47 protein-coding genes, 4 tRNA genes and 1 pseudogene are annotated in these 49,781 nt (G+C 62.9%); 16 read left to right on the forward strand and 36 right to left on the reverse strand.

Going from position 1 to position 49,781, the window contains the following annotated elements:
* A partial coding sequence (locus DFR67_RS30915) for a hypothetical protein (RefSeq protein WP_211325008.1) occupies positions 1–212 on the forward strand: 212 nt, incomplete at its 5' end.
* A gap of 15 nt (positions 213–227) precedes the next feature.
* Here DFR67_RS30915 and DFR67_RS10905 read toward each other — a convergent pair.
* Complete coding sequence (locus DFR67_RS10905; protein ID WP_110469839.1) at positions 228–830, reverse strand: TetR/AcrR family transcriptional regulator; 603 nt, start codon at positions 828–830, stop codon at positions 228–230.
* A gap of 111 nt (positions 831–941) precedes the next feature.
* Between DFR67_RS10905 and DFR67_RS10910 the strand changes: the two genes are divergently transcribed.
* Positions 942–1,940 (forward strand): oxygenase MpaB family protein, encoded by a 999-nt coding sequence (locus tag DFR67_RS10910; RefSeq protein ID WP_110469582.1) that lies wholly within the window; start codon positions 942–944, stop codon positions 1,938–1,940.
* A gap of 20 nt (positions 1,941–1,960) precedes the next feature.
* Here DFR67_RS10910 and DFR67_RS10915 read toward each other — a convergent pair whose 3' ends face one another.
* Genes DFR67_RS10915 through DFR67_RS10925 form a run of 3 tightly spaced genes read right to left on the reverse strand, consistent with a single transcriptional unit; the run spans position 1,961 to position 4,880 of the window.
* Positions 1,961–3,391, reverse strand: a complete 1,431-nt coding sequence (locus DFR67_RS10915; RefSeq protein WP_110469583.1) for a cytochrome P450 — start codon at positions 3,389–3,391, stop codon at positions 1,961–1,963.
* Positions 3,388–4,197, reverse strand: coding sequence for an SDR family oxidoreductase (locus DFR67_RS10920; protein ID WP_110469584.1), 810 nt, complete (start codon positions 4,195–4,197; stop codon positions 3,388–3,390). Before DFR67_RS10920 ends, DFR67_RS10915 begins: the two co-directional genes overlap by 4 nt.
* A complete protein-coding gene (locus tag DFR67_RS10925; RefSeq protein WP_110469585.1) occupies positions 4,194–4,880 on the reverse strand; it encodes a hypothetical protein in 687 nt (228 codons plus the stop codon). The genes DFR67_RS10920 and DFR67_RS10925 overlap by 4 nt, the downstream gene beginning before the upstream one ends.
* A 118-nt stretch (positions 4,881–4,998) precedes the next feature.
* Here DFR67_RS10925 and DFR67_RS10930 point away from each other — a divergent pair, with 118 nt between their 5' ends.
* Positions 4,999–5,661 carry a TetR/AcrR family transcriptional regulator gene (locus DFR67_RS10930; RefSeq protein ID WP_110469840.1) on the forward strand — a complete coding sequence of 221 codons (663 nt, stop codon included), beginning with the start codon at positions 4,999–5,001 and terminating at the stop codon, positions 5,659–5,661.
* On the opposite strand, the gene DFR67_RS10935 is transcribed toward DFR67_RS10930, so the two are convergent.
* A complete protein-coding gene (locus DFR67_RS10935; RefSeq protein ID WP_110469586.1) occupies positions 5,588–7,027 on the reverse strand; it encodes a serine hydrolase domain-containing protein in 1,440 nt (479 codons plus the stop codon). The two genes, DFR67_RS10930 and DFR67_RS10935, sit on opposite strands and share 74 nt — an antisense overlap.
* An 89-nt stretch (positions 7,028–7,116) precedes the next feature.
* On the opposite strand from DFR67_RS10935, the gene DFR67_RS10940 reads away from it, so the two are divergent.
* Positions 7,117–7,755: a TetR/AcrR family transcriptional regulator gene (locus tag DFR67_RS10940; RefSeq protein WP_110469587.1), complete on the forward strand. Its 639-nt coding sequence runs from the start codon at positions 7,117–7,119 to the stop codon at positions 7,753–7,755.
* 45 nt (positions 7,756–7,800) lie between these two features.
* Here the strand turns inward: DFR67_RS10940 and DFR67_RS10945 are convergent, their stop codons facing one another.
* The 5 genes from DFR67_RS10945 to DFR67_RS10965 form a co-directional block, all read right to left on the reverse strand.
* Positions 7,801–8,691, reverse strand: a complete 891-nt coding sequence (locus tag DFR67_RS10945) for a CPBP family intramembrane glutamic endopeptidase (RefSeq protein ID WP_158539944.1) — start codon at positions 8,689–8,691, stop codon at positions 7,801–7,803.
* 137 nt (positions 8,692–8,828) lie between these two features.
* Positions 8,829–9,488: a response regulator gene (locus DFR67_RS10950; RefSeq protein ID WP_110469589.1), complete on the reverse strand. Its 660-nt coding sequence runs from the start codon at positions 9,486–9,488 to the stop codon at positions 8,829–8,831.
* Positions 9,488–10,675, reverse strand: coding sequence for a sensor histidine kinase (locus tag DFR67_RS10955; protein ID WP_110469590.1), 1,188 nt, complete (start codon positions 10,673–10,675; stop codon positions 9,488–9,490). Before DFR67_RS10955 ends, DFR67_RS10950 begins: the two co-directional genes overlap by 1 nt.
* A gap of 95 nt (positions 10,676–10,770) precedes the next feature.
* Complete coding sequence (locus DFR67_RS10960; protein WP_342766725.1) at positions 10,771–11,901, reverse strand: acid phosphatase; 1,131 nt, start codon at positions 11,899–11,901, stop codon at positions 10,771–10,773.
* Positions 11,902–12,114: 213 nt separating this feature from the next.
* A tRNA-Lys gene (locus DFR67_RS10965) sits at positions 12,115–12,190 on the reverse strand.
* A gap of 272 nt (positions 12,191–12,462) precedes the next feature.
* Here DFR67_RS10965 and DFR67_RS10970 point away from each other — a divergent pair.
* From DFR67_RS10970 to DFR67_RS10980, 3 genes are all read left to right on the forward strand, one after another.
* Positions 12,463–12,535, forward strand: a tRNA-Glu gene (locus DFR67_RS10970).
* Between the two features lie 38 nt (positions 12,536–12,573).
* Positions 12,574–12,647: transfer RNA gene (locus tag DFR67_RS10975), tRNA-Asp, on the forward strand.
* 71 nt (positions 12,648–12,718) lie between these two features.
* Positions 12,719–12,795, forward strand: a tRNA-Phe gene (locus DFR67_RS10980).
* A gap of 591 nt (positions 12,796–13,386) precedes the next feature.
* On the opposite strand, the pseudogene DFR67_RS31095 reads toward DFR67_RS10980, so the two are convergent.
* The 4 genes and pseudogenes from DFR67_RS31095 to DFR67_RS11000 all read right to left on the reverse strand — a co-directional run.
* Positions 13,387–13,614, reverse strand: a pseudogene (locus tag DFR67_RS31095) (DUF1016 N-terminal domain-containing protein); the annotation flags it as partial.
* 109 nt (positions 13,615–13,723) lie between these two features.
* Positions 13,724–14,953 carry an enterobactin transporter EntS gene (gene entS, locus DFR67_RS10990; protein WP_110469592.1) on the reverse strand — a complete coding sequence of 410 codons (1,230 nt, stop codon included), beginning with the start codon at positions 14,951–14,953 and terminating at the stop codon, positions 13,724–13,726.
* Positions 14,954–15,470: 517 nt separating this feature from the next.
* Positions 15,471–16,454 carry an ABC transporter substrate-binding protein gene (locus DFR67_RS10995; RefSeq protein ID WP_158539945.1) on the reverse strand — a complete coding sequence of 328 codons (984 nt, stop codon included), beginning with the start codon at positions 16,452–16,454 and terminating at the stop codon, positions 15,471–15,473.
* Between the two features lie 46 nt (positions 16,455–16,500).
* Complete coding sequence (locus tag DFR67_RS11000) at positions 16,501–18,348, reverse strand: siderophore-interacting protein (RefSeq protein ID WP_110469594.1); 1,848 nt, start codon at positions 18,346–18,348, stop codon at positions 16,501–16,503.
* 338 nt (positions 18,349–18,686) lie between these two features.
* On the opposite strand from DFR67_RS11000, the gene DFR67_RS11005 reads away from it, so the two are divergent.
* Positions 18,687–20,096: a helix-turn-helix transcriptional regulator gene (locus tag DFR67_RS11005; protein WP_158539946.1), complete on the forward strand. Its 1,410-nt coding sequence runs from the start codon at positions 18,687–18,689 to the stop codon at positions 20,094–20,096.
* Positions 20,097–20,336: 240 nt separating this feature from the next.
* On the opposite strand, the gene DFR67_RS11010 is transcribed toward DFR67_RS11005, so the two are convergent.
* The 3 genes from DFR67_RS11010 to DFR67_RS11025 form a co-directional block, all read right to left on the reverse strand.
* On the reverse strand, positions 20,337–21,512 hold the full coding sequence (locus DFR67_RS11010) for an SNIPE associated domain-containing protein (protein ID WP_110469596.1): 1,176 nt from the start codon (positions 21,510–21,512) through the stop codon (positions 20,337–20,339).
* Positions 21,509–22,774 (reverse strand): hypothetical protein, encoded by a 1,266-nt coding sequence (locus DFR67_RS31100; protein ID WP_110469597.1) that lies wholly within the window; start codon positions 22,772–22,774, stop codon positions 21,509–21,511. Before DFR67_RS31100 ends, DFR67_RS11010 begins: the two co-directional genes overlap by 4 nt.
* Before the next feature lie 390 nt (positions 22,775–23,164).
* Positions 23,165–23,857, reverse strand: coding sequence for an SDR family NAD(P)-dependent oxidoreductase (locus DFR67_RS11025; RefSeq protein WP_110469599.1), 693 nt, complete (start codon positions 23,855–23,857; stop codon positions 23,165–23,167).
* 101 nt (positions 23,858–23,958) lie between these two features.
* Here DFR67_RS11025 and DFR67_RS11030 point away from each other — a divergent pair, with 101 nt between their 5' ends.
* Positions 23,959–24,819, forward strand: coding sequence for a helix-turn-helix transcriptional regulator (locus tag DFR67_RS11030; protein WP_110469600.1), 861 nt, complete (start codon positions 23,959–23,961; stop codon positions 24,817–24,819).
* Between the two features lie 78 nt (positions 24,820–24,897).
* Here the strand turns inward: DFR67_RS11030 and DFR67_RS11035 are convergent, their stop codons facing one another.
* The 5 genes from DFR67_RS11035 to DFR67_RS11060 all read right to left on the reverse strand — a co-directional run bounded on the left by DFR67_RS11035 (position 24,898) and on the right by DFR67_RS11060 (position 29,897).
* The gene (locus tag DFR67_RS11035) at positions 24,898–25,857 is read right to left on the reverse strand and encodes a helix-turn-helix transcriptional regulator (RefSeq protein ID WP_110469601.1); all 960 of its coding nucleotides are present in this window, start codon (positions 25,855–25,857) and stop codon (positions 24,898–24,900) included.
* A complete protein-coding gene (locus DFR67_RS11040; RefSeq protein ID WP_110469602.1) occupies positions 25,850–26,815 on the reverse strand; it encodes a helix-turn-helix domain-containing protein in 966 nt (321 codons plus the stop codon). Before DFR67_RS11040 ends, DFR67_RS11035 begins: the two co-directional genes overlap by 8 nt.
* 76 nt (positions 26,816–26,891) lie before the next feature.
* Positions 26,892–27,836 carry a helix-turn-helix domain-containing protein gene (locus DFR67_RS11045; RefSeq protein WP_146240421.1) on the reverse strand — a complete coding sequence of 315 codons (945 nt, stop codon included), beginning with the start codon at positions 27,834–27,836 and terminating at the stop codon, positions 26,892–26,894.
* A gap of 360 nt (positions 27,837–28,196) precedes the next feature.
* Positions 28,197–29,036 carry an alpha/beta hydrolase gene (locus DFR67_RS11055; RefSeq protein WP_110469604.1) on the reverse strand — a complete coding sequence of 280 codons (840 nt, stop codon included), beginning with the start codon at positions 29,034–29,036 and terminating at the stop codon, positions 28,197–28,199.
* 24 nt (positions 29,037–29,060) lie between these two features.
* Positions 29,061–29,897, reverse strand: coding sequence for an alpha/beta fold hydrolase (locus DFR67_RS11060; protein WP_110469605.1), 837 nt, complete (start codon positions 29,895–29,897; stop codon positions 29,061–29,063).
* A gap of 272 nt (positions 29,898–30,169) precedes the next feature.
* On the opposite strand from DFR67_RS11060, the gene DFR67_RS11065 reads away from it, so the two are divergent.
* From DFR67_RS11065 to DFR67_RS31590, 3 genes are all read left to right on the forward strand, one after another.
* Positions 30,170–31,012, forward strand: a complete 843-nt coding sequence (locus DFR67_RS11065) for an alpha/beta hydrolase (protein WP_110469606.1) — start codon at positions 30,170–30,172, stop codon at positions 31,010–31,012.
* Between the two features lie 246 nt (positions 31,013–31,258).
* Positions 31,259–32,077: an AraC-like ligand-binding domain-containing protein gene (locus DFR67_RS11070; RefSeq protein WP_110469607.1), complete on the forward strand. Its 819-nt coding sequence runs from the start codon at positions 31,259–31,261 to the stop codon at positions 32,075–32,077.
* Between the two features lies 1 nt (position 32,078).
* Positions 32,079–32,237 carry a helix-turn-helix domain-containing protein gene (locus DFR67_RS31590; RefSeq protein WP_110469608.1) on the forward strand — a complete coding sequence of 53 codons (159 nt, stop codon included), beginning with the start codon at positions 32,079–32,081 and terminating at the stop codon, positions 32,235–32,237.
* Between the two features lie 76 nt (positions 32,238–32,313).
* Here DFR67_RS31590 and DFR67_RS11080 read toward each other — a convergent pair whose 3' ends face one another.
* The 4 genes from DFR67_RS11080 to DFR67_RS11095 are packed head-to-tail and all read right to left on the reverse strand — an operon-like array spanning position 32,314 to position 37,128.
* Complete coding sequence (locus DFR67_RS11080; RefSeq protein WP_110469609.1) at positions 32,314–33,165, reverse strand: SDR family oxidoreductase; 852 nt, start codon at positions 33,163–33,165, stop codon at positions 32,314–32,316.
* Complete coding sequence (locus tag DFR67_RS11085; protein ID WP_110469610.1) at positions 33,162–34,439, reverse strand: cytochrome P450; 1,278 nt, start codon at positions 34,437–34,439, stop codon at positions 33,162–33,164. The genes DFR67_RS11080 and DFR67_RS11085 overlap by 4 nt, the downstream gene beginning before the upstream one ends.
* Before the next feature lie 30 nt (positions 34,440–34,469).
* Positions 34,470–35,558: an NAD(P)-dependent alcohol dehydrogenase gene (locus tag DFR67_RS11090; RefSeq protein ID WP_342766728.1), complete on the reverse strand. Its 1,089-nt coding sequence runs from the start codon at positions 35,556–35,558 to the stop codon at positions 34,470–34,472.
* Positions 35,559–35,577: 19 nt separating this feature from the next.
* Positions 35,578–37,128 carry an acyl-CoA synthetase gene (locus tag DFR67_RS11095; protein ID WP_110469841.1) on the reverse strand — a complete coding sequence of 517 codons (1,551 nt, stop codon included), beginning with the start codon at positions 37,126–37,128 and terminating at the stop codon, positions 35,578–35,580.
* 234 nt (positions 37,129–37,362) lie between these two features.
* Between DFR67_RS11095 and DFR67_RS11100 the strand changes: the two genes are divergently transcribed.
* A complete protein-coding gene (locus tag DFR67_RS11100) occupies positions 37,363–38,004 on the forward strand; it encodes a TetR/AcrR family transcriptional regulator (protein ID WP_245937880.1) in 642 nt (213 codons plus the stop codon).
* Between the two features lie 189 nt (positions 38,005–38,193).
* Here the strand turns inward: DFR67_RS11100 and DFR67_RS11105 are convergent, their stop codons facing one another.
* The gene (locus tag DFR67_RS11105; protein ID WP_110469612.1) at positions 38,194–38,946 is read right to left on the reverse strand and encodes a hypothetical protein; all 753 of its coding nucleotides are present in this window, start codon (positions 38,944–38,946) and stop codon (positions 38,194–38,196) included.
* 216 nt (positions 38,947–39,162) lie between these two features.
* Positions 39,163–39,771 carry a hypothetical protein gene (locus tag DFR67_RS11110; protein WP_110469613.1) on the reverse strand — a complete coding sequence of 203 codons (609 nt, stop codon included), beginning with the start codon at positions 39,769–39,771 and terminating at the stop codon, positions 39,163–39,165.
* A gap of 1,385 nt (positions 39,772–41,156) precedes the next feature.
* Here DFR67_RS11110 and DFR67_RS11120 point away from each other — a divergent pair.
* Both DFR67_RS11120 and DFR67_RS11125 read left to right on the forward strand, forming a co-directional pair.
* On the forward strand, positions 41,157–42,014 hold the full coding sequence (locus DFR67_RS11120; RefSeq protein WP_342766726.1) for an alkane 1-monooxygenase: 858 nt from the start codon (positions 41,157–41,159) through the stop codon (positions 42,012–42,014).
* Positions 42,011–43,243, forward strand: a complete 1,233-nt coding sequence (locus tag DFR67_RS11125; RefSeq protein ID WP_110469616.1) for a lipid II:glycine glycyltransferase FemX — start codon at positions 42,011–42,013, stop codon at positions 43,241–43,243. Before DFR67_RS11120 ends, DFR67_RS11125 begins: the two co-directional genes overlap by 4 nt.
* A gap of 40 nt (positions 43,244–43,283) precedes the next feature.
* Here DFR67_RS11125 and DFR67_RS11130 read toward each other — a convergent pair whose 3' ends face one another.
* The 8 genes from DFR67_RS11130 to DFR67_RS11160 form a co-directional block, all read right to left on the reverse strand.
* Positions 43,284–43,469, reverse strand: coding sequence for a hypothetical protein (locus tag DFR67_RS11130; protein WP_146240422.1), 186 nt, complete (start codon positions 43,467–43,469; stop codon positions 43,284–43,286).
* 143 nt (positions 43,470–43,612) lie between these two features.
* Entirely contained in the window at positions 43,613–44,362 is a 750-nt protein-coding gene (locus DFR67_RS11135; protein WP_110469618.1) for a class I SAM-dependent methyltransferase, read from the reverse strand.
* A gap of 1 nt (position 44,363) precedes the next feature.
* Positions 44,364–45,161 (reverse strand): methylenetetrahydrofolate reductase, encoded by a 798-nt coding sequence (locus DFR67_RS11140; RefSeq protein ID WP_342766727.1) that lies wholly within the window; start codon positions 45,159–45,161, stop codon positions 44,364–44,366.
* Between the two features lie 352 nt (positions 45,162–45,513).
* Positions 45,514–46,404 (reverse strand): DUF5995 family protein, encoded by an 891-nt coding sequence (locus DFR67_RS11145; protein WP_245937881.1) that lies wholly within the window; start codon positions 46,402–46,404, stop codon positions 45,514–45,516.
* A 102-nt stretch (positions 46,405–46,506) separates the two neighbouring features.
* Entirely contained in the window at positions 46,507–46,626 is a 120-nt protein-coding gene (locus DFR67_RS30775; RefSeq protein ID WP_146240423.1) for an ANTAR domain-containing protein, read from the reverse strand.
* A gap of 121 nt (positions 46,627–46,747) precedes the next feature.
* Positions 46,748–47,584: an alpha/beta fold hydrolase gene (locus DFR67_RS11150; RefSeq protein WP_110469619.1), complete on the reverse strand. Its 837-nt coding sequence runs from the start codon at positions 47,582–47,584 to the stop codon at positions 46,748–46,750.
* On the reverse strand, positions 47,581–48,306 hold the full coding sequence (locus tag DFR67_RS11155; protein WP_110469620.1) for an SDR family oxidoreductase: 726 nt from the start codon (positions 48,304–48,306) through the stop codon (positions 47,581–47,583). The genes DFR67_RS11150 and DFR67_RS11155 overlap by 4 nt, the downstream gene beginning before the upstream one ends.
* A gap of 74 nt (positions 48,307–48,380) precedes the next feature.
* On the reverse strand, positions 48,381–49,271 hold the full coding sequence (locus DFR67_RS11160; protein ID WP_110469621.1) for an alpha/beta fold hydrolase: 891 nt from the start codon (positions 49,269–49,271) through the stop codon (positions 48,381–48,383).
* 377 nt (positions 49,272–49,648) lie between these two features.
* On the opposite strand from DFR67_RS11160, the gene DFR67_RS11165 reads away from it, so the two are divergent.
* On the forward strand, positions 49,649–49,781 hold a 133-nt coding region (locus DFR67_RS11165), incomplete at its 3' end, for a manganese catalase family protein (protein ID WP_211325038.1).

Raw genomic sequence — 49,781 nt, forward strand, 5'->3', positions numbered from 1 at the left:
AGAAAACCGTCAAGGATCAGTCGGCGGCATCTTCCCGGGAAGGGGGCATGTATCCAGATTCGTCATCATTGGGGCCGACTGAGTCCAATGGTATCGCATCGAACATATGTGCGCAAGGGTCTCGTGCGGTCAATTCCCGTGATCTGCAACATCTTTCGCCGCACGAACAACTTTTGCGGATCTGCCGATCACAGCTTACCGAAGGGCTCTGACATCGCGAATATTGATCAGGGGCGGGGCAAGACCAAGCGCATCGCATGTGCGACGACGGCATCGAGATCATTTCCGAGGTTGCCGGACAACCACTGCTGGGCAAGCTCGGCCATCGCTCCGGTGTACATGGATGCGCCGACCCGGGCCGCAATAGGGTCCGAGGCCGGCTGGATGTGTCCGCTCTCGCTCAAGACGACGTCGCGCAGCAAATCCTGGGTGAGCGCCCGACGCTCGGCCAGCACCGGATTCGCGCGGGCATCGGTGAAGAGGATGCGTCCGCGCCTGGGGTCGGCGGAGCTGAATCCCAGGACTGCTTTGATGCCTGCGTGGGTGCGCGCTCGAACGGAGGTGCCGGCTGCCGTGATGGCTTGCTCGACGTCGGTCGCGAGATCGAACGCGACCCGGTCGTAGACGGCTCCCAACAGCTCGCCGGTGTCGGCGAAATTTTCGTAGAAGTATCGAGTGTTGAGCTCGCACTCGCGGCACACCGACCGAACCGACAGGGCTGCCTCGCCGCCGGAGCCGAAGAGCGCGAACGCGGCGTCGACCAGGAGTGCGCGCCGTTCTGTGCGGCGGTCGTGTAGCGGAACGCCGGCCCATCGGGTGGGGGAGGACATCACCACACCATAGATGGTTCGGAGTTTCTCCGGTCAAAGTCTGGTCACGACCGTCGCCAGAACCTAGTCTGGTTACAGACGTAGCCAAACCAACCCCGGAGGATTCATCTCATGCTGCCGGTTCTACCTCACCAATTAGCTGGTCACTGGCTCAATCAACGCTTCGACGACAACATCCGGAAGAACTATTTCCGCGGCATGGAGTTCGCTGGGCCGGAAGGTGACCCGGGGTGGTTCGGCCCTGGTAGCGCAGTGTGGCACGTACATGCGCATACGTCGGTGATGATCTTCGGGCTGCAGTGCGCGTCGTACCTCGAGCGGCTCGACCCCAGCATCTTCTGGATGGGGATGGACCACTCTCGGCTCGTCGAGAAAGATGCCGACGGCCGAGCGACGGGCCGGCTCGATCCGGCCGGGATAGCGGTGCGGCTCGGCCATTCGGTGGCGTTTTTCATCGGTACCGCGTACGGGTCGACCGATACGGCGGAAAGGCTGGCGCGGACGGTTCGCGCGATGCACCACACCATCAAGGGTGTTCGACCCGATGGGCTCTCCTACGACGCGGATGATCCCGAGTGGTTGCGGTGGAACTACGCCACCGTTGTCTGGGGCATAGCGACAGCCCACGAGATCTACCATCCGCGGCCGCTGCGAGGCGCAGAGTTGGACCAGTACTACAGCGAGTTCGTGCGCGTCGGGCACGCGCTGGGCGCTACCGATCTACCCACCACCAAGGCGGAAACACTCGAGTGCCTCGAGTCGTATCTGCCCAGGCTCGGGCTGACCCACGGAAACGCGGTCGCCACCGGTATCAACGTGACCGATCCGCTGCAGGCAGCGGTGGACTGGGCGGTCCGCGACACGATGCCCAGCTGGGCCGCGCAACTGGTGATGTACAAACCGCCGAACGCAATCGAGCGCGTCGCGCGGAGGACTGCGGTCTGGACGTCGCTGAACGCGCTGCAGACTGCGATGGGGACGGCGCCAGAGTTCACGGCGGCCAAAGCGCGGGTCGCAGCAGGAACGTCTGTCCCGCACACGTCGCCGACCTACGAACTCGGAACTGATCCGGTCCGTGACCGTGAAACAGTGGAAATGACTATGGCATAAACGAACTCAGGTGACGCTGATCATATTCTCGTCAGTTGCACGGGCAGCCCGTCTGCGGGTGTCGGCCCGGTTCCCCAGGTCATCAGTGGGGTGTACGACTCAGGAACGGTCCAACGGAAATCGAGGAGCATTCTGTGCAGGATCGCCTTCACCGTGAGTCCGGCGAAGTGCATCCCGATGCACTTGTGGGCACCGGCGCCGAAGGGCGACCAGGCATACCTCTCCAGCTTCTTCAGGGTGGCGGGATCGTCGAATCTGCCAGGGTCGAACACGTCCGGACGGTCCCACCAGGTGTCCGTTCGCATCGATGTGTGGATGCTCAGCGCTATCTCGGTGCCGCGAGGGATGTAGTGACCCGCGATGCTGGTGTCTTCGGTGGCCTGTCGAAACAGCGTGCCCGCGGGTGCGTACATCCTGAGCGACTCTTTGAACGCGCAGTCCAGAAGGTGCGCCGAGTTGAGCTCTTCGATGGTCGGTTCGGCGGACCGTCGACCGGCCTCATCGCGCAGATCTTGCTGCAGCGCAGGGTCTTTACCAAGGTGGTACAGCAACATGGACAAGGCGATGGTGCTGGTGTCGTGCGCGGCCATGAGTAGGAAGATCATGTGGTTGGTGATGTCGTCGTCGCTGAACGTGTGACCCTCCTCCGTCTCGGAGTGGCACAGCACGGTGAAGAGATCGTCGCCGGTTCCTGCCCGCCGATCGGTGATCGCACCAATGAAGTAGCGTTGTAGTTCTCGGCGTCCTCGCAAACCACGCGACCAGCGTCCTGCTGGAACTGGTTGTCGCACAATGGCTTGTGCGCCGCCGACGGCGTCGTCGAAGGCGCGGGTGAGGAGTCGGGCAGTTGTCCCGTCTGCGGGCTCTCCGACGAACACCTGGCTCGCCATCGCGAGCAGCAGGGCCTTCACCCGGTCGTAGATCAGGACTGGATCTCCCGGAGTCCAAGTCGCAAGCGTGTCGGCGACGAGTGGTCGGGTCATGTCGAGATAGCCGATGAGTCGCGCGCGAGTGAAGGCTTGCTGCATGATCCGTCGATGAAGAAGGTGTTCGCCGAAGTCCAGCAGCATGAGGCCGCGGTGGAAGAAGGGGCCGATGACAGGCTTCCAACCGGCCTCGCTCGAGAAGACCTTGTCTCTGTCGAGCCAGACTTCATGCAGCGCTTCAGGGCTGACCACCGAGACGACGCGGAACCCGATGGCGCCGGTCCAGAACACCGGTCCGAATCGGCGATACCGATTGCGTCCGAACTCGAGTGGTTCGGCGATGCTCTCCAGTGCGTGTCCCAGGCCCGGGACACCGTAACTGCCCATCACGGGCTTCAGGCCACTGCCGGCGGGAGGCGTTGCGAGGGGTTGCGCTGCAGCTGGATACAACGCGGTCACTCGAGCGCCGGTTCGTTGTATGGCGTGTGCGATGGCGGTTCGCGAGAGCAGGTCGGCAGTTTTCATGGGGTCGTTGTCCTGTCGAGGTAGGCCTTGCGTTGGCCTGGATCGAAGGCGCCGGGTTCTCGTCCGCCGACCAGGCTTTTGGCGCCGAGGAGAAGGTTCTCGGGAACTCCCTGCTCGACCAGACCCATCGGGGCCAGCCAGCGTGGCACTGTCACCTCGGGACGACCGTGCCGGGTGCTGGCGACGATGGCCTGTGCGACATCCCCGGGATCCAGAGTTGGCTGGAGCCTCAAGGTGACCCCGGACGTCAGGTCGGTGCGGGTGGCAGCGGGCATCACCGTGGTCAGGGTGACCCCGGTTCCGATCAGCTCGGCGCGAATCGCTCGTGACAGCGCGACGACCCCGAACTTGGAGGCACAATAAGTGGCCATCCCCGGAGTGGACACCTTGCCGGCCATGGACGACACGTTGACGATATGCCCACGACGCCGAGCGATCATGTGAGGCAACACAAGCCGGGTTCCGGTGACCACCGCACCGAGATTGATGGCCAGTTCGCGGTGTAGCGCGTCGAGACTGTTCTCGACAAAGCGCCCCATGATCTGGATCCCGGCATTGTTCACCAACACGTCGATGTCGTCGCCGTCGGCGATGGCCACCAGGAAGTCTCGGAAGCTGGTCGCATCGGTGACATCGAGAAGATTTGCCCGCGCGCCGATCTCATCGGCGGTTGCCGTGGCCGCATCGAGGTCGATGTCGCCGATGGTGACGATCGCGCCGCGTGCCACCATTGCTGCGGCAGTTGCTTTACCGATGCCGCGTGCCCCGCCCGTCACGCCCACCCGGGCACCTTCGAGGTCGATCACAGTGGGCTGTCGATCGGCTCACGCAATGCGAAATGCGCAATGAGGCGAACCTCTCCCGACCGCATGGTGAGTAGCGCTCGGCCGAGGTATATCCCGGGTACCAGTTCGACGATCTCGTCGCGGGTTCGCTTGATGGGGAAGGTTCGAACGCTGGGATTCATGTACTCGGGAACCCCGTAGTCGAGCGCGCGGACCATCACCCGGGGCTCGATGCGGCCCTTCTCGATTGAATGGTTGAAGTCGAAGCCTTCCACCTCGCCGTCGCCCCGCCGCAATCCCCGATATCCGGCAGCGACAATCGGCATCGCCAGCCGAGCGATCGGGGCGAGACGGTTGAAACCGGTGCCGGCGCCCCGATCGAACGTCTTGCCCTGCCAGGTCGGATTGATACGCATCAGCGGGTTGGCCAGGTGTGCCTCAGGGATCCCGAACAGCTTCCCGACGATGAGCCCCTCGAGCTTGCCGTCGGGCCCGTCGGGTGCGGTGCCTTCGCCGAACAGGATGGACAACGCGGGCAAGTCGCCTCGATCGCCGAGTTCCTTGATGTACTGCCACGTCGCGGCCCGGGCGACGGTGGGATGACTCTGCGCCATCCCGTGCAGCTCGGCGAGCATCGCTCTGACCGCCGAGGCCTCTCGCCTTCCCTCGCCGGATGAATCAACCTGCTGCACCGGTGCAGACATTCACGAACCCCCGTATCTGGTACGAATCAGTGCCAAATAGCACTCTGGGACGAAACGGTACCAGATGGGGTGGGCCCGTAAAGGCGTACTTTTGGCGTCCAATGCGAAACTTGCGAGCGTGACCGGTGGCGGCGAGCGTAACTATGCGGGCACGAGCGCAGCGGCTCGTGTCGAGAAGAGGCGTGCGAGCCTGCTGGATGCCGCCCTCACCGAGATGGCGGAAGGTCGCTGGCGTTCGGTGACCGTTGCAAGCGTGTGTACGGATGCGCGACTGAACAAGCGCTACTTCTACGAGAGTTTCGACGATCTCGACCAACTCGCTGACGCGGTGATCGACATGGTCGCGGGCGAAGTGGGCGTTGCGGCGATCGGTGGCTTCATCAAGACTGCTGAGTCTGCGCTGCACGACCAGGCGAGCAGTGTGGTCGCTGCAGTGGTTGACGTACTCGGTGAGGATCGGCGGAAGGCATTGGTTCTGCTGGGTGGCGTATCGACGGCGACCAGTCAGGACGACAAGCGGAGGGCGGCGATCTCGGGGCTGACGACGGTGCTGGTCGACCACGCGCGCAAGATTCATGACGTCGCGCTCGAGCGTGATTCTTTGGCAGCCACCGGCCCGGCGTTTGTCATCGGTGGAACCGCTCAGACAATCCTGTCGTGGGTGAACGGTGACTTGCCCGTCAGCCGTGATCAACTGATCGGCGACATCACTGCCCTGTGGCTCGCTCTAGGTGAAAGCGCCTCTGGCATAGCGCGATCGAGGATCGAACCGGAAGCATGAGCAGCGCCGCGGCGAGTGACCAAGTGATGAGGGACAGGATCAGCATGATCGCGGCGTCGGGCATCCATAGCCGCATCACCCGAAGGTCGGCGCCAAAGAAGCTCGGCAGCAAGCAGAGTCCGCTGACGATCGCGATTGCGGCGACGGCTGTCGTCCAGCGCAGTAAGCGTCGGGCCGGACGCCACCAGGACGTGACGGCCAGCGCGAGACCGAGTGCCCCAACTGCTGAGACCACCCAGGGGAGAGCCGTGAGCAGCGGGTTGCCGTCTGTCGCCGCCGGTGATTGCCCGTTGAGCATCAGCAACACGTTTTCGGCAATTGAGGCGAGTACGGGGGCCTTGGCTTCGCTGTAGGCGTTGGCCAGGACAACCGCGGCCTGGCCGTCCGGGCCGAGCATCACATGGGCGAAATAGCCTGGTGTGGCTCCGGTGTGGTGCACCAACGGTCCGAGATCCGACGGTGTGATCCGCCAGCCGTAACCGTAGTCGTCATCGCCGGCATCAACTCGCGGCGTGTGCAACTGTCGCAACAATTCTGGGTCAAGAACATCGGGGTTGGCCCCAGCGTGGGCACGTGCGTAGCGGGCGAGGTCGTCGAGAGTGGACGCGACGTAGCCGAAAGGTGTTCCTGATTCGTCGAATCCGGGGGAGTACCTGCGAGGCGATCCCCACCAGTAGCGATGGCCGGGCGGTAGATCTGATGCGGCGTCGGAGGTGGTCGCGGTGCCGCGCATGTCCAGCGGTTCGAGCAGATCGGTCCTGAGTACTTCACCGAACGGCTTGCCGTCGAGCTGCTCCACGAGCGCGCCGAGGATCAAGTAGTTGGCGTCGCTGTACTCGTATCGCCCTTGCGTACCGGAGTACTCCAGGTCTTCTGCAGCACGTCGGACGGCGCCGGGAGAATTGTCGAACCGTTCGGCGACCGCGAGACCATCGGCGCCCGAGAACCCGCTGGTGTGGGTGAGGAGTTCCTCGACCGTGGGAGAGGTCGCCACGAGCCAAGGGAGGTGATCCCCGACAGGGTCGGTCAACGCCAGGACGCCCCTGTCGACGTGCTGCATGACCGCCGCGGCGGTCATCGATTTTGCCAGTGAACCGATCAAGAATGAGGTGTTCCGGGTGATTGGAACTCCATTGCCGTCAGCACCAGACGTCCACTCGAAGTCGGCCACCCCGGGTGACAGCACCGTGGTGGCCAGGCCCGGAATTTTCTGGTCCGCCACTACTTCGGCCAGGTAGTCCGCGGCGGCTGTCTTCTCGGCGGCGGTCGCCGTGGTCGGTTCGCTCGTCGCCGGGCCGGCCGCGGTCGAGATCAGTACGGCACCGAGTGTCGCGACTGCGAGGATCGTGCGGACGCATCTGAGCATGCTCGCTCATCCTTTCCAATATGTGCATATTGTTTTGCTGGCTAATATAGCCATATTGTTTCGGAACGCAAGTGGGCTACCATCGATTGATGGCACGAACGGCGAATCACGACAAACGGCGGGCGCAAATTCTCGGTGGGGTGCGCACCGTCGCAACCAGTTCGGGGATCGGACGGGTGACAGTCGCGCGCGCGGCGGAGGCGGCCGGCGTGTCCGTGGGGTTGGTGCAGCACTACTACTCGTCGAAAGAAGAACTTCTCATCGACACCTTCGCTTCAGTCCGTGTTGACGTGCTCACCAGGATCGACGCCGAGATCGCGCGCGCTGAGAAGCGGGGGTCGCGTATCGAGCAGATGCTGGTCGACGGCTTGGGTCAGCTGTTGCCGATCGGTGCGCGTAAGCGGGACGAGGTGTACGTCGCGCACGCGTTCGCCGGGCTGGCTCTTGAAGACCCAACGCTCCGCGGGCATCTGCGAACAGCAAATGAACAATTGCAGCAACGGGTCGCCACGGGTCTGACCAACGGCAAGGAATGCGGTGAGGTCGATCCGAGTCTCGACGTCGATGAGGTGGCCTACGCGCTGGTGGCGTTGACCGACGGGCTTGCCGCGCGGTTACTGGTCCACGCCGGGGCGGCTCAGAAAAAGTGGGCGCTCGACTCTCTACGGGCACGCGCCCGCGAGCTGTGCCCGGGGGAGTGCGCACATCGCCGGGAAAACAGCGGTTGAGGCCCTGCATCCGAGGATGCAGGGCCTCAACGTTGCCGGGCGGCACTAGCGCACGGCGGCCACCTGATTGGGATGCAAGACCTCCCTGGAGGCATGGAGGGTGTCGTGGACAGCAGCCTTGTCGTTGTCGCGCCACACCCGTGCCCGAAGAAGGTAGATGGTGGCGACCAGAGCGACCGCACCGAAGGTCGCAAGTCCGCTTTCGCCGGCGACGTAGGCCAGGTGGTCCGGATTGGATGCGATGACGGCGGTGGCGCCCAGGGTGAATGCGGTGTTGGCGGCGTTGTGGGCCACTGCCACGGTCCACACGGAGTGTGAGCGGTCCCAGAGGTAGGCGTAGAAGACTCCGGCGAGAGTGATGGTGGCGACCACGGCCGGGGCAACGATCCAGCGGGCACCGTCGGCGTCGTAGGTGGTGGCGATCAGGATCAGCGGCAGGTGGAACAGTCCGTGGATGAACCCTGTGAGCAGTGCGGCCCTGCGCATTCCGGTGAGCTGTTGGATGCGCGGCAACAGGTATCCCCGCCAGCCGATTTCTTCACCGAGGATGAACAGAGTACCGATGCCGAGTTCGATGAGGAGGTCGACAACCCAGCTCGCGGTGCCGAGGGGAGTGGCAGTGATCGAGACGAAGTCGGCGACACCGGTCAGGACCGCGGCGCCGTAGGCGAGCAGTAGCAGGGCGACGGGAACTGTCAGAGCCGGCCTGAGCGCGGACCCGCCGGATTTGTTGAGTCCGAAGCTACGCCACAGTTCTTTGCGGGACCCTCTGGGAATGACGGTGAACGTCATGATCGCAACTGTGAGCGCAGGTATGAAGACACTGAGCACCATGTTGATCTCGGCGTCGGGCAGGGCGGTGGCTACCGCGATGGCCAGCGAGAACGCCACGGCCACAAAGGCGGTGATCTCGCGGATGACTGGGGTGCGAAACATCGGGGGTCTCCTGGGTGGTGGGGTGCGGCCCTGGTGGCCGTGTTCCATCAATCTCCTCCAGGAGGGGTGGGCCCGGCATCTGGCGCCAGGCCCCCGTTTCGTCGGCGCGTCTCTATCTGTAGACAGAGACGCGAGCATCAGGTTCGCGGCACGGCCAGTCCCGATTCGTAGGCGTACATCACCAGTTGCGCGCGATCACGGCTGTCCAGCTTGGTCAGCAGATGGCTGACGTGGGTCTTCACGGTCCCGTATCCCATGTGAAGCGCAGCGGCGATCTCGTTGTTCGACAACCCTTGTGCAACGGCGAGCAGCACCTCACGTTCGCGTTCGGTGAGTCCATTCGCGGCGCTCTCTCGCGGCGTCGTATCCGGCAGTGCAGCGAAGCGTTCGATCATTCGGCGGGTGACGGTGGGGGACAGTAGCGCTTCTCCGGCGGCGATCACCGTGATGGCGTCGAGCAACAACTCAGGCCTGGTGTCTTTGAGAAGAAACCCGCTCGCACCTGCGCGCAGTGCTGCTACAACGAGCTCGTCCTCATCAAAAGTGGTCAGGATCAGCACCTTGGTGCTCGCGCACAACGGATCGGTGACGATTCGCTGCGTGGCCTCGATGCCGTCCATGATGGGCATCCGGACGTCCATCAACACGACGTCCGGGGTGGTGCGCCGGCACAGGTCCCAAGCTTGTTGGCCATTGCTCGCCTCGCCGACGATCTCGATGTCCGGTTCGGAATGCAGGAGCACCGCGAACCCGGAACGGACCAGTGCCTGGTCGTCGACAACTGCCACCGTGGTCATCAGGAGCCGTTCTCTGTGAGGGGAAGTGTTGCGTGGGCGCGGAATCCGCCGTCCGCGGTAGGGCCGGAGGCGAACCTTCCGCCGACGAGGTGGGCGCGTTCGCGGAGCCCGCTCAGGCCGTGTCCGCCGCTGTCCTGACTCGGTGCAGCCGACCGTCCGCCGGGGTCGGTGATCTCGATGTCCAGTTCGTCGGTGCGGTATGTCAGTTGAACATGCGCACGGGGTCCACCGTGTTTGAGCACGTTGGTCAGTGACTCCTGCACGATGCGGTATGCCGCCAGTTCCACTGCGGGGTCCAGTCGTGTTGCGGCGCCTTCGATTTCGAGGTCGATGTTGACTCCGGCTGTTTGCACCACCGCGACCAGCGCCGGTACGTCGTCGATGCCTTGCGGTACCGGGCCGCTGACCGGATCGTCCTCTTGGCGCAGTACTCCGAGCATGGACCGTGTCTGTGCGAGCGCCTCGCGGCTGGTCTCCGCGACGATCTGCAGCGCCCGTTCGGCCGCGTCGACGTCGGTGCGGATCACATGGGCGCCCACTCCCGCCTGGACGGCGATCAACGACATGCTGTGCGCCACCACGTCATGCAACTCCCGGGCGATGCGCAGACGCTCTTCGGCGACTGCGCGGCCCACCTGCTCACGCGCCAGGATGGCATCGTGTTCGGCGGCCAAGAGTTGTTCGCGTTGGCCGGCTCTGCGCGCCCGGATGGCATCTCCGACCGCCCACGCGGTGATCAGGAGTGCCCAGGCCTGTAGGAGGTCCGCGGTGCGCAAGTCTGGGATGTCGATCGCCGAGAGAATGCCGAACAGCGCCATCGTCGCGACCAAAGCGATGGCCGCGTTGCGTCGCCTGCCATGCGCTGCCAATGAATAGAGGCTGAGCAGCAACAAGATCGACAGCAGCCCGATGTAGTGGCCGGTCAGCGTGACGATCAGGCATCCGGCGCCAAACGTGCAGTAGGAAAACGTTGGATATGTCCGTCGCCAATAGAGCGAACCCGTCGCGACTACCGTGCCGATGACCGCAACGGCGTCGGGGCCCCGTAGGCGCGGGTCGATGCCCTCGATGTCGGCGGCGAACAACGCACCGAGCGCGAGGACCGTTGCGACCACGGCGATCGAGATGTCCAGATAGGGCGACAGGCGCCGGCCGGCTGTTGCCCACAGGCCGTCGGGGTGCTTCATCACCGCTCTGCCCGGCTGCTCATTCGCGGATCGTACGCGGTCGGTTGGGCGACCGGCCGGGTTGCGCCGATGTCCGCGTACTGGATGTACGCGAACTAGGGAGTAGCTGCGTACGCCGCTGCGAGATCGATGCGCAGCCAGCCGCCGTCGGGCCCCGACTTGTCGAGCGGGTATCCGGCAGGGATGGCGGTCTGCTCGAGGACGGCCAGACGCTGCTGATCGGTGAGGTTCGGGAACTTGGTCTCCAGCAGGGCGGCGGCCTCGGCCGGGATGCGGTTCTGCTGGTTTGGGTGCACCTGTGGAAGTCCGTAGGTCATCAGCGCTTGGTGCTCCGTCACGGCCGCCTCGGTGGTCAGGTACGGCGTATCGGTGGCGATGAACTCGCCCAGCGGCACGCCTGTGGCCTTCTCGAGCTGCTCACGCAGTTGGGCACCCGCCTCGTCGATCAGCCGGTCGAAGCCGGGATCAGAGAGTCGGGCCGCGGTGAGGTCCATGGCCATCAGTCGGCCGCCCATCACATCGAGCGGGTAGTGGACGCCGAGGACGACACGGCCGAGCCCGATTTCTCCGGCGCGAGCGATGATCTGCGGACCGAGTTCCGGCAACCACGAAGCCAGCAGCGCGCCCTTCCAGTAACCCATATTGGCGTGGCCGGAGGGATACGACCCGTTGCCTTCGAGTTCGGCGTAGAGATGGCCGCCGGGCTCGTCGTAGCGCTTGATGCTGCCCGGAGCCGCGACGAACGGGCGGGGGTTGTTGAAGATCTGCTTCTCGGGCAACGTCGTCCCCGACGGCAGTCCGGCGCGCGCCAGATCACCCTCGGCGAGAGCGGCAACCTTCGGCAGTTTGCCGTCGTTGAGCAGCTTGAGGAAGACGGGGCCCAACTTGTGGCCGAGCGCGACGGACAGCGAGACCAGTCGGTCGTCGTAGTTGATCTCGATTGCGTCCTGTTGCTGCTCCGGGGTCGCGTTGTTGTTGATCTGCACCACAGTGCTCGAGTTCTGCGCCATGACGGCGGGGTTGTTGTCGCGCAATCCGTTGAACCCGTCCAGCACGGGGAGGTAGGTGCCACCCGGCGGGAGATCCGACGGGTAAGGCCCGATCAGCTGCGTCGGGCTGAAACCCTGCGGAGCCGTATCCGCGGTGGCAACCCCGCTGACCGGAAGAACGAGGGCGACGGCCGCCAAGATCGCCAAGACGACGGAGCGGGAACGCGAAAACGACATGACCTGCATATTTCCCGATGCGGTGCGCGGGCACAAGTTTACGAATCGCTGATCAGGGCGCGTACTGGGCGAACCGTCGGTCGGTCACCTCGATGTGGAGCGGTATTCATCTGTCGGCAATCCACCTGGCAGCGGCAAAAGGTCGTCGTTGACTTCGGAGAGACTGCGGATGTGGACAACGTCGGCTGCGCGCCCGGACGCCTGGATGGCTAGTGGTGCCCCCTCTCGGGCTCGAACCGAGGACCTGCGGATTAAAAGTCCGTAGCTCTACCAACTGAGCTAAAGGGGCGTACCCGGGAACCATCGGTTTCAGGGCGTCACGAAGTTTACAGATGGGGTGCCCGGAGGTGAAAACGGGGGAGTCGGAGTGTCTGCGGCGTCAGAGCTGCCGCACGCATTGGCGCTTGCCGCATCGGTTCAAACCGATGCGCCGGGCACCACGCGATGCGCGAGGATGCAGCTGGATTGCCAAGATTTGTACAAAAATGGGGCAGGACCAGCGGATTTGGGATTTGCCGCACCGGTGTCATATTCTGATTCAGCTCCCAACGGAGATTACCGGCCCCCTTCGTCTAGCGGCCTAGGACGCCGCCCTTTCAAGGCGGTAGCGCGGGTTCGAATCCCGTAGGGGGTACGCATGGCCATAGTGACGTATGGCTGAGCACAAAGCATGGCCCTGTGGCGCAGTTGGTTAGCGCGCCGCCCTGTCACGGCGGAGGTCGCGGGTTCGAGTCCCGTCAGGGTCGCTTTACAGTTTCCGGTTCGCCGGAAACCGCAAGACAGAAGTTAGGTGTGGCATTCGGTTCGAGTGCCGTCCGGCCAGGTAGCTCAGTTGGTACGAGCGTCCGCCTGAAAAGCGGAAGGTCGTCGGTTCGATCCCGACTCTGGCCACCATCAGTTCTAGGTCAGAGAGTTTCCTGACGCAATCCGGTCCTCCACGAGGACCGGATTTTCGCGTTTCATGGGGCAACTGTGGGGCAAGAACGAGGGTGCTGCCAACGAGCGGACGCTCAAAAGCCTCTTGTTTCGGGCCGACTCGGTATGAGTTGCGGCGCGCAAGCGGAATGGTTGTGGCGGTGGTCTATCCCGAATGAGTTGGTGCTGGTCAGCTTGGGTGTGAACCGATTGCATCGGATGGTCTAATCGTCGGACGTGACGCGATTGGGGCGAAAGTCGTGAGTGTCCTTCGTCTAGCGGAAGGTCGGCGGTACCGGGCGCCGCGATCAACCAGAACGGACACAGTGACTCGGCTTCGACGGCGACGGCTACGGGGTGTGCAGGCGGCTTTGTTCACAGCAACGCGTCGAGTAGGCGCAGGGGTCGTCCTCGACGCCCGACTCAGCGCCGGCTGCAGTCTCATTAAGTCAGCAAGTCTCCCTCGATCATGTTCCGCATCATCAGTGGTGAGCCAGATCTGAGTCGGCAGGCGGGAGATGGTCGCGAACTTTGTGGGCCAGTACCCTGATGGGTCAACACGGCACGTTATCAGTCGCTTTCCGCGGTGGCGGCGGCATACCAATCGCGGGCAACCTGGTCATCGAGCTTGTCAATGAGGACGGAGAGGTGTCCCCACGGCAATTGTCCAACAGGCTGTTGGACAATTGCCTCTCGTGGCCAGGCGCCGGCGATGGTGCGTATGTCGTGCAGGTTGCTGCGTGAGAACCCCCCATGTGTCGGGAACTCCGTTCGCGGGTCAGTGGCGAGGCGATCGAGTACGCGGCTACCTCACCACCCTTGCGCGCCCTGATGTTCAAGTATCGGCCGGCCGATGACCCAGTACAACGACAGCAGCTGTCTGTTGACAGTACAAGTTGCCTGAATACTATTGGTCGTCGCGCCAAAGGCGAAGCCGACCGAACACCACGAGTCCGGCAGCGGCAATGGCGGTGAGTCCGCCACCGTAGACCGCTATGGCAACGGGTGGAGGCAGGACTGATCCGAGGGCTCCCGCGAGCATCGAACCAAAGGCGCCGCCGAGGACCGTCATGGCGCTCCAAACACTGTTGATTCGGCCGCGAAGGCGGTCCGGTGTACTGCGTTGCAGCAACGTGAACTCAAGGATTGCCCGCACGCCGATGGCAAGACCTGCTGCCATGAGGAATAGGAACGTTGCCCACAACCAGGGGGTCGCGCCGGTGAGAGCAATGAGGCCCAAGCCGGCGGGAGCGACCACGAGGATGAGCAAGCCCTTACGTTCAAATGTAGCGACCCATCCGCTGGTAACCGATCCGATACCCGCTCCGAGAGCGATACCGGAGTAAAGCAGTCCCGCGGCGCGGGGATCGTTGCCGAAGCGGTGATCGACCAGCGCGGGGATCAGGACCGTCATGCCTGCGCCCAGCAGCGCGACGACACCGATGAACAAGACTGACCGGATCACCGGACGGTTCCACGCAAAGTGCAGGCCCTCAATCAGTGACCGCGCCGGATGTATGGACTCGGCGCCTTCGGGCCGAAGGGGCGGCAGACTCGAGAGCAATGGCAGCGTCGCAAACGTACCCAACGCTGCTGCGCTGTAGTTCCACGTGACACCGCCCGCCGCGATGACCAGCCCACCGACCGCCGGAGCAGTCATCATTCCGACTTCTGCGGTCAAGCCATTGATTGCTGCTGCCGCGGAGAACTTGTCCGGAGAAATTAGCCCGGGAGTCGCAGCGAGCAGGGCGGTGAAGCTGATCGCGCCCAGGCCCCCATCGACAGCGCCGAGGACATAGATGGCAAGGACGCTGGGATCGTCGAACATCGCGTTCACCGCTAGCCCGGCAAATGCGAGCCCACAGAGACAGCGACTCCACAGGATCAACGGGCGGCGGTCGTTGCGATCGGCGAGCACACCGCCGAGCAGCGAACCGGCGAATGTGGCCACCCCGGTTGTTGTTGCGACAGCACCCACTTGGGTACTTGATCCGGTGAGCGCATATACCTGCACAGAGACCGCAACCGTGAGCATACCGATACCGAAGACATTGATCGCTCTCGCAATGACGATATTCCGGAATGGGCGGCTCTCTCGCAACGGGCTGGTATCGAGAAGAATTCTGCTGGCCGGCACAAGCTACCTATCGCTGGAAGCCAAACGAAAATGCTACAAATTTCACTAGACGTTAGACGCGCAGGGCGATCGCCCGCCAGCAGTCTTCGCGTCTACGTTCATCTGCCGCGGCGGATCTGATCAGCCAATTTCTCTGCGCAATCTTTGTGGGGCGGCCTCCTTGACTGTAATCTCGCTGCCTGCAGCGGAGTTGAACTATCGTGTTAAGGCCACTTAGCTGCCGGAGGCGCATTTGTTCGTTCGCCTAGTCGTAGCTGCGGATGATGTTGGCCGGGCCCCGGCGTGCTGACCGATCGACGTCCGGACGGTGTAACCAACCTCCGATGGCCCGAACGCCAATGCAAGCTGGCGGTAGCGGGTCGGTGTCATGGCTCGGGGCACGTCTGCGTGTTCGCGACTGCCGTGTATCTCGCTCTGGCCGCAATGGCGAAAGCCCGCGGGGTCTCTGAAGGCTTCCGGAAACGACTCATCCCGGGGGCTGAGTCGAGTTCAGAATTGTAGAAGTTGAGCGGGGTCTCTACTGGCCGGCCTTATTCAAGGTCGATGCCTCGAGGGACGGAACGGTTTCGTCCATGAGGTAGGTTAGCGCGCCTGGAGCGGGGAAAGTTGCGGCGTTGGCCATGGCTGGGTCGCCGAAGATCACCGTCCCGTTTTTGGATGCCGGAAGCTCGGCGAACCTTGGATCTGATTCGAGCTTTGCCTGATCGCTGTCGTTGAACACGTAAGCAAGCAGTACGTCAGCCGAGAGCTGGTCCAGGTTCTCCGGAGACAGGGGTGCGTCGGTGTAGCTTCCCTGGGTTTGACCGGGCGTCAGACCCAGGAGGGCGAGCCAGCCCCCGGACCCGAACTGGTAACCGGCCTCTCGTACGGCGACCGAGTTGAATGTCCTGCCTTCCAGTTGGGCGACGCGCTCCTTGTTCTGTGCGACCTGGGCGTCGAAGTCGGCGAGCACGACGTCGACTGCCTGAGTCTGTTGGGTCAATTCGCCCACGGCCTTCATGTCGACTGTCCACTCGGTGGTGGCACTTCCGTCGTCGGTACTGACGTAGGTCGGTGCGATCGCGGAGACGTCGTCGTACATGTCTTCGGGAATGGTCCAGGTGTGACCGAGGATGAGATCAGGCTCGTAGCTCGCGATCTTCTCCAGGCTGGGCTTGAACTCACTGGTCACCAGTTCGGGGGCCACCTCGCCTTCGTACCTACCCGCGAGCCACGGGTAGTTACTGTCAAAGTCAGCGGCAGGAATGGCACCTGTAGCGAAAGCGACCGGCTGGATATCGATGGACGACAACATATCGACGTAGGAGGGCGACATGACGAGGATGCGTTCTGGCTCTTTGTCGAGCGAGATCTGACCGTAGGCACTGTCGACCGTGACCGGGTAGCTGCCGCTGGATTCGGAGGAGCGAGTGTCATCATCGCCCCCAGAGTCGCTGCCGCAGGCGGTCACGGCCAGGGCCGCGGTCAATGCAATGGCAGCGAGGGTTGCTGCTCGTCTCATGCGTGAGTACGTGTTCATTCGGGTGGTGCCTTTCTTTGCGCAGAGTTCAAAGGGTCAGGACGTGGACGGTGGTGTCCCATCCGATGGTTTGGTTGCCTGCTGGTCGTAGGCCAGCGGCTGTGAACACCGCATGCAGGGCGTCGGGGGTACGGATTCCACTGCCGTGGAGGCTGTAGGCGAGGAGATCGGCTTCGGTCTGGTGTTCGTCGTGCTCGTCGTGGAGAAGGTGCTCGATGACGAGGATCCGTCCGCCTGGGGCCAGGCCGGTGGTGGCCTGGCGTAGGGCGTGGGCGGCGTCGGCGTCGCCGTGGGCACCGAGTTGGTCGACGAGCAGGATCGCGTCGGCAGCGGCTGTGGTTTCGAACAGCGACTGCTCTGTCAGCGCGACTCGCACGCGATCGTCATGGTTGCCGATCGTGGCCGCGAGGTCATCGCGGACCCGAATGAGATGGGAGGGGAGCCCAGCGATGGTGATGAGAAGATGCGGGTGGGCGCCCAGTATCGCGGCAGCGAAGACCGCGGGGGCGTCGGCGCGGATGAGCAGGTGGTCGATCCCGGCCACGGCGTCGGAGCGAGCCAGCGGCTCGGCGATGTAGCCGGCGAACTCGGCGTTGTGGTCGTGATGTTTGGTGGCGTACCAGTCCTCGGACAGGAGCTGCTTATACGACGTGCCGGTGGCCTGCGTATAGCCCTCGGTTCCGGTGCGGATCGCTTCAGTGAGGCCGTGATAGGCCACTTCACGTCGGGCATGGTAACCGTCCTCGTGGAGGACCTCGACAACAAAGTCATCGGTCAGATACTCACCGATCTCGCTGAGTCGGTAGTGGCCCGGTTTGGCCTTATCGAGGAGGTTGATAGCGGTGAGGTAACGCAGAAGCTTGCCCACCCCGACCGGATCCCCGCCGCACGCGGCAGCCAGCGCCTCAGCGCTGGTGATGCCACGGGAGATCAGATCGGGAATGCCGAGGGTCACGGCGGTCCGCATCGCGAACGGTGGCAACAGTTCGCCCAGTTCGTGGAGCGTTTCGAACGCTTCCTCATTGCGTTCGGGATCGGGAACAGCGGGATCGTCATCGAGGGTGATGACCTCGCCGTGGCGCCAGTACCCCGTGAACTGAACGTCGTGTTTGTCCATCCCGCGCTCGTCCACTAGATGTCGCCGAATCGTCTTGACGGTGGACGACTCCCCAGCAATCCATGCGAACGTCGACCCGTCCCACCAGTGCGCCGATTGCACGGCGTCGATCAGCAGCGTGCTCGTTCCCGCGCGTATTCCGTCACGGATCAGCCACGTCACGGAAACTCCATCCAGTTCGCGTAACTGCAGCTGATGATCGGCGTGGGCAACCTCGACGAACACTTGCCCCTTCGCATCAGCAGGCAATTGTTCTAACAACCGGGAAATCGCGGGTAGAGCGGTGTCATCCCCGGCGACCAGCAACCAATCGGCGTCAGGCAGGGCATGGCTTGCTACCGGACCCGCGATATGGATCCGGTCACCGGGCTGGGCCCGGTATGCCCACGATGTCGCGGTCCCGGTTCCGTGCCTGACGAAATCCACATCAAGCTCACCGGCCTCGGGATCGAAACGGCGCACGGTGTAGACCTTTGACAACACACGGGGGTCTTTTGGCCACTGCAGATGTCCCTCGCGCTGTGTCGGGAGCACAGGGTCGGTCCTGCCCGGGTAAGGGAAGATCAGCCTGATGTCGTCATCGAACCCATCACTGCGCAACGCCGACTGGGGCAGACTGTTCGCCGAGGTGAACGCGCCCAACTGATCACCGGAAAGCGTCACCCGACGTAGACCCGGCGTCACATCCGAGATGCGGGCCACCCAGAGCTCTCGCAGCGCAATGGGGTGCACCGTCACACGGCGCGACGATTTCGGCATATTTGCAGACTCCCTCGAACTTCACACGACCAATCGATGGTCCGGCGAACCTGAACTTCCCCGAAGTAAGGCTCGAAGTAAGGTTAGGCAACCAGACCTTGTCTGGGGTGCGTAAACTGTCAACTAGTTGATGTTTTATGCGAGGGGGAGGACACACGGTCGTGCTCGATGACTCCGCGGGGTCGCTCGGCGCGAAACCACCGCCGATTCCTCCGTGTCAGATGGCTGAGCGGTGGAGTCGCGGCGAGCACCTGCTGTTCTGGGTATTTGCAGGACATGCAAGTGTGAGGCTCGCGAACGGTGAGGTCTATCCACTCGGTGCTGGTGAGGGACTATGGGTGCCTGCCGACACCGGCCGTTCCTTACGCACTGAAGCCGAGTCCGTAGCAATCCCGATCCTGATCCAACCAGGCAACCTCACATCGCCGCTCGAACACGTCGTTCGCTTCGATGTGCCCGACGGGTGGCGCGACTGGCTGGTCCAGCACTACGTTCACTGGTTCTCGCCGGTCACCCGACGTGGCTACACCCCAGCAGAGATGCTCGAGGTCGTCTCGATCCGAGGACCGAAGCGGCACAAGAGAACCGGGCTTGGTGCACCTCCGAATCCGCCAGCCCGCGTCCTGCTGCCGCGATCACCATCCGCGCGCCTAGTGGCTCGAGCACTGATGCGCAACCCCGCCTTGGACCACACGGTAGAACAGTGGGCCGCACTCGTCTCGTCAAGTCCAAGCACCCTGCGCCGGGACTTCATCAACGACACCGGCCTGACTTTCGCCCGCTGGCGTGCCCGATGCCGACTCTCAAGGGCCGAAGACCTACTTGCAGCCGGCCACGACGACATCGGCTGGGTAGCCCACAACGTCGGCTTCAGCAGCCGCAACGGGTTCACTCGTGCCTTTCGCGCCGAGTATCAACACCCCCCGTCGTCCGTCGCCAAGACCGCTGACGTCCCGACGCCCCTGCGGTCGCCTCGGCCCGCAGCCTTTGGGGATGGCCTTCAAGATTTACTCGGCGACCAGACCACATCCTCGACTGATGCACGCCTCGTCCCCGCGACTGCCTCACCTCCGCTGAAGTTCGAGGACGAGAGTGTGCTGTTGTGGACGTACAAAGGCACGTCATGGGCGCGCATCGGCGATCAGGAGTTCACTCGTTCCCGAGGGGACGCTATCTGGCTCATTGCGGGCCACCCCCATGAAACCCGTTCGGCGGAGAACTGTATTGATGTCCCCATCGGCAGTCTCTTCGCTCCCGACATGCCAATACGTGCGCCGCTCAGGACCAGCTTCACTCCGTCCTGGGACGCTTACCTGCTGCACTGCTCAGTCGCCAGTTACACCATGCTGCGACCCGACAGTTACGACCCGCTGCATGTCCTCAAACTGTTCGATGAACAGCTCACGGCGCAAAGAGCTACGGTCGTGCCCATGCCGGACGACCCGGTCGCCCGAACGGCCGCGACAGCATTCTTACGAAACCTGCGTACCTCAGAGTGGCCGACGTCGACCACGCAGAAAACGACGCTCGACGGCGTCTTCCGCCGCGAGACGGGAATGACGCTGGCTGCCTGGCAGCGCGCCGCGCGAATGCGGATCGCCTGCTCCCTTCTTGCCGAGGGAGTCAAACCCGGAAGCGTGGCTAGCAGGATCGGCTACACCAATCTCAGCGCCTTCAGCCACGCATTCACTCGCTTTTACGGGGTCTCTCCGCGCAAATTCCAGCGAGGCGCAATCTCAAGTAGCTAAGCAGCCCTCCGGGTCGCGGCTGGAACGCGAGCGGACTTGCGCGCATGTCATCCACCAACGTGAAGGATCACGGCGAGGTGGTGTCTACCACCGAATTGCCTAACTGTTGTGGGGCAAAATCTTTGCTCTCTTTGCATCCGCGTCGGGGATGTCGGGCGGAGTAGCCAACTGACGCGCCGCGACTGGCCCGCCCGAGGTCGTTCTGTCTGATCAGTTGGACGCAGTGCTACCGGGCGGTGGTTATGGCCAGTAGTGGCGGGATTGGAAGTATTGGGTGGCTTCGGGTTCGGTGGTGTACTCGAGGAGGTTGCCGAGTTTGGTGGCGAGGACGTCGCGGACTTGCGCGGGGGTGGCGAAGAAGAACTCTCGTCGTGGGTTGGCGTGGTTGAGTCGCAGTTTTGTGAACTGTTGATGCAGTTGGTTTTCGAGTGTGACGGCGTCGTCGGAGAAGTAGATGGCGTGGACGTCGAAGGGAAAGGGGACTGATGCGCTGCTGAGTTCTCGGATGCGGTCGAGTGGCTCGAGTCGGCGGGTGAGTCCGATCTTGACGACATTGGGGCCGAAGGCTCCGATGTTGGAGATGACGTAGACGTAGCCGGCCCGGATGTTTGCGGCGCGGTAGTCGTTGTCGGCGATGGCTTGGTCGAGGCGTTCGAGCTCCTGCTGTGCTTCGTCGCGTTCGGCGGTGCTGGTGACGCGGTCGAGGAGATTCCGGTAGTGCTCGCGTTCTTTGTCGAGGAGCCGTCGTTGGTTGGCGAGTTCTTGTTCGGCTTTGCGTTCGTCTTTGAGGCGTTCGCGTTCTTCGCGGGCGGCTTCGCGTTCGTCCTGGACTTTCATGAGGTAATCGGCGGTGAGTTCGAGTTCCTGGGTGCGGAGCCCGTGGTAGGCGGCGGCGATGCGCATTTGCATGATGGCGCCGTGCTTTTCGATGTCAGCGGCTGCTTTGTTGAGCCGGCGGGTCGCGGTGACGAGGTTGCCGGCGCGAATGGTGCGGACGCAGTTCTCGGCCTCGGCGTTGTAGGCGCGGAGCATCAGTTTGGCGAGGTCCCCGGTGAGCCGTCGACCTTGGGCGAGAGAGTTGTTGAAGCTGAACTGCTTTGACACTTCTATGGCGTCGCCGCGGGAGATGGCGTCTCGGATCTGCGAACGCAGCGCGGCGAGACTGAGTTTGTACGCCTCGGCGTTCTCGAGGGGATGGTGATACTCGTACAGTCCGACTTCCTGCAGAACGAGCGCGTCGTCTACTTTGATGACTCGTTCGTCGACGTCGGCTGTGGCAGGGGCAGAGACCCGCGGAGGCACGTGCTTGAGCTGCGTGGTCAATTCGGTGACCTTGTCCTGCAGGTTCGCCGCTTCACGCTCTTTTTCGACGAGAGTGCGGCGCAATGCGGTGATGACATCTTGGGGGTTGCTCATCCGCGGACACCTTGTCCGGAAAGGGGGATCAGGCCGTACGGGTTCTTGGACACGGCTGCGGCCAGGTGCTTGAGAGTTTCGATGGGTTCGACTCGGGATAAGTCGATGGCCAGGAAGCTTTGACGGCCGATGGCGAGTTGCGCGAGCGGTATTCGCCGGTCGTGGCCAGTTGCTGGGTCGACGGTGTCGACGGCGACGGTCAGGGAAATGGCGTCGATGATGCCTTCTCTGTCGGCTTCGAACACTTCGTGCGGGGTGCGTAACGAAGTCTGATGGATGGCGTTGTTGTATCGGCGCTTGAGCTCGGCGGCAGACAGCCGCGTTGTGGTGAACTCGTCCTTGGCCTTGACGTAGCGGACGGCTTTCACCGCGGGGAACTGATCTGGGGTTGGTACGAGGACGGTCACCGCGAGTTCGCGGTCAGCAGTGATGAACTCGTAGTCGTAGTCGACCTGGAACTGTTCGGGGTAGGTGGAGTTGGCGAGCACGATGCCGACGTATTGCTCGAGCGCGCGCCCGTCGCCGTTTCGTAGACCGGCGATGAGCTGGTCGAGCTCGGAGTTGGCTCGTTGGATTTCCTCGCGCCGAGATTGATTCGCAGCGTCGTGGTCTCGCTGGGCTTGTTCGAGTCGGGTAAGGCGGTCGAATTCGGTCGCGAGCCAAGTCTGGCGGGTGGCGCCGTTGCGGATGAAGAGATTGTTGAGTTGGCCGTGCCAGTAGGTCATGTTGCTGGCGTACTGTGCGTGTGCGGCGGCGAGTTGTGCTTCGTATTTGCGTTGACCACCCAATTTTGCGCTGAGACCGGTTGGCTGTTCGGGCGGATAGAAATGCGGTCGAGGCGGAATATCGATGTAGGTGGGGACCGGCGTCTCCGCCGTCAGGGTGCCGGCGTCGAGTGGTGTGGGTTCAAAGACTTGCCGGAGTCGTGTCAGGTCGACCCAGTCGTCAACCTCTAGCGTTGCTGCGAGTAGTTCCTCGATTTCTTGCTGTTGGGCGACTGCTTCGGCGGTCTTCTCTACGGCTTCGGCTTCGCATTCGGCAACGTACGCGGCCGCCATCTGCTTGTTGAGGCGAGCCTGTTCAGCAGTAGTAGATCTTCGCGCTGCGTCGGATGCTCTGCGATGGGCACTTGCTGCGCGCTGCCGAGCTAGTGCCGCCTGGTTGTACTGACGGACCGCGAGCCGCTGCTGCTGAGCCTGGCGCTTCGCGGCCAACTGCTGCTGATGCTGAAGTTCGGCGAAGAAACCGCGACGACGGGCCATTGATTCTGAATACACCACGCGGCATCGAACTGCACGGAGCATCGTCGAATAGTTGCATTGAATTGCGCGTAACCAGATTCGCTGAGTTCAGCACGCAGTCAGAATCTCATCTGTTCGAACTCTATCGTAGTTTCTGGAAACCCTGTAGGAACGCCGCGAAGCGTTACCGCGGGCGTGCGGACTACGTTGAACTGGCAGGCTCGGATCACCTGATGATTGGTGGTCCCTTCATGCCAGCGGTCCTGGCAGAGTTCGACAGGTGGGTCGACATGAAGGGCATCAACAGCCAGTCGGTTGATGCCTGAGTCGATGAGCGAGACTGTGGAACCGCCGATCTGCTGCGCAGTTCGGTGCACGTACGCGGTTATGCGCGCCGATTCCTGTTCAGGACTAGCTGATCTCGCCTTCCCGGTCAACGAATCGACCGGATCCGTGCCCGGGCCCCTCGGTGGCGAGGCCGACGATCGCGTCGGTACCTTCGGTGATGGTCTGGTGACCGGAGTGCCCATTGAAATCGGTTGCGGTGTAACCGGGATCCGCAGCGTTGATGCGGATGCCCACCAGAGCTTTTGCGTACTGCGTCGTCAGCATGGTCAGCGCCGCCTTTGAGGCTGTGTATATCGGGGCGACGACGTGCGATTCGGGACGAGTCGGATCGTGCGTCGCGGCAAGCGATCCCATTCCACTGCTGACGTTGATGACGACGGGATCCTCGGACCGCTTGAGGAGGGGAAGAAAGGCCGTGGTGGTCCGGACCACACCGGCGACGTTCACATCGAGAACACCCAGTACGTCGGCCCCGGTCAAGTCGCTTGGGTCGCCCATCGGCCCCGCGACGCCGGCGTTGTTGATGAGGACGTCGATCGACCCTTCGTGTTGCGCGACATTGTCTGCAGCCTCGGCCACCGATTGGTCATTGGTGACATCTATCTGGACGAATCGAGCTCCGAGCGCATCGGCAGCCGCAGAACCTGCACTGCTGTCGCGGGCTCCGATCAGAACGGTCTGACCCTGTTCGATGAGGCGTCGAGCGGTCTCGTGTCCCAGGCCCTTGTTGGCTCCGGTGATAAAGGTGATTGTCATGCATTCAGCATGTGCTGGACAGCGACCGCTCACCAGAGATGGTTCGACGGTAGGAACAGGAGTACCACCTTCGAACTCTGCCGGCGGGGCACAATCGAGGAGTGAACACTCATCCGACCGATCTCGGCGGAAACCTGCGCGCCTGGCGTGACCGGATGTCACCGTCCGCCGCCGGGCTGCCGGAGCGGCATGCCCGCCGTGCCAAAGGGCTGCGACGGGAGGAGCTCGCCGACCTTGCCGGTGTGTCCGTCGACTACGTTGTGCGGCTCGAGCAGGGCCGGGCGACGACACCGTCGACGCAAGTGATCGCATCGCTTGGTCGGGCACTGCAACTGACAGATGCGGAGCGAGATCATTTGTACAGATTGGCCGGTCACGTCCCTCCCGGTTCCGACGAGATCTCCGATCACATCCCGCCCGGCGTCCACCGCGTCCTGAACCGGCTCGGTGACACTGCGGTCGCGGTCTTTGCTGCGGACTGGCAGCTGATCTGGTGGAACCGAGGCTGGGCGGCTCTCGTAGGTGATCCGTCATCAACTCCACCGGCGCTCCGCAACTTCGCCCGCGACACCTTCGTCGCCGATGACAACCCGACGCTGGCGCGCTGGCCCGTGACAACCCTCGCTGGTGATACTGCCGAAGAAGCCATCGTGTCGGACCTGCGCCGAGCCACCGGGCGTTTCCCGAACAACAGCCGCTTGATCAAGCTGATCGACTCCCTCACTGCCGGTAGCGCGCGTTTCGCCGAACTGTGGGCCTCCGGCAAGGTCGGAGCGCATCGGGAGTCGCACAAGATCATCGAGCATCCCCACGTTGGGCCGATCACGGTGGACTGCGACGTCCTCACCGATGGTGACGCAGAGCTGAAGATCGTGATCTTGACCGCTGCAGCGGATACCGAAGACGAAACCAAGCTTCGGCTGGCGCTCCTGTCCGGTGTGTCCGAGGCCGCCCACCGCTGATTTGACACGACGCGAGGCAGGTGGCTGGTCGAGGTTCCATGCCGTCAGTGATGACGAATGATTCTGCGTGACAGTTACTCACGACAAGGGCAGGTTTGGTGTGAGTTTCTGATCGGCGGGCGTGACGTCGTCGATGCGTGATCGAGGAGATTGCTGGCGTCGCCATTGGCTGGGGCTTATGCCGAACGTTCTGCGGAATCGGTGTGCGAAGTGGGTGGGTTGGGTGAAGCCGTGCTGGTGGGCGATGGCGGCAATGCTCAGGTTGGGTTGCGTGAGTAATGTGCTGCGGGCTTGTTGGAGGCGGCGGTCGATGATGTAACCGGCCAACGGTCCGTTGATGTCGGGCCACATTTTGTAGAGCTGCCGAAGTGAGATGTTGTGCGCAGCGGCGATCGAGTCGGCGGAGAGTTCAGCGTCGTAGAGGTGATCGTCGATATAACGGGAAATCGTCTGCACGAGAGCGTCCGTAGGGCCGGTGGTAGGGGAGCTGTCGGCCGCGCTGAGTAGAAGCGAGCGCACGAGCGACATGGTGGAGGCAGCCAGGTCGGGCAGGACGTTTCCCCCGGTGGTGGCGATGACGCCGAGTTGCTGGAGATGGTTGAGCATCAGTGCGTAAAGGGGTAGATCCGCACTGAGCTTGTGCATTCCGCGGTGAACGGTTTCGGGGGATAGCGTCAACCTCGGGTAGGAGGTGTGAAGGATGGTCGCCGACCCGCTGCCGTGGTCCCGGAAGTCAAACGGATCGTACTGGTCGATGATGACCAGTGTCGGACGGTCACGTTGTTGGGGCACTGTGGTGCCGGCCTGGGTCAATGTCCAATGACCCGGGGCGAGCACCGCCATGCTGACAAGTCGCTGTCTGGGATCTGTGTTGCGTTGCCGGAGATTGGAGACGGCGAGGGCCTGGTAGCGCACGTGCATGAGTGTGGATTCGTTGCCGAGGGTCCAGTTGTTCACGGTGCGGCTGCCAAGACCTCGATGGGTGGTGGAGATGGTGAGGTGTGGTGCGACGCCTGCGCATGTCGGTGTGTCAGACATGGGGTGGCGCCTGAGTTGCGGCGAGGTCGCGCCAGGCTCGGGGGCTCAGGCCGTACATGGTGCGGAAGCGCCGGGCGAAGTATGACGGATTGCCGAATCCCCATCGACGGGCAATGACGGCGATGGACAGTGCGCGGGTCTCAGGCCGGGCTAGTTCGTCATGGGTGCCTTGGAGACGGTTGGTGATGATCCATTGTTCGAGACTGAAATCGGCGTCTTCGCACAGCCGAAACAGCTTGCGGGTGGATATGTTGTGAGCGTGGGCGATCGTGTCGGCGGACAGATTCGGGTCGCACAGGTGCTGGCGTATGTATCCGCGGATGCGGGGCAGAAGTACCTCCGCCATCATGTTCCGCGCGTAGTCAGGGTCGTAGGCTGAGGCGATCAGTGTGCGGGCGAGGTCGATGCTCGACTCACCAACCGCGCTGGCTGCGTCTGTGCCGGCGATGGCGTCACCGATGTTCGTCAACTCGTTGATATGGGAACTGAACAGACTGTAGAGCGGACTCGCGGGCAGTCGGGCGGCTGCTTCTTTGACAACTGTGCGCGGCAGGTTCATCTGCTCGAGGGGAAGGTAGAAAGCCTGCGATGCTCCGCGGCCGTCGTAGGAGAACTGGTAGGGCTCATTCATGTCGACGATCATCAGTTGTCCGGTGTCGACCGTTCGTCGGTCGTCGAACTGATCGTGCTTGCCGACGCTATTTTGTTGGCGGGCGATGGTGAGCATCTCCGATGGCCCGACGCGTATTTGCTTGGGTGAGCGTCCCAGTCGCAGGTCTGTGAGATCCGCTTGAAAGATACTTGTCTGTCCGAACTCCCACGCGTGCATGTAATGGTCGGCGCTGTCAGCGTTTCCGAGGTCGACGGTGGTCGGCCAACTCTGACCGTCGAATGCGGATCGTAGAACGGCTTCACGCTCGTGGACGGGTACCTCGGTGGCCTGATAGATGATCGCCATGATGGCTCACCGCCGGTTGCACGATTGCCGGGGTCTGGTCGTGGGTGCACCCGGTTCGGGGGTGGCAACTGTTGGGTCAGTCTTCATCGCGGATCTCCCACCACTGCTGGATGCTCATACCGTATGTGCTTGCGAACGCATGCTCAAGGTGTTGTTGGTCGGCAAAGCCCCACCTCCGGGCGATGCGTGCATCGGGGGGCCTTCTGGATTCCAGCAGTTCTGCACGGACCTCGGTCAGGCGCTCGGCGATAATCCACTGGTCGATGTCGAAGCCATGATCGCAGGTCCGTTTCTTGAGCTCGTGCGTCGTGAATCCGAAGCGGTCGGCGAGAGATCTTTCGGTGAGGCCGGGGTCATGCAGCCGGGCGCGGATGTCGGCCTGGATCCGGGGTATGAGCGCGACACGGGAATCTTGTGCTTGGGGTTGCTCGGTGAGTCCGGCGGTGACGAGCGCGCGGGTGAGGGAGACGGTGGCCTCACCCAGCTCATGGCTCGAGTTGCCGGAGATCTCGTGGTCGCGGTTGATGTCCAGTTCGATGATGTGGCGCCTCACGATGTCGTAGAGCGGGTTCGATTCGAGGTGTCGGGCGACGTGAGCAAAGTCCTCGTGGCTGAAACCGATGAGATCGTAGGGGACGTGGATTGCCCGGGATCGACCTCGAGTGGGCCAGTCGAGAACGTACGGAGAATCGAGGTCCACGATCATCAGGTCGCCGGGGTGGACGAACCGCTGCTGACCGTGCTGTTCGAATTGACCGGTCCCGTACTCGTGGAACGCCAGGGCCAGGACACCTGCGGGGCCTTGGTTGATGTTCCGGCGCGTGCGGGTAAGGCGCGTGGCGGTCATTTCGGCACGAAACATGTTGACTTGGCCGAAGTTCCATGACTCCATGACCGCAGCCATGGCCCGGTGGGTGCCGAACTCGACGGTGGCTGGGGCTGATAGTTCGTCGAAGGTGGTGCGGGCGGCGTCGATCCTGTCGGCGTGCACATAGGTGGAGCTGTCGAAGACGACGGCCATCTCTGACTCCTGCTGAACGCTGGTGTGATTGCGAACAAGATACGTCGCTTTGAAGACCAGGGCGGTGGGTGTGCGCTGTGAGTACAGAACTGTGCACTGTTGATCAGCCGGTTGTAGCCCCCCGCGCGGCGGCAGGGTCGCGGCCGCCGTGCGAGGGGTCACCAGGTTTGGTACATCGCGTCGACTTCGATGTCGCTGTGGCCGCCGGCGGCGAGGAAGGGCCGCATGCTGGGCAGCGATGGGGTAGATGAAGGCGATCAGGTAACGCAGGGGATCGCGGGTACCGGTTCGGCGAAGGTGTATCCGGGAATTGACGTGCTAGTGGTCATTGTCAGTCCTTGGTTGTGAGCCAGACGCGGGTCAGTGGGGCAAAGCAGTCGGCGTGGGTTCCGAGGTGCGTGCGACTGCCCAGTCCAGGGCGTAGTCGGCCACTGCTTCCCAGCCGGGTTCGGCGCATGTCCAGTGCGATCTTCCTGGGAACTCGTAGTAGTCGGTGACCGCGGCTGACTTGCGGTACTTGCGTGCGTTCGACTTGTTGACCGCTGGCGGCATGATGTGGTCGGCGCCGCCGGCGATGAACAACAGCGGAGCGCGTTCGTCGCGTTTGTAGTTCACCCAGGTTTCTTGATGGCCGGGGGTCCAGTTCGCGAACACGCCGTACTTCCACACCCACGATCCGGGTGCTGCGATGGCGTAGCGGTCGTAGGCGGCCTGGGCGCCGGCGTCGTCGAGTGTGTTGGTGAACGCGTAGTGGAACTGTTCGGCTGTGAAGCCAGCGGCTTTGTGGCGGTTGGAAAATCGCTTGAGGATGGGTAGCAGTGATTTTGCTTGAGAGGGAGGTTGAACTCGAACCCCTTCTGTGGGTGCGGAGTCGATCACCACCGCGGCTGCTCCCAGGCCGCGATCGACGAGCAGTTGGGTGATGACCCCACCGAACGAGTGGCCCATGATGATGGGTGGAGCCGGCAAGTTCTCGATGATGCCGGCGAGATGGTTGACGGTTTCGGGGACGGTGAGTGTGGCGATGACATCGGGGTTGTGCCGCAGTGCTTCCACTTCGATCTCGAAGCCGGGATAGGCCGGCGTGATGACGCGGTACCCCTTGCTTTTGTAGTGGGTGACCCAGTTCTCCCAGCTGCGTGGGGTGACCCAGAGTCCGTGGATGAGGACGATCGTGTCGGGGGCGGTCGTAGGTGTCATGGCGTGGTCTCCGATCCTCGCCGCTCAGGCGGCGGTGTAGGTGTTGAGGAATGTCAGCAGGTCGTTGTTCAGGTCGTCTTTGTGGGTGTCGGTGATGCCATGTGGTGCAGCGGGATACACCTTCAGTTCAGCGTTTGTGATCCGGGCTGCGGAAGCTTTGCCGCCGACTTCGATTGGGACCACCTGGTCGTCATCGCCGTGGATGACCAGGGTGGGGACGTCGAATGTGTCCAGGTCGTCGCGAAAGTCGGTCGCAGAGAACGCGGCGATGCTCTCGTAGGCGTTGCGGGCGCCGGCTTGCATACCTTGGCGCCAGAATGCATCTCGCATCCCTCGTGACGGGTTCTGGCCGGGCCGGTTGTTGCCGAAGAAGGGGCCATCAGCCAAGTCGCGGTAGGTCTGTGATCGGTCGGTCAACGAGCCTTGCCGGATACCGTCGAACACATCCACTGGCACCCCGTTCGGGTTGTCGTCGGTCTGGAGCATGAACGGGGGCACCGCTGAGACCAGCACGATCTGCGCCACTCGGCGGGTGCCGTGGCGGCCGACGTACCGCGACACCTCGCCGCCGCCGGTGGAGAACCCGATCAACGTCACCTCGTGCAGATCCAACTCCTCGATGAGCGCGGCGAGATCGTCTGCGTAGGTGTTCATGTCGTTTCCGTTCCACGATTGGGTGGATCGTCCGTGACCGCGGCGGTCATGAGCGATGGCGCGGTAGCCGTGGGTGGCGAGAAACAGCTGCTGTGCCTCCCAGCTGTCCGAGTTCAGCGGCCACCCGTGGCTGAGGATGACCGGACGACCAGAGCCCCAGTCCTTGTAGTAGATGTCGGTGCCGTCTAGCGTGCAGAACATCGGCATGATGATTTGTTCCTTTGCGAGAGTGTGAGCTGTCGATCAGAGTGACCGGGGTCTTTCTGATGACAGACAACGTACGTGCTCCCGCAACTGCCGATCTGTCTGTGCGTGCACGCTTGTGTGCTCTGCCAGCACGGGCAAGAAACATGGGGAGACAACAGTCGTCGTCCTTGCCCCCTCCCGACGCCGACAGCACAAAACCGTGCACTCACAAGCAGATCGGCGCACTGAGTTCCTCGTAAGGTCCTGGACACCAGACCGAAAGGGCACCTTCCATGCCATCGACACAGGCCGCGTCCTGCACCACGTTGATCCTCCGCGTCGCCGCGGTATTCCTACTCATACTCGCAACGGCCGGCTTCACCGCGATACCAGCAACGGCCTCAGGCAGCAGCAAACCCACCATCGTCTTGGTTCACGGAGCCTTCGCAGATGCGTCAGGATGGCGCGATGTCGCTGCGAACCTGTCGGCACGGGGCTACCCCGTTCATACCTTCGACAACCCGCTGCGCGGTCCGCGTTATGACTCGACCCAACTCGAACGACACTTGGCCATGATCTCAGGACCGATCGTCCTGGTCGGACATTCCTACGGTGGAGCTGTCATCACCAACACCCACGATCCCGACGTCGTCGCCAACGTCTACATCGCTGCCTTCGCCCCCGATCAGGGTGAGTTCGTGCAGGGACTGCTCAACCCACTGACCTTCCCCGGTAGCCGGATCTTGCCGCCGGCATTGCAGCTCAAGCTCGTAGACGATCCCACCGGTATCGGCGGAAAGAACATCGACGGGTACATCGGGCAGCCCTACTTCCATGAGGTGTTCGCCCAGGACGTCAGCAGTGACGTCGCCGCTGATATGTTCGCCCACCAGAAATCCGCCGCACTCGTGGCCAACCTCGAACCCTCCGGAGCGCCCTCATGGCGCACCGTACCCAGCTGGTACCTACTGTCTCAGCAAGACCGCGTGATTCCGCCGGCCTCGCAACGATTCATGTCCTCACGTGCAGCGCCGGGACGGACCACCGAAATAGATGCTTCACACGCGTCCCTCGTATCCCAGCCGTCTGAAGTCATCGACATCGTTATCGGCGCCGCGCAGGAGACCCACCGGTAACAGGCATCGCGTGACATGGGAGATCGGCGGGACCAGAATCCCATCTGACTGTTAGCGCACGAAAATGTTCCTTGAGTGCCGACGTCAGCACGCGTGCGCGATGCACTGGCTACAGTTGGACGACGAGGCGGAGCGCGGTCTCTCTGACGTCGGCGGCGCACTCTGGCCAGGATGGTCGGTCTGGGTCAGGGCCGGTCTCCAGGGCATCGACAAGTACACAGTTTCGACGCTGATTGAAGGTGAGAAGTGGCCGTCGTTTTCAGCACGGACGGCCTCACGCCGGCGGAGAAAGTTGAGGCGACCTGCGCAGCGATGCAAGAGCAGTCGGTCCCGTCGACCGTCGAGCTAGAAGACGCTGCGCGCGTCGAGTCGCGGATGCACGTGTGGCAATTCGGCAACGCAAGAATCTTCCGCTCTGAGATGACGGGCTTCCGACTCATTCGGACCCGGCGTCAAATCGACGCAGGGCCAGGGGACATGCTCGCGATCGCGATGCACGAGGGGTGCATCGGTAAACAAGAGCAGTTCGGGGCGCAAGTGAGAGTGTTGCCCAACGAGTTGATGGTGATGGACCTCAATTCCGCTTACACCTACGAACTCGAGGGCGGCGGCGCATCACAATGCCTGCACGTCCCGGTCGACGCGCTTGGCCTTCGACACGAGATGATCCGCAACGCCGCGTCGCGACTACGAGCAAGTCCAATATATGAGATGGTCGCCATTCATCTATCGGAAATGACAGCTAAAGGCGACGTGCTCAGCACCAGCTCAGCCGCGTCTGTGCTGGGTGAGAGCAGTATCGAACTCACCCGCACCCTCCTGGTCTCGGCGTACGACACCGACTACGCGCGCGATGCGCTCAATGAGCTGCTGATGCCCAGAATCAGGGCTTTCGTCAAACAGCACCTCGCCGACAACACACTCAACGCCGACGTCATCGCCGACGCCCATGACATTTCGCCGCGACAGCTCTACCGACTCTGCGCAAGAGCTGACATAAGCCTCGAGCAATGGATAATCTCCGAACGCTTGGAGCGAGCTCGCGAGGAGTTGTCGCGCAAATGAGATGCGTGATGTGCCGATAGCTGCCATTGCACGACGATGTGGTTTCACCAATAGCTCGTACTTCAGCAAACGCTTCAGGACAATGTACGGCCTGTCGCCCCGGACGTGGCGGCAGATGTCATCGGGCGAACGCGCCCCAAGCTACGTCGAGGGCCAATAGGCGAACTCAGGCGTACTGGTCGCTGTTGGTGTCGTGTCGTGTCAGGTTCAGGTGCGGGAGTTGCTGCACCACCTGGCTACCGCGAAGCAGCGCGTGTCATCCAGAAATCAAGTTCCAGATCGTCTTCGGACGCACACGACCGATAGGGCGAGAGATCGGTGATGCCGTCGGCTGCCAGCACCTCGTCGTCGATGAAGCATTGCCCCGTCACCTCTTTTGCCTGTTTGGTGATGATGGAGTAGGCGGCGTCGCGCATGATGGCGGTGCTGCGGCTACGGGCGATCAGATCTGAGCCCAGGACGTTGCGGACCGCGGCGGTGTCGATGGTGGTTCGTGGCCATAAAGAGTTGGCGGCTATGCCGTCGCCGCGTAGTTCTTGGGACAACCCGATGGTGACCAGGCTCATCGAGAACTTCGAGATCGTGTAGGCAGTTGGGACACCGTCGAACCATTTGGGATCGAGCGTGATCGGCGGCGACAACGTCAGGATGTGAGGATTGGCCGCGTCTCGTAGATGCGGGATCGCCGTCTTCGACAACAGAAATGTGCCGCGTGCGTTGATGTCCTGCATCAGGTCGTACTTCTTCATGCTGATGTGCTCGGTCGGGGTGAGGTCCAGAGCGCTGGCGTTGTTCACCACGACGTCGATACCGCCGAACTGTTGGACGGTCTGAGCGAGGGCGTCGGCGACGGATTCATCGTCCCGGACATCGCCGACGATCGGGAGGGCTTGGCCGCCGGCGTCTTCGATGGCCCTGGCGGCGGTGTAGATCGTCCCGGGCAGTTTGGGGTGAGGGTCTGACGTCTTGGCCAGCAAGGCCACATTCGCACCGTCGCGCGCAGCGCGGACCGCTATTGCTTCGCCGATGCCGCGGCTGCCTCCGGAGATGATCAGAGTTTTACCTGCCAGCGTATGGGCCTCGCTCATGCCTGGCCTCCGTGCGTGAATGTCACCGGCAAGGAACGCACGGCATGAACGAAGTTGCCTGCTACCAGGGACGGTTCGCCCGCCCGGATATCGGGCAGCTGGTGGAGGAGTTCGTCGAAGATCGCACGCAGTTGCGCCTTTGCGACATGTGCACCCAGACAGAAGTGCCGTCCGCCTCCGCCGAAACTGACGTGAGGGTTGGTGTCTCGGCTCAAGTCCAGCTGTTCAGGATGCTCGAAGACGTCGGTGTCCCAGTTGCCCGACGCATAGAACATGACGACCTTGTCGCCGGCGCGGACGGTCTGCCCGCTCAGGTCGAAGTCCTCGACCGCTGTCCGCCGGAACGTCATCACCGGCGAGGCCCAGCGGATGAACTCCTCGACCGCCGAGCCGATCCGGCCTGCGAAGTCTTCCATCAGCCACGCGCGTTGCTCCGGGAAGTCGGTCAGCGCTTTCATGGCATGCGTGGTGGTCTGCCTGGTTGTGTCGTTACCGGCGACGGCCAACAGGACGAAGAACGCGGCCACCTCTTCGTCGGTGAGTCGATCTCCGTCGACCTCGGCGTGCACCAGGTTGCTGATGAGGTCATCGGCCGGGTTGCTCCGACGTTCCGCAGCAAGGGAAAACGCGATCTCGTGGAGGTACATCTGCGATCCGATGAGCAACTCGAGGGGGTTGCGTCCGGCCAGAAAGGTCGGGTCGGCGAGCGAGACCATCGCGTCGGCAGCTTCGGCGACCCCGTGGCGCTCAGATTCGGGTATGCCGACCATATCGGACAGCGTTCGGATCGGTAGCTCTTTGGCACATAGGTCGACGAAGTCGGCGCCGCTACCTGCCGCGACGAGCTCGCCGACGATGTCGCGGGCATTGGCTTTGATGCTGTCTTCGATCCGCTTGACCTGGCGCGGCGTGAACGCCGAGCTGACGAGTTTGCGGATCAGGGTATGACGGGGCGGATCCATCGCCAGAAAAGACTGTGACGCCTCGAGCATCTCTTCGGGCACGTTCTCGAACAGCACTCCCTTGCCGGAGATGAAAATGTCACTGCGCCTGCTGATGTCGACGATGTCGGCATGGCGGGTCACGGCCCAATAGCCTGGATCGTCGGGGTCCTGCAGCAGTGAGTCCTCGACGGGTGGGTGCCAGGTGACGGGCCGGTGGCGCCGGAGCTCGGCGAAGGTGCGTTCGCGGTCGGCCGCGGTGGTCGACCAGAACGCGCGGGACGACAGGTCGAGGTCGTCGTAGGGGCGGGTTGTGACAGATGCTGACGTCATGAAAGTCCTTTCGGCGGGCGGAGATGTGGGTCAGGAGGGGATGAGGACGGGCTTGACCACATCGCCACGGAGAGAGGCCTGTTCGGCTTCGTTGATCTGATCGAGCGGGAATTTCTTGATCAGGCGGTCGAACGGGAAGCGGCCTTGCCGCCAGAGTTCGATGAGCCGGGGGATGAGGATGCCCGGGACCGCGTCCCCCTCGAGTATTCCGGTCACGGTTCGGCCGATCGCCAGATCCATGGGACCGAGAGAAACGTCACCGAGTTGTACCCCGACCAGGCCACACGTCCCGGTCGGACGAAGACAGCTGATGGCGGTGCTGATGACTGCAGGAACGCCGGTGGTGTCGAGACTGTATTGCGCTCCGCCTCCGGTGATCGCGATGAGCGTCTCGAGAATGTCGGTGTCGGTGCCGTCGACGGTATGGGTGGCCCCGAGTTCGGCGGCAAGATCGAGTCGAGAGCGATGGAGATCGACGGCGACGATGGTGGTGGCGCCGGCCACCCGCGCAGCCATGACCGCGCTGAGCCCGACACCGCCGGCCCCGAAGATCACGACACTCGATCCGGCGCGCACGTCGAGTGCGACGAGTATGGCGCCCGCCCCGGTCTGGACGCCGCAGCCGAGAGGGCCGAGCAGTTCGATGGGCAGATCCTTGGAGACCTTGACTGCGTTGACCGCATCCACGATTGAGTGGGTGGCGAACGACGACTGTCCGAACCACCGTGCTGCCACGGGCTTTCCGTCGGTGTCCGTGACCGGTCCTTCAGCGTCGAGGCCGACGCCACTGAGGTTCCGCGGCATGAAGGTCTCGCAGTATGCGGGATGGGAGCTCAGACAGTTCTGGCAGCGACCACAGGAGTCGTACGAGAGAACCACATGGTCGCCGACGTCCAGATCGGCTACACCTGGCCCGATGGATTCGACGACGCCGGATCCCTCGTGGCCGGGAATGATGGGTGGTCCCGCGGTGAGATCAGGGACGCGGGGCAGAGTGTCGGTGTGGCACAGGCCCACGCCGGCTATCCGCACTCGGATCTGGCCGGGGCCGGGCTCGGCGATATCGAGGTCTTCGATCTGGTACTTCAAGTCAAAGCCTCGGAGAACCGCTGCTTGCATCTTCACAAGGACTCCTTTCCTAGCGGGTGACGTCTGATGCTGGCGCCGAATGGGTGTCCAACAGAAAGCGTTTGACGAGCTTGCCGGTCGGTGTCCGGGGCAGGGTGTCGACGAAGTCGAAGCTCTTCGGGATCTTGTAGTGGGCAATGCGGGTGCGCAGGTAGTCAGTCAGTTCATCCGCGAGGGCACTGTCGCCGGCCACATCGGCACTCTGCTGTACCACGGCCTTGATCTGCTCGCCCATGTCGTGATCGGGTATCCCGATCACCGCGACATCGAAGACTTTGGGATGCAACGTCAACGCGTTCTCGATCTCTTGGGGATAGATGTTCACGCCACCGGAGATGATCATGAACGACTTGCGGTCGGTCAGGTAGAGGTAGCCCTCGTCATCGACGTACCCCACGTCGCCGGTCGTACTCCAGGTGGGGTGTGATGGGTGTTGAGCAGCAACGGTTTTGGCGTCATCATTGTGGTACTCGAAGGTGACGGTGTCGCGCTCGAAGAATACGGTGCCGACTTCTCCGGTTGGGATCTCAGCACCGTCGTCGTCGCAGATGTGGATCACGCCGACCGCCGCCTGGCCAACAGACCCGGGATGGGCGAGCCACTGCGAACTGTCGATGAACGTGATGCCGTTGCCCTCGGTTGACGAGTAGTACTCGTACAAAATCGGCCCCCACCAGTCGATCATCGCGTGCTTGACGTCGGCCGGACACGGCGCGGCGGCGTGGACCGCGACCCGCAGTGTGGACACGTCGTACTGCTCACGAATGACGCTGGACAGCTTGAGCAGTCGCACGAACATCGTCGGGACCCACTGGCTGTGGGTGATGGCGTAGTTATCGATGGCGGCGAGGGCGCCCTCTGCGTCGAACCGTTGCATCATCACGACGGTGCCGCCGAGTGCGTGCACGATTCCGCCGAATCGAAGTGGTGCGGCATGGTAAATCGGCGCGGGGGACAGGTAGACAGTGTCGGGGCCGAACCCGTACATGGGGCCGAAAACGGCGGTGTAAATGTCGCCGGGCTCATCGATCTGGGTCTCCGGCAGAGGGGGTTTGATTCCTTTGGGACGGCCGGTGGTCCCTGACGAGTAGAGCATGTCGGCGCCCCGTGGTTGCGATGGTAAAGGTGTCGTCGACGCGGTGGCGAGCGCGTCTTCGTAGGATTCGTATCCGGGCACCTCGCCACCGAAGACCAGCCGCACGGCGACGTCGGTGGTCGACAGGATCGCGGTGGCGGCGTCGCGCAACGCGCCTGAGGCCACGAGAGCCATTGCGCCGCAGTCGTTGACGATGTAGGCGATCTCATCAGTCGACAGATGCCGGTTGACGGCGGTCAAGTACAGCCCCGAACGCATCGCCGCCCAATAGACCTCGAAAATCCGTGGGTTGTTGTCGGTGAGAACGGCGAGGTGATCGCCACGCCGCAGGCCGCTGTCGAACAGGTGGCGCGCGAGACGTCGCGAACGATCCTCGAGATCTAGATAGCTGAGGGTCTCACCGGTCTCGGCGACGACAACGGCTGCTTTGTGCGGCGAGGTCGCGGCGTGTGCGCCTGGGTACATGGACAACTCCTTCAACAAGGGCGATCCGGCGACTTCGAACGCTATGGTGCGGATCACATCTGAAGTCAGACGATATGCTTAGACATCATGCCTAGTCAATGTGTCCGAGCCAAATTGATGAGTCTCAAGTGCGGGACAGGCCGTCTAAGCTGGCTGCCTAGACAACGTGGCAGTGTTTGTCCAGACAGAAGGCCTCTGATCGTCTGATCAGGGCGACAGGCGGGAAGGCAGCTCGTGGCGGAATCCAAGAAACGCATCAGCAGAGATGAGCGTCGGATCATCATCGAACGGCAGCTTCTCGCAGCCGCCGAGCGGTTGATGGCGGACGGTGCGTCGTTCACCGAACTGAGCGTCGAGCGACTTGCCAGAGAGGCGGGCATCTCCCGGGCGACGTTCTACATCTACTTCGAGGACAAAGGGCACCTGCTGCGCCAGCTGACCGGTCAGGCGTTTGCCGACTTCACCGACGCCGCCAACAACTGGTGGACCGTCGTCGACCGGCACGATCCGGCCGACACCGAATCGTCGGTCCGCGGCATCATCGCTGCGTTTCGCGAGCACCAGCACCTGATGAACGCCGTCGGCGAGATGGCCTCGTACACACCCGGTGTTGCGGACACGCTCCGCGCCTTGATGGACAGTGTCATCACCGAGGTCGAGGGCGTGATCGATGCGGGCAAGGCGGCGGGCATAATCCGGTCGGATCTCCCGTCCCATGCCACGGCCACTGCTTTGTCCTGGATGGTCGAGCGCACGTGCTCGCAAGTCATCCCCGCCGGCGATCCGGACTATGACGAGGACCTGGCGCGCGCGATGACCGAGATCGTCTGGTCGACTCTCTATTGCACTCCGCTGACAGGAAGGCCCTCGCAATAGAGATCTCACGACTCATCTCGGGTGGCCTGGCGGTTGTCGGGCAACTGTCGATTGATATCTGACTGTCGTTCCATCGAAGCGGCCGCCATGTGGACGTACAATTCGAGTAGACGGCAGAGCTTTCACTTTGAGTCGTTGGTAGCGAAATAATCCTCCGCACAACGGGTTCCGTCAATGAAAATGACTAAATCAACTAGGAAAAGTAGTGCTGCGTGGCGGGTTGATGTGGTCTGCGTTGATGTCGAGTCGCCCGGTGTGGGGAATGGGGAGGGCTTCGATGTCGGGGTGGGTGAGGATTGTTTCGGCGGTGTCGTGGTCGCAGGCGAGGATGGTCGAGTCGTAGTCGACGTCGGTTGAGATGCACCATGCTCGGTCTGTTGGCCAGGCGAGGTGGGCGCTGATGGTGGTGTCGCCGAGGTAGGCGCCGACTGCGTCGGCGTCGTTCGGTGTGCCGCGGAGCAGGACGTAGCTTCGTCCGGGGTGGGTGAGTTTGGGTCCTTGTGCGAGTCGGGCGATGCGTTGATCGAGTTCGTTGCCGACGTCGAGGGGGCGGGTGAGGTCGTCGTGCATTGCCCAGCCCGTGCCCTCCCAGACGCCGAAGTAGACCTCGGTGGGGGGAGTAGTTTTTGTGGCCAGCACGGCGAACACGGTGCGGGTCAGCGAATGATGAAGTCGGCCAATGACCGGACTCTTGTGAGGCCATCGTTCGGAGTCGCTGTCGCCGGCGATCTGCTGCCACTGCGCCTGAGGGTGCATCGTTCGGTGGGTAACCGTGGCCACGTGCGACCACGAGTAGAGCTGATCAGTTGGGTCGGATGCTGCTGGGTGAAAGATGCGAACGTAATTCAGATATCCCGCAGGGGATATCGCGGCGACCGTTCCCCACTGCCCGGTCAGCTGCGGCCTGATCCATTCACCCAGCTCGACATCGGCTTCTTTCACCCCTGCAGTGTCGCAGCTCTTGCTACGCGGAGCTGGGTGACCGCTGCCTCGTCCACTTTGTCTGCGTGAGGCGAGTTGCACGGATACTGCCTCGCCGCTGGGGGCCTGGCGACGTAGGGCAGCGCGCCGGGAACTGCAGGCAGTGCAGAACCCGAGGTGCGGGGGAGTTTCTTGGCGCGCAGAGAATACGAGCGTCCGCATTTCGCCATCCCCGAGTCAGATGAACGTACTTCGGTCGGCGACGCGTGCCGCGATCACATGCCGAACGTAGGCGGCAATCAAGACGATTGCCAATCCGATCAGCGTGCCCATCGCCGGAAACGTCAGATAGGTCGGATCCAGCTCCCACAGAGGCGGCGCGCCGTGAATCAACGGGTAGCGGTCGAGGTCGTTGCCGTCGATCGGGGGCCGCGGGGTGTCAGTATTGATGATTCCGACCTGGGGCGGGTCATGATGTGCGTAGATTGCTCCGGCCAGACCACAAAGCGCACCGATGACACCGCCCCCCAGTATCGCTGCGGCATCCCGGACTCGCGTATTGCGCTCTCGGGCGACTCGTTCCACGAGAACCCCGACGATCAGCCCGATGGCCAGCCCGGCGGCGGGTAGCAGTGCGAAGGCCGGCCACCACGTCGGCCCGTTCACCCAATCGAGTGACTTGACCACGAACATGTACCCAACTTTGTCGGCTGGTATCGGTGGTGGGGCCGTATCGATGACGATCCGCTGTACGGCGTAACGCCAGCCGAGGGCCGCCAGAGCACCCATCAGGAGACCAAGTGCTGCGTGCTGAAGCCAGAACCGCGCCGCGACCGGCGCCGTCATCTGTGAGATTCCAAGGTCTCGACCCCGGCCTCGAAGCCCCGGGCGTGTAGATCGCTGCAAAGCAGGGTCGGAATCATTGTCGTTGAGTGTAGGGCGCCCACCCAGTTGGCCCGAAAGCCGGTTACCACGAGGACGTGGTGGTTGAGCTGGATAGAGGCCCCTCCAAAGGTCGTTCCATCTATAAGATTCGGCGCGGCAAGCAGGGGGTCAGCGGATGTCTGCGTCTTGTTGGCAGCGGGCTCGATGGCAGAAATCGATGACATATGCGGAGAACTCGAGGGGGGTCATCTGAAGAAATATCCCCGGCGACGTTGAGAAGTAGTCGAGGTGTGCTATTCGTATCCCGGCGGCCCGGACGATGCGGCAGGCCTCGTGGAATCCTGCTCGGTTCCGTCATCGCTTATTCGGTACAAAAGGATCGGCAATTCCAGACAATGCGCGAGGGCATCGAGTATTTTGCTGTTTGAACCGCCCGGTTTCTGCCTTGACGACCCGCAGTCACGAAGGTCGGTGTCATTTGGCTGGATGAGGACGATCGATTCAGAGACCATCGAGCGGCCTGCTCCGCCCTGGGTGAAGGGTCGGCCGGTGTGAAACTGACGGCGCCGCAACTCCGCTCGGGGAACTCGCTGCGCAACTGTGGCGCGCTAGGCGCCGAACCGTCGAATGCGGACTGGTCAACTAAACTTGACAACGTGCGGTGGGGCAAAGAATTGCTCTTGTCCGGGCGTCGCCCCGGAAACAAGATACGATAACCAAGAATTACCTCGTCCAGAAGCGGCGGGTTTGCTGTTGTGCCCGCAACCGGCAGTTTCGACTGGCTCCCGGGGTCGGATTTTCCATATGATGTAACGCTATCTGCTCTTGCGGAGAACTTACAGGTAAGAAATGGGGATTGGTCTGGGTGCGATGTCGTTACCCAACTGATTTGTGTTCGATGTTCAGTGGCCGAGAATGATCTTCTTTCCGGTCGACCAAAATCCGTGGAGGGGGCGGCTGTGGGCGGGAGAGAGGGCCGACGGGCCGGGCATGCGCCGGAGCATTCTGCTCAGGCCGAGAGTGGCGCTGCGGGTTCGGACGTTGTTTTGTGGCGGGATCCGAAACGCTATTTGTGGCCTTTGAGCTTGATGGTGCCTGCTGGGCCATTCATTGCATGGTTGCTTGCCCATAATGTGTCGGGCCTGTTGTGGGGATTCGGTGGGTACCTACTGCTCGTTGTGGTTCCGTTGCTCGATGTGGCATGGGGGCGCGACCCCAGTGGACCGCCAGAAGAAGCGGTGCGGACGTTATCGGCCGATGAGTATTACCGCTGGTGTACGTATCTTTTTGTTCCCGTTCAGTACGCCGGGCTGTTCTTTGGGTTCTGGTGTTTGGCACATGAATCCATGACCCCCGGAGAGCGGGTCGGTTTGTCGATCACGCTGGGAATCAGCGCGGCAATTGGGATCAACGCCGCGCACGAGTTGGGTCACAAACGCGGCACAGGGGAGCAGACGTTGGCGAAGTTGGCGCTGGCACCCTCGTGCTACGGCCATTTCTTCGTCGAACACAATGTCGGCCATCACCTCAAGGTCGCCACTGCGCAAGATCCTGCGAGCGCTCGGCTCGGTGAGTCATTGTGGGCGTTTTATCCCCGAGCGCTGGTCGGGGGAGTCGTTTCTGGCGTGCGGCTGGAGGCCGCTCGCCTCCGCCGCCGGGGGCACCGGTTCTGGCACTGGCGCAACAGTATTGCGCAGTCGTGGGCGGCGAGTGTGCTGATCGTCGTGGTTATCGTGGCCGTGTTCGGCTGGGCCGTGGCCCCGTGGTTTGTGCTGCAGGCGGTGATCGGGATGCTTGTTCTCGAAGCGGTGAACTACATCGAGCATTACGGGCTGCTGCGGGCGCCCGGCGCCGGCGGCCAGCCCGGCAAGGTGTATCCCGAACACAGCTGGAACGGCGACCAAGTGTTCAGCAATGTGGTGCTGCTGAACTTGCAGCGGCATTCTGACCACCACGCCCGACCTCGGCGGCGCTATCAGGTGCTGCGCAGTTGTGAGGAGGCGCCGCAGTTCCCCGCCGGCTACGCGTTGATGGTGTTGCTCGCCGCCGTGCCGCCGCTGTGGCGAGCGGTCATGGACCGCCGGGTGGTCGCGCACTACGGCGGCGATCTGTCCCGTATCAACATTCACCCCGCCAAGGCAGACGTGATGAGCCGGCGCTACCGGTACGACCGTGGTGCCGCGAACAACATCGATGCCCGGTGACCGCCGCACCAGAGGCCGGCCTCGTCGGTGGCAGCAGCAATGACCCCACCAGCGGTGGCGCCATCAGTGCGCACTCCCACGCCGGGCAGGCGGTGAGCGTACGGTTCGCGACCGACGGCGAGATCAGCCGGTGGGACGAGCTGATCTTGCAAAATCCGGACGAGGGAACTGTCTACCGGGGCCGCGCCAACATCGACGCCATGGAGCTGCAGGGTGCAGCCCCGGTATACCTGATCGTCGACGGTTGCGCGGTGACCGCTTTCAAGGTGGGAGTGCCACTGGTTGGTGCGTTGTGGGTGCTCTTTGGACCTCCTGTCCGCGACGTTCGCGAGTTGATCTCGTCTGCTCGCGCGGTCGCAGCCTTCGCGGCACGCCAGGGTGAGATCACTGCTGTGCGGGTCCGCACGCAGCTCAAGGCCAACCCCGACGACGCCGAAATGCTGCGCGCCGAAGGATTGGTGCGGGTACCGACCTGGCTTGATGACAGCACCGTCATCGTGGACCTGACAGGCTCGCAGCAGGATGTGTGGGCTCGCTTCAAGAAGCGGGCACGCAAATCAATTCGGCGGGCCGAGCGCGAAGGCGTTGTCGTTGACCGTGTCGCGGCGACCGACGACAACTGCCGGGTGCTCTATGAGATGCTCGACGCCACCAGCGGCGGCCGGTTCAAGATTCCCGGCCTGGCCAGTACGACCGCAGTGTTTCAGCGATACGAGTCAACCGGCCACGGGCAGCTGTTCCTCGCCCGGCACTGCGGCGAGGTCGTGGTCGGTGCATTCGTGGCGATGCTGGGCACCACCGCCCTTTATCTGGGGGCGGGTTCGGTCCGCAAACTTCCAGGAGACCCCACCCTGTGCGGTCTCGGCGATAGTCGAGCCGCCTACGCCCTGCAATGGGACATCATGGGCTGGGCTCGTGAACATGGCTGCGCGCGCTACGACCTCGACGGGACACCCTCCTCGGCGACCATCGGCGACCCTGCGCATCCACGACACGGCGTCGGTCAGTTCAAGACCGCGTTCAGTGACGAAATCACCGACTACCTCGGCGCCTACCAGATAGCAGTGCATCCGCGGCGGGCCTGGCTGTTGCGTCAACTCGAGATCTGCGCCCAACGCATCGACAGCTCACCACAACTCAACCGCGTCCGGCGTCGCCCGGTACGCCCCAACCCCGACCACGTGTGGCTGCACCGCAAGTTCACCCAGTCTCACCGCCGTGGCTCCTGATCACCTTTGAGCACTGACGCCAGCATGCTCATGGCGCCGGTCAGTCCGGAGGCTCACTCGAACCTGCCTCGTCCGCGTTCACGTCGCCGGTGCCATCGGTGGTCGACGACGCGGGGTCGATTTCGGGTTCGGCTTCCGGTGTGTGGACATGTTTGTCCTCGAGTTCGTCGACAACGTCAGCGGGGTCTTTGTGCGGTTGCGTCCGGCTGTCTTTGTTCTCGGTCATGTCATCTTTCATGAGGTTGCCGCGGCTATGGATCGGCGAGTTTTCGCTGTCTGACGCGTACCCACCTACGCCACTTCGAACCGCGTACCCTTCTTCCGGCGCTCAGCCAGGCGACGTGGCGAAGCGGCGGGCTCTGTTCCTTGTCACTCGTTCACCGGCGCAAGAATCATCATCGTCCCCACCACCAATTCGTCGTCGAGAAGTTCGGTGATGATGGCTTCCTGGTTGGCAGCGTTCTGCCAGCGGGGATCATGGTGATGTCGATCTCTGAGGAGGTCGTCGACTGCGGCAACCCGCCGCTGCCACCAGTCGGGTGGGCTGTCGAAGTCGGTGAGTTCGGCGCGGTCGACAATGCGCATCCCGGCGCCGGACACGAGTCTCTCGAGACCCTGCCGGGTGGGAAAATCGTTGCCTTCAGGTTGGCGTGGCAACTGGTCGACCGTCTTGATGTAGACAAGCAGACCGATCGCGCCGCTGGGTCGGACGATTCGGCGTAGCTCGCGCAGCATCGCGAATTGGTCAGTGCTGGTGCAGAGCACGCCCAGCGACCACGCAGCATCGAACGCGCCGTCGGCAAAGGGGAGGGCTTCGCCGGCGGCAGCGACTGTTGGTCTGTCGAACAATTGCCTGGCTGCCCGGCAGGCACCCAGCATGGGTTCGACCAGCACCACTTCGGCGCCGGATCGATGCGCTGCGAGTTCTGCCGCACCGCCCATCCCGGCGCCGACATCGATCAGCAGCGACCGCTCGGTGAGCCCGAGCCGCTCGGCCAACCACGCCTGTGCCTGCGGACTGCCGCTGCCCCGGCAGGCCGCAGGTACCGCGTACTCCGGCCCCAGATCTTCCACGGCCCGGACTGTCCACAACGGTATGGTGTCGAACTCGTCCTTCATCTCATCCACGTTGTCTACCGACCAATCCGGTTGTGTGCGTGAGACGCTCACGCAGTCGGAGTGCGATCTCGGCTTTGACCCTCGCTGCCGCGACCTCGCCGGCACCCGAGGCCAGCCCGGACAGGTTCACTCCCACGATGCCGGGTATCTCGAGCAGCTGCACTGCCTCGCGCACCGCGGTCTCGATGCCCTCCTCGACGGGATCGGGGGATGCCAGTACCCGTTCGATCTGCCCGTCGTCCAAGTGCAGGCCAGGAAACGCCGCCAGGACACGCGCTGACCGTTCATCGGTGTACACCGCGACCCCGGCGATGATCGGCATCGTGACGCCCAATCTCTGCGCACGGTCAACGAACATCGCCGCGGCACCGACTGTGCTGACGTGGTTCAACACCGCCATCTGTGCCCCGGCCTTTTGCTTCTCGAGCAGTCGCGCGGGCCGGATCCCCATGGGCACTGCTTCAGGTGCTTCAGGAACGCCGACAGCGAGATCGGCTTGCGCGGCCAAAGCGGCCAAGCGGGTCCCGTCGAGGTCGAACACCTGGGTCACGTCCTGCCGGACACCCTGGGCGCGGCCGTCGCCGGTCACGCAGAACACCCCGTCCGCCCCAGCAAGACCCAATCCCATGAGCTCCTGTTCCAAGACCACGCGGTTGCGATCGCGGCAGGTCAGGGTCACCCAGGGGCAACCGCCGGCCCCGCGGATGATCTGAGCCATAACGGTCGGGGGAAAATCGGGACGATTTTGGTGCTCGCCGACGAGGACGGCGTCGCTGCACTCACCGAGAATCGTTGTCACTTCCTCCAGCGTCTTACGATCAAAGGCCGGCACCGACAAGTCCGACAGGACGACTGGTCCAACACGGGATGCGCCGATCAACTGACTCGACGCCGCTGGACTGACACGCGCCTCAGTCCATGAAACCGGCTGTTCCAGCATCGAAAACGGGCATGGGTGCCAACCCATTTCGCATGTCCCATCATCATGGACGCCGCCGCACGGCCCGAACACCATCCGCTTGGGACACCCCTGCGCACGGTCGCCGCGAAACTCGAGAAATGCATCGGACCCGGTCGAACTGGGCGTTGTCATACCAACGCTGATACCCCGGCCGCACCCGTGCCAACCATCGCCGCGCGGGCGGCGAGACTCAGCCGACGAGCCCGGCGTGGTCGAATGCCAGCAGCGCGGCGTTGCCCGTGGTCCACAATTCGTCGACGGCACGACTTGCCGCATCGGCGGTCGTCGGGTTCTGCAGGGCCAGACCATTGCTGAACGTGAGGACGTTGTACCCGACGTCGGCTGCTCGTAACATCGGACCGGTGGCTTTACCTGCACCGACGACTCGGTCGAGACCTTCGCCGAACGCATAGAAGCGGAAGGGGGGACCGAGGTCGACGCCATACACGTCATTGGTTGCATCGACGATCGAATTGCCATGTGCAGCAATGGTGTCAACGATGAAGAAGAAGTCTCGTGCCTGAGTGGTGGCGGTTTGCGCGTCGGCGGTTGCGTAGGCCAGGTCGACCGTGATGTGTGAGTTGTAGCCCGCGAGGGCAACGCGTTCACCGGATACCCGGCAGTCGGCGGCGAGATCGAAGTAGTAGCGCCACTGCGGAGGGGCGGTCCCGCCGGTGAACTCAGCGTGGATAGCGTCAAGGAAGCGGTCCAGCAAGCGCAGACTGATGACCGGAGCCCACCGAGGATCGACGAACACGGCCGGATGATTCTGCAGTGGCATCACAGCATCGCGTTCGATGGCGGCAAGACCCAGCGGAAAGAGCCCTCGGCGATCGCGATGGGCGGTGAGTAGATCGGTGATGGCCCATAGATCGGCCACGTGCTGACGCAGCCGCGCCAACGGTGTGGCAGTTGGCTCGTCGCGATGGCGCGACAGGTCGGCGATCCGATTTTGTTCAGCGGCCGTCAGTGGTTCACTGCCACATGAGGCAGGCGGTGCGGCACCGGCGGATCCCGGAACGGTGCAGACGAGTCCGCTGAACACAAGCAGGATGACGACGATGACACGCACGGGTGGCATGTGACGATGCTACAACTGCGCTGCGCACAGACGTCTACGCATGCGGGCGTCACGTCTCTACCACGATGGTTGGTCATGCCACTGGAGACGAAACGTGCTGTGTCACAAGTTGACGGGATGCTCGTTGTCGACAAGTCGGCGGGCGATCTCGGCCAGGGGGTGTTGGGACAGCAGCCGAAGTAGGTCGAAGGCTTGGATGGGGCCGAGGTTGTATCGTTCCATGATCAAGCACGACGGCGGCGTAGGCGGCGAAGATGTAGCCCAGGTCGCGATCATGTTGGCTGAGCGCTTCGGGGATACGCCGGGCTTGCTGTCAGCGGTGGGTGATGACGACTTACCGGATTCAGGGGGCGTCGAGGAATGCGAGAACTTCGGGGACGAACTCGCGGTGGTGCTGGAATACGCCGCCGTGGCCGGAGTCGGGGTAGATCACGACTTTCGCGTTGGGCAGTCGGTTCGCCAGATCCACCGAGTGTTCGCTGGCGACCATCACATCGTGGTCACCGTTGGCCACCAAAACTGGCTGGGTGATGGCCGAGAGGTCATCAGGTGCTGCTCTGCCGCCGGCGATGATGGCGCGCAACTGCGCCAATCGCGCCTGCAGAGAGATCGCGCGGACCCGGTCAGTGCTCCGCTGCGCGAGGCGGTCGAAATATGCCGCGGCAGCTCGTTTGCCTTCGGGGGTGCGGGGGAAGAAGAGGTAGTTGCGCGGGTCTTGCCGGGTCAAGGCTGCCTTGAGGTAGGCGCCGCCGACGATGGTGGCCATCTTGTCGATACCGCCGCCGCCGCGTGGTCCTGTGCCGGCCAGCACGATTCTGCGCACGAGGTCGGGGGCGTGCAGTGCGACGACCTGGGCCACGCCGCCACCGAGGGAGAAGCCGAACAGGTCGACCTTGTCGAGACCGAGGGCGCCGATGACAGTGATGGCGTCGGCGGCCATGTCGTCGATACTCGTGGGAACTGTGGATCCGGATCCGCCGACTCCGCGGTTGTCGAAGGCGATGACCCGGTGTGTTGCGGCGATCCCGTTGATGACCTCGGGATCCCAGTCGTCCGGGGTTGCGGTGAAGTGGTGCAAGAACACCACCGGCACTCCAACGGAAGGGCCGAGTTCGCGGTACGCGATGCGGACACCGTCGACGTCGAGGTATCGGGTGGGGGTGTCCTTCCATGCGGTCATGCCCGAGCTCCCTCGGAGGTCGACTGCAGGTCGGGGTACAGCGTTTCGATCGGCCCGCTCAGCGCTGCCTTGACCATGGTGGTCAGGTCGTCCCCGAGGACTTCGTATCCGCCGGCTGCGACGGTGTCGTACACCTGCTTCACAAGGTCCTCGGGCTTCAACTTGGGCCCTTCGGCCAAGGCCGCCATCGCGGTGTCGACGTAGCCCATGTGCACCCCGACGACATGAACATCGTGAGGTGCGAGCTCGAGGCGCAGCGAGTTGGTGGCCGACCACAGTGCGGCTTTTGACGCGCTGTACACGCCACCGAAAGCGTTCCAACTGGCCACCGAGTGGATGTCGATGAGCGCCGCACCGGGTGCGGCGATGAGTGCCGGCGCGAAAGCTTTCGCCAGCAGCACAGGCCCGAAGAGATTGGTCTCCATGCTCGCACGCAGATCGTCCTTTGACAGCTCGAGGTAGCTGGCGGTCGGGGGGATGATTCCGGCGTTGTTGATCAGGACTGTCACATCCGAGGCGATCTGGGCGGCTGCGGTGATCGATGCGCCGTCGGTGACGTCCAGGCGTAACGGAACGATACGATCGTCGTCCCAGGCATGTGGAGATCGCGCCGCTGCATACACCTTTCGCGCACCCAGAGTGAGCGCCTGGTGTACGAACTGATCGCCTAGTCCGCCGTTGGCGCCGGTGATCAGGACTACGGAATTGTCGAGAGTGGGCATGATGTTGTGGCCTTCTGTTTCGAATGTGCGGGAGTGGAGCCCAGGGAGCGAGGGCGTCGTGTCGTGCGGAGCGCTCAGCCCCGGAGGAACTCGAGTGCTGTGGTGACGAATTGCTGGTGTTCTTGGAAGATCCCGCCGTGTCCGGCGTCGGGATAGATGCGCAGGGTGGCGTTGGGGAGGCGGCGGGCGAGGTCGTAGGAATTGCTGGTCGGCACCATCCGATCGTCTTCACCATTGGCGACGAGTACGGGGTGGGTGATCACGCTCAGGTCGGCCGGTTCCGTCAGACCCCACGTGTGGATCGCGCGAAGCTGGGTCCGAAAGGCGCGCACCGAGATCTTCTTGTCGCGGTCGGTGGTCCGTTCACCCAGACGCTTGATGAACTCCCGCGATTGCGCGATGCCGTGGGCAGTGCGGGTGAAGAACAGGTTTTGTTTAGGGTCTTTGCGCCGGAGTACGGCTGTGATCGAATCCGCGCAGGTCACCCGGGTCACCTTGTCGATGCCCTCACCACCGGCAGGCCCGGTACCGGCGAGAATGATCTTGCGGACCAGTGCGGGTCGCTCGATGGCGATGATTTGGGCGATGAATCCGCCCATCGAGAACCCCAACAGGTCGACCATATTCAGACCCATCGCGTCGATGAACGCGATGGCGTCGTGAGCCATGTCCTCGATGGTTGCCGGCGTCGTTCCGCCTGAGCCGCCGACGCCCCTGTTGTCTACGGCGATGACGTGGTGCTCGGCGGCGAGGCCGTCGACGACGCGTGGATCCCAGTTGTCGAGGGTGGCGCCGAGGTGGTTCAGGAACACCACCGGGGTACCTCCGGCCGGGCCGTACGTGCGGTAGACGAAAGCCGTGCCGTCGACCGAGATGGTTTGCGTCGCAACAGTCGACCACGACACGGTCGGCGCCGGGGTTGAAGAGGCAGCGGCGTCGCTGTGAGGAACGTTCGGGTGTGTCATGTGGGTCTCCCAGGTAGGTAAACAGATCTGTGTACTTCTCACCGTAGAGCAGAGACGGACAAATGTAAACAGATCTGTGTACGGGCAACGAATCTACTAGATGGGTGTCGGGTGCGGCCGCAAGGATGGACACGACGAGGTGCGGAACTTTGCACGGTCAGAACGGTTTGAAGTGCGCGTCTACGGGAACACTGACGTCAGCATCTCTGCGACGGCTTGGTCCGCTGAAGCCGTCGGCGTGCGGATGCTGTCGGTGCGCTGCGGCGGCCATTGAGCTGGTCTGGAAGCGGCCGGCATCCCTTTGTCATTCTGTGCACTTGTTGTGTGCCTGGAGTCTGTGGGCATGCATTTGTGGCTATTTGTTGAATGGAGCCAACATGTTTCGTCATACCGATTATCTGCAGTTCGATGCCAAGCCGGAGAAGCCTGATCCGGTGTATGCCCATAAACTTCAGGAGCTCATCGGGGGAGCGTTCGGTGAGATGACGGTGACCATGCAGTACTTGTTCC

Origin of the sequence: Williamsia limnetica, from assembly GCF_003217475.1 — a bacterium.
GTDB classification, from domain to species: Bacteria; Actinomycetota; Actinomycetes; order Mycobacteriales; family Mycobacteriaceae; genus Williamsia; species Williamsia limnetica.

Coding starts and splice junctions, on each gene's coding strand:
- DFR67_RS10905 (WP_110469839.1), bottom strand. CDS start 830: ATGTCCTCCCCCACCCGATGGGCCGGCGTTCCGCTACACGACCGCCGC.
- DFR67_RS10910 (WP_110469582.1), top strand. CDS start 942: ATGCTGCCGGTTCTACCTCACCAATTAGCTGGTCACTGGCTCAATCAA.
- DFR67_RS10915 (WP_110469583.1), bottom strand. CDS start 3,391: ATGAAAACTGCCGACCTGCTCTCGCGAACCGCCATCGCACACGCCATA.
- DFR67_RS10925 (WP_110469585.1), bottom strand. CDS start 4,880: ATGTCTGCACCGGTGCAGCAGGTTGATTCATCCGGCGAGGGAAGGCGA.
- DFR67_RS10935 (WP_110469586.1), bottom strand. CDS start 7,027: ATGCTCAGATGCGTCCGCACGATCCTCGCAGTCGCGACACTCGGTGCC.
- DFR67_RS10940 (WP_110469587.1), top strand. CDS start 7,117: ATGGCACGAACGGCGAATCACGACAAACGGCGGGCGCAAATTCTCGGT.
- DFR67_RS10945 (WP_158539944.1), bottom strand. CDS start 8,691: ATGTTTCGCACCCCAGTCATCCGCGAGATCACCGCCTTTGTGGCCGTG.
- DFR67_RS10950 (WP_110469589.1), bottom strand. CDS start 9,488: ATGACCACGGTGGCAGTTGTCGACGACCAGGCACTGGTCCGTTCCGGG.
- DFR67_RS10955 (WP_110469590.1), bottom strand. CDS start 10,675: ATGAAGCACCCCGACGGCCTGTGGGCAACAGCCGGCCGGCGCCTGTCG.
- DFR67_RS10960 (WP_342766725.1), bottom strand. CDS start 11,901: ATGTCGTTTTCGCGTTCCCGCTCCGTCGTCTTGGCGATCTTGGCGGCC.
- DFR67_RS10995 (WP_158539945.1), bottom strand. CDS start 16,454: ATGAGACGAGCAGCAACCCTCGCTGCCATTGCATTGACCGCGGCCCTG.
- DFR67_RS11000 (WP_110469594.1), bottom strand. CDS start 18,348: ATGCCGAAATCGTCGCGCCGTGTGACGGTGCACCCCATTGCGCTGCGA.
- DFR67_RS11010 (WP_110469596.1), bottom strand. CDS start 21,512: ATGAGCAACCCCCAAGATGTCATCACCGCATTGCGCCGCACTCTCGTC.
- DFR67_RS31100 (WP_110469597.1), bottom strand. CDS start 22,774: ATGGCCCGTCGTCGCGGTTTCTTCGCCGAACTTCAGCATCAGCAGCAG.
- DFR67_RS11025 (WP_110469599.1), bottom strand. CDS start 23,857: ATGACAATCACCTTTATCACCGGAGCCAACAAGGGCCTGGGACACGAG.
- DFR67_RS11035 (WP_110469601.1), bottom strand. CDS start 25,857: ATGTCTGACACACCGACATGCGCAGGCGTCGCACCACACCTCACCATC.
- DFR67_RS11040 (WP_110469602.1), bottom strand. CDS start 26,815: ATGGCGATCATCTATCAGGCCACCGAGGTACCCGTCCACGAGCGTGAA.
- DFR67_RS11045 (WP_146240421.1), bottom strand. CDS start 27,836: ATGGCCGTCGTCTTCGACAGCTCCACCTATGTGCACGCCGACAGGATC.
- DFR67_RS11055 (WP_110469604.1), bottom strand. CDS start 29,036: ATGACACCTACGACCGCCCCCGACACGATCGTCCTCATCCACGGACTC.
- DFR67_RS11060 (WP_110469605.1), bottom strand. CDS start 29,897: ATGCCGATGTTCTGCACGCTAGACGGCACCGACATCTACTACAAGGAC.
- DFR67_RS11065 (WP_110469606.1), top strand. CDS start 30,170: ATGCCATCGACACAGGCCGCGTCCTGCACCACGTTGATCCTCCGCGTC.
- DFR67_RS31590 (WP_110469608.1), top strand. CDS start 32,079: ATGCGTGATGTGCCGATAGCTGCCATTGCACGACGATGTGGTTTCACC.
- DFR67_RS11080 (WP_110469609.1), bottom strand. CDS start 33,165: ATGAGCGAGGCCCATACGCTGGCAGGTAAAACTCTGATCATCTCCGGA.
- DFR67_RS11085 (WP_110469610.1), bottom strand. CDS start 34,439: ATGACGTCAGCATCTGTCACAACCCGCCCCTACGACGACCTCGACCTG.
- DFR67_RS11090 (WP_342766728.1), bottom strand. CDS start 35,558: ATGCAAGCAGCGGTTCTCCGAGGCTTTGACTTGAAGTACCAGATCGAA.
- DFR67_RS11095 (WP_110469841.1), bottom strand. CDS start 37,128: ATGTACCCAGGCGCACACGCCGCGACCTCGCCGCACAAAGCAGCCGTT.
- DFR67_RS11110 (WP_110469613.1), bottom strand. CDS start 39,771: ATGACGGCGCCGGTCGCGGCGCGGTTCTGGCTTCAGCACGCAGCACTT.
- DFR67_RS11120 (WP_342766726.1), top strand. CDS start 41,157: ATGACCCCCGGAGAGCGGGTCGGTTTGTCGATCACGCTGGGAATCAGC.
- DFR67_RS11130 (WP_146240422.1), bottom strand. CDS start 43,469: ATGACCGAGAACAAAGACAGCCGGACGCAACCGCACAAAGACCCCGCT.
- DFR67_RS11135 (WP_110469618.1), bottom strand. CDS start 44,362: ATGAAGGACGAGTTCGACACCATACCGTTGTGGACAGTCCGGGCCGTG.
- DFR67_RS11145 (WP_245937881.1), bottom strand. CDS start 46,404: ATGCCACCCGTGCGTGTCATCGTCGTCATCCTGCTTGTGTTCAGCGGA.
- DFR67_RS30775 (WP_146240423.1), bottom strand. CDS start 46,626: ATGGAACGATACAACCTCGGCCCCATCCAAGCCTTCGACCTACTTCGG.
- DFR67_RS11150 (WP_110469619.1), bottom strand. CDS start 47,584: ATGACCGCATGGAAGGACACCCCCACCCGATACCTCGACGTCGACGGT.
- DFR67_RS11155 (WP_110469620.1), bottom strand. CDS start 48,306: ATGCCCACTCTCGACAATTCCGTAGTCCTGATCACCGGCGCCAACGGC.
- DFR67_RS11160 (WP_110469621.1), bottom strand. CDS start 49,271: ATGACACACCCGAACGTTCCTCACAGCGACGCCGCTGCCTCTTCAACC.